The organism is Spirillospora sp. NPDC048819 (genome assembly GCF_040650055.1).
GTDB lineage: Bacteria > Actinomycetota > Actinomycetes > Streptosporangiales > Streptosporangiaceae > Spirillospora.
On the sequence record NZ_JBEZGN010000006.1, the window covers coordinates 167479 to 223821 of the forward strand.

Here is a 56343-nt window from a genome sequence, read left to right on the forward strand (position 1 = left end):
GAAGCGGAACGAAACGGCGTCGGTCAGCGGCTCGGAGCCCAGCATCACCCGGTGGAGGTCCGGGAAGCGCAGGCCGGCGGCGAAGCCGTCGAAGCCTTCGGGGTCGGTGGCCGGGCGGTCGCCGAGGACGCCGTAGAGGGTGAGCAGGAACTCGCCGCCCTCGGTGGCCAGCAGCGCGCCGCCGCGCGGATGCTCGGGTGTCGCGCCCATGATGACCGCGAGGTCGCCGTTGAGGACGCCGGAGTCGGGGCGGTAGGTGCGGCTGGTGTAGCAGACTCCGATGCGCACCTCGTCCACGGGCGGTCGCGGATGGCCGAGCGCGTCGAGCCACAGGGGCGTCCGCGAGGCCCGTCCCGTGGCGTCGACGACCAGGTCGGCGGGAATGATCTCCTCGGCGGCGCCGTCGATGCGGCGCAACACCCGGGCGCCGGTCACCGTCCCGCCGCCGGGGCTCGCGACCAGCCCGGAGACGTCGCAGCGGTCGAGGACGGTCACGCCGGGCAGCGCGCGGACACGCGTCCGGATGGACGCCTCGAGCATGGGGCGGCTCGCGCACAGCATCGGCAGCCCCGACGGCGCGGGCCGGTAACGGTGTCCGTTGAAGTACAGCCGTGTGTCGCCGAGCATGTCACCGGCCGGTGCCCCGTCCGCCGCGAGTTCGGCGGTGAGCCCCTCGAAGAGTTCCTCCAGCGCCGAGTGGCCGCGGGCGAGCAGTGCGTGGATGTGCCGCCCCTGCGGCACGCCCTGGCGGTGCGCGGGGCCGTCCGGGAGCTCGTCCCGTTCCACGACGACGACTTCGCCGTAGGCGTCGGCGAGGACCCGGGCCGCGAGCAGCCCGGCGATGCTGCCGCCGAGGACGACGGCGCGGTCTCCCAAGATCTTCATGGCAACCTCCTCGGTCTCGCCTGGAGGCTTCCATGGGCCTTTGTCCGGTCACCAGGCCGGTCATTGCTCACTTCTGCTCGGTTCGGCCCAGTTCCCGCTCCCACAGCCAGGAGACGACACGCGAAACGCCCTGGGTGAGGTGGCGGCGGTAGGTACTGAACGGAAGACCGAGGGCGGACGCCGCCGATTCCTGGGTGGCGAACGCCTGGACGTACGTCCGGTCGACGGCCCTGTGCAGCTTGTCGTCGCGTGGATGCTCCGCGAGCGCGTCCACGGCCTCGCGCAGCACCGTTTCGAGGGTGGGCGCGTCGGGCTCGCCGCCGGCGCACCTTTCGGCGACGAGCCGCGTCCGGACGAGGGGGTTCCTGGCGAGCAGGTCGGGGCGCCGGAGGTCGCGCAAGGCCTGGCGGACCGCGGCCACGAAGTCGGGGTGGCTCAGGACGAGAAGCGCGGGCGCGTTCTCGTGCCGCTGCACGGCGGCGTCGTTCGCCAGGGCCCGTTCGGCCCACAGGTCGGTGAGCGCGTCGATGGGGACGGCCCGGAAGTCGTGCGCGAACAGTCCGAAAGCCCGGCCTCCCACGGTGAAATCGGCGCCCCCTGCCCGAGGGAGGCCGGCGGCGGCGAAGTAGTCGTCCCACCGGTCGGGGTCGGCGAGCGTAACGAAGTCCCAGGCCAGGTTCGGGGTGCTCAGCTGCTGCTGCGTGGTGAGGACCGGGGTGGCGTTCAGGGTGGGCGACGGGTCCTGGTACCGCTCGCGGTCGATGATGAAGCGGCACTGGGTGATCGCCTCCCCCGGCCGGGGCGGCGCGGTCCGGTGCGCGAAGTCCCACGCGGCGCGTGCCCCCGGGTCGCCGTCGAGATCGGCGGCCGACGCCCGGGTCAGGTCCACGATGGCCAGCATCCCCCTGATCACGCGGTCGCGGCCGCGGATGACGAAGAAGGCCTCCGGCTGCCGGTCCAGCCACCGCCCGGCGATCGCCGCCGACTCCGTCCCCTCCCGGTCGCGGACCAGGCCGACGATCGCCGCCCGGTCGCCGGGGCCGGCGCGATCGGGGTAGCACTCGCCCCAGGAGTCCCATTCGACCGGCGACATGACGGTCCGCAGATGCCGGAAGAGGAACTTGAGATCGAAGATCACCCGTTGCTGGAGCCGTCCCGTCGTCGACCGCAGCCGCGCCGTGCTGTGCGAGCACACCTCGCGGAAGATCCGCTGGTAGCGCTCGAAGTCGCGCCAGCGCAGGTCGGCGTCCAGGACGTCGCGGGCGAGGTCGTGCGGGAACAGCCCGTCCGGGCCCTCCTGGACGAACGACAGTTCGCGGAGCCAGTCGAAAAGCGCGTCGTCGTCGTCCGGTCCGAGGGTGTCGCGCAGCAGGGCCGCGGTCGTCGTCCTCGCCACCGCGCACACCTGCAGCGCGCGGCGGTGCCGCTCGCTCGGGACCGCCTCGACGAACCGCCGGAGAAGGGCCTCGACCACATCCGGCGTCAGCGGACCGGAACCCACATGACCACCGCGGACGGCGATGTCGGCCGCCAGGGAGAGCGCGAGCGGATGCCCGTACGTCGCCCGCAGGATCGGCTGGTGCAGCGTCCCGTCCACGCCGCGCGCGGACAGGTACGCGCGGCTGTCGTCCGGGTCGAGGTTGCGCAGCGAGACGACCCGGAGCAGCTCGCCCCACGCCGCGTCGGCCCGCCACTCCGCGGTCGGGGGCTCACGCCCGGCCAGGACGGTGATCGCCGAGTTCGGCAGCCGGGGAATCAGGCCGGTCCTGAACCAGTCGTCGAGCGGCCCGAGCAGTTCGTAGCCGTCGACCAGGACCACCACGCGTCCGGTGCCCGCACGCACCCCGATGGGGGCGTCCCCTGCCGGGATCAGCAGCTTCTCACCCAGGGCCTCGCACACGGCGGCGGGCGACGGGTCGAGGTCGCGCCCGTCGAGCCGGACGACACACGCCCCCGCATCGGCGGCGACCCGCCCCACAGCGTCGAGCAGGCTGCTCTTGCCGATCCCGCCGGGCCCGTGGACGTGCCACACGGAGAACATCGGGGCGGTGGCTTCGAGCGCGGACCGGAACAGGTCGATCTCGGACGCCCGCCCGGTGAACGTCCGCCGGCGCCTGCCCGCCAGCACGTCGCCGAGCGTCTTCTCGTGCGGCCTTCCCGCGCCCGTCACGCAGCCAACGATAGCCACGCGCGGCGCCGGTGACTGCGTCAGCCGCCCTCCCGTTCACCGCCGGGGTCGGCCATGGTCTCGTCCAGCAAGGCCTCGCCTTCACCGGCCTGCCCCCCCGCTGTACCGGCGCGGCGCCGAGGAAGCCGGCGGCCCGGGTCAGATGCGCTCGATGACGATGTCCGCGTTGTCGAGGGTCGCGGCGTAGGCGGCCAGGTCCCCGGGGTCGCTGGTGACGATGAGGGCGGGGAGGTGCAGCGCGGCGGTCACCACGACGAGCGCGTCCACGGCGTCAGGGCGCTTCCCACCCGGGGGCACCGCCTTGGCGAGCATCGCACCGGCTCGCTTGTACGAGTCCAGAGTGGTGGCCTTCGAGCAGGCCACGCACCCCGCATTCGCAGCGTACTTCCCCTGGACAGGCGCTGCGGCACCTCGCGCCTGGGGGACGGTGCAGTCTCGAAGGAATCCACTGAACGCGTGGACGGTCTTGGGGTCGGGCCGCCATGCCTGTGCCAGGACCGGACCGATGATGACGGGCCTGTGAGGCGCGGTGCGCAGGCCATGGTGGAGTACCAGAGCTACCCTGTCGCCGCTCAGCATTGCGAGCAGCATGCCGGCGTCGTATACGACGGTACGGGCGCTCACGCGACGTCCGCGCTGCCCGAGCCGAGTGCCGAGGAGAGGATCCTGCGGACCTGCGCTTGCTCTTCGGACGTCAGTTCCTCGAACGCGGGCGGGCTGGATGGCTGGATCGCCTCATCCAGCGCCGCGGCGTTGTCGGTGTCCAATGGTCCGAACACGGCCGCCGCCGCGTCGTCCGCGGCCATCTGAGCCGTGGCGGCGGCGACCAGGTAGCCGGAGACGTCCATGTCGGCGGCTTCGGCGTGGATCTTGATCGCCGCGTGAACCTGTGGATCCGCCGAAATGCTGAACCTCATGTTCGCCATGACCCCAACGTAACATGCCGTATGACGATGGCTTGTGCGGGCTGAGCGGCATCTAGATCGGCCGGGCGGGTTCGGGGGTGGGGTCGCGGCGCCATAGGGATCGGTAGGTGCCGGGGCGGGAGAGCAGGTCGGCGTGGGTGCCGCGGTCGGCGACCCGGCCCTCGTCGAGCACGATGATCTCGTCGACGGCGTCCAGGCCGGCGAGGCGGTGGGTGACCAGCAGCGTCGTCCGGCCCTCGGTGGCGGTGAGGAGGTCGGCGGTGAGGGCGTCGGCGGTCGCGACGTCGAGGTGCTCGGCGGGTTCGTCCAGCAGCAGGATCGGGAAGTCGGCGAGGAGGGCGCGGGCCAGGGCGATGCGCTGGCGCTGGCCGCCGGAGACCTGGGCGCCGTGCTCGCCGACGTGGGTGTCGAGGCCCCGAGGCAGGGCGTCGACCCAGTCGAGGAGACGTGCGCGGCGCAGGGCGTCACGGATCTCGGCGTCGGTGGCGGAGGGACGGGCCAGGCGGACGTTCTCGCCGATCGTCGAGTCGAACAGGTGGGCGTCCTGAGCGCAGAGACCGATGACCTGGCGGACGTCGTCGCCGGTGAGGGCGCGGAGGTCCACGCCGTTGAGCGTCGCCGTGCCTCCGGCAGGTTCCAGGAAGCGCAGGAGGACGGCGGTGAGCGTCGTCTTGCCGGAACCGCTCGGCCCGACGATCGCGCAGCGGCGGCCTGGCGTCAGGTCCAGGGAGATGCCGTCGAGGGCGTACGGTCCGGTGGGCGTCCACCTGGCTCGCAGGTTCTCCACCGAGAGGGTGTAGGGGGCCGCAGGCGGTGGTGTGGGGTCGGCCGGGTCGCTGACAGGTTCGGGGCTGTCCAGGACGGCGAAGATGCGCGTGGCCGAACGGCGGACACGTTCCATGTACTGGGCGGCCAAGGGCAGCCCGGCCACGACCTCGAACGCGGCCAGCGGCAGCAGGACGACCACGGCGAGCAGCACCCCGTCGAGCGTCCCGGAGCGGACGGCCGGGACTCCCACGGCGAGGCCGCCCCACACGGCCAGGCCTCCGGCGAGGGCGGAGATGGCCGCTCCCGCGCCCGCGGTGGCGGCGGAACGCGCTGTGGCGCGGGTGAAATCGCCGTCCAGCCGGGTGGCTTCGGCGAGTTGGGCGGGGGCGGCGCCGTAGGCGATGAGTTCGGGTGCGCCCTGGAGGGTGTCGACCACGTGGGAGGTGAGTTCGCCGCGCAGGTCGGTCGTCTGCCGCTCGGCGCGCCGTGCCATGGCGGCCGACAACCAGGGTGCGACGACGCCTGCGAGCAGCAACGCGAACAGGAGGACGGCCCCGGCCGAGGGGAGCAGCGCCCAGGCGATACCGACGGAAGCGCCACCGACGACGGCGGCGACCGTGCAGGGCAGCAGGACCCGGAGGAAGAGGTCCTGGACGGCGTCGACGTCGGCGACGAGCCGGTTCAGGAGGTCGCCGCCGCGGAAGGAGGGAAGCCCGCCGGGCGTGAGCCGTTCCAGCCGTTCGTACACGCGCGCGCGCAGATCGGCGAGGATCCGGAACGTCGCGTCGTGCCCGGCGAGGCGCTCGATGTAGCGGAACACGCCGCGTCCCAGCCCGAACGCGCGGACGGCCACGATCGCGACCATGAGCGTCAGCACCGGCGGATGCTGCGCGGCGCGCGAGATGAGCCACGCCGAGGTCGCCATGAGCCCGACGCCGCTGCCCAGCGCCAGCACCCCGAACACCACGGCGATGACGAGCCGTCCGCGAGCCGGCCGGGCGAATCTGAGGAGCCGGAGAATCATGCCGCCACCGCCACGGGTCGGGCCGCCCGGTCTGCCGGGGCGTTCATGGATGGACGTTGCGTGAGCGCCCCGGTGTGAGAGTCCGCCTTGCGGCGGATGGCCGGGGCGGTCATGCCGCCACCGTCGCGGGTTCGAGGTGGACGACGCGGTCGGCCAGGGTGGTGAGGGCCGGGCGGTGGGCGACGATGATCACGGTGCGGGTGGCCGCCAGGCGGCGGACGGCGTCGATGACGGCGGCCTCGCTCTCCGCGTCGAGGTTCGAGGTCGGCTCGTCCAGCAGGAGGAGCGGCGCGTCCCGGAGGAACGCGCGGGCGAGGGCGATGCGCTGGCGCTGGCCGGCGGACAGGCCGAGTCCCCGCTCGCCGAGGGGCGCGTCGAGGCCGCGGGGCAGGGCGTCGACGAAATCCAGCGCGTTGGCGGCGTCCGCGGCGGCCCGGACGTCGGCGTCGGAGGCGTCCGGGCGGCCGAGGCGGATGTTGGCGGCGACCGTCCCGGCGAACAGGTGGGGACGCTGCGGCACCCACGCGATGCGGGCGCGCCAGGCGTCCGGGTCGAGGTCGCCGAGGTCGTCCCAGTCGGCCAGGACGCGGCCGGAGTCGGGCCGGACGAAGCCGAGGAGCACGGCGAGGACGGTGGACTTGCCGGCTCCGCTCGGCCCGGTGAGCGCGACGGTCTCCCCCGGGTGGATGGTGAGGGAGAAGCCGTCGAGGGCGGGGACGTCGCGTCCGTCGTAGGCGACGGTCACGCCGTCCAGGCGGAGCGTGGCGTGGGCCGGGTCGGGGACGTCGGTGCGCGTGCCGGAGGGTGGCGGCGGCGTCTCGATCACCTCGAAGATCCGTCCGGCGGCGGTGAGGCCCTCGACGCTCGCGTGGTACTGCGCGCCGACCTGCCGCAGCGGGAGGTACGCCTCCGGCGCGAGGATCAGGACGAGCAGGGCGGTCTCCAGCCCCATGCCGCCCTCGACGAGGCGCAGCCCGATGGAGACGGCGACGAGGGCGACGGAGATCGTCGACAGCAGTTCCAGGACGAGGGCCGACAGGAACGCGATCCGCAGCGTCGACATGGTGGCCCGCCGGTGCCGGTCGGTGACGTCGCGGATCTTCGCGGCCTGCGCCCGCGCCCGGCCGAAGATCTTCAGGGTGGGCAGCCCGGCGACGACGTCCAGGAAATGGGCGGCGAGGACGGACAGCGTCCGCCACTGCCGGTCCATCTTCCGCTGGGTGGTGAGGCCGACGAGGATCGCGAAGATCGGGATGAGCGGCAGCGTCACCGCGATCGTCACGGCCGACAGCCAGTCGCCGAACAGGATCCGCGCGCCGACGGCGGCCGGGACGATCACGGCGAGCACGAGCTGCGGGAGGTAGCGGGAGAAGTAGTCGTCCAGCGCGTCGATGCCGCGGGTGGCGAGCGTGGCCAGTTCCCCGCTGCGTTCGCCGGACAGCCAGCGCGGGCCGAGCAGCAGGGAGTGTGCGAGCAGCCGGCCGCGCAGCTGCGACTTGACCGCGGCGGACGAGCGGTGCGCCGCGACCTCCTGCAGCCACGCCACGAGGGTCCGCCCGGCGACGACGGCGAGCAGGAGCAGCATCGGGGTGCGCAGGCTCGCGAGGGACGCGCCGCCGAGGAACGCCCGCGTGAGCATGTCGGCGAGCAGCGTCGCCTGCGCGATGATCAGCCCGGCGGTGGCGGTGCCGAGCGCCACCGACGACAGGAGGAAGATCCGTGTCGTCCGGGCGTACTTCAGCAGCCGGGGGTCGAGGGGCTTCATCCGGCCGCCTCGGATTCGCGGACCGGGATGTGGGACGTGCCGATGCGCTTGCGGAACACCCAGTACGACCAGCCCTGGTAGATCAGCACGATCGGGGTGAACACCGCCGCGACCCACGTCATGATCTTCAGCGTGTACGGGGAGGAGGAGGCGTTCTCGGTGGTCAGGCTGCTCGCGGCGCCGAGGGTGGACGGCATGACGTCCGGGAACAGCGAGGTGAACAGGGTCGCGACGGCGAGCACGATGGCGGTTCCGGTGCCGATGAACGCCCAGCCTTCGCGTCCCCGCGCGTTGGCGAGGGCGGCCGCGACCAGCCCGGCGGCGGCGCCCCCGGCGGTCAGCCAGGTCACGGGCTTGCCGTGCTCGATCTGGGTGATCAGCAGGAAGCTCCCGCCGGCGGCGATCGCCGCGACGGCGGCGACGCTCGCGACGCGGCGGGCCTGGACGCGGATGTCCCCGGACGTCTTGAGCGCGAGGAACACCGCCCCGTGCAGGACGAACAAGATCATCGTGGTGAGCCCGCCGAGCAGCGCGTACGGGTTGAGCAGGCCGGCGAGCGTCCCGGTGAACTCGTGGCCGGCGTCGAGCGGCACGCCGCGCACGATGTTCGCGAACGCGACGCCCCACAGGAACGCGGGGACGAGGCTGCCCCAGAAGATCGCCTTGTCCCAGCGGGCGCGCCACCGCGCGTCGTCGCGCTTGCCGCGGTACTCGAACGCGACACCGCGGATGATCAGCGCGAGCAGGATGAGCAGCAGCGGCAGGTAGAAGCCGCTGAACAGGGTGGCGTACCACTCGGGGAACGCGGCGAACATGGCGGCGCCGGCGACGATGAACCACACCTCGTTGCCGTCCCAGACGGGCCCGATGGTGTTGATGACGACGCGGCGTTCGACGTCGTCGCGGCCTAGGACCGGCAGGAGCATGCCGACGCCGAAGTCGAATCCCTCCAGGAAGAAGTAGCTCGTCCACAGGAAGGCGATGATGATGAACCAGACGGTGGTGAGTTCCATGACCGGCCGCCCTCTCAGTAGGCGAACGCGAGCGAGCGCTCGGAGTCGGAGTCGGTGTCGTCGTCGTCGGAGGACGCGGAGGGCAGGACCTCGTCCTCCGAGGGCGGCCCGGCCTTGGCGTACTTGAGCATCAGCCCGGCTTCGATGACCATCAGGACGCCGTACAGCGCGGTCAGCGAGACCACGGAGATGAGCATCGAGCCGGCGCCGACGCCCGGGGAGACGCTCTCCGACGTCTTCATGACGCCGAAGACCGACCAGGGCTGCCGTCCCATCTCGGTGAAGATCCATCCGGCGGAGTTGGCGATGAACGGGAGCGTCAGCGACAGCATGCCGATCCGGTACGCCCAGCGGCTCCCCGGCAGGCGCCCGCGGCGCAGCAGCCACAGCCCGCCCAGCGAGATCAGCGCGGTGAGGAACCCGGCCCCGACCATGATCCGGAAGTTCCAGTAGATGACGGGGATCGCCGGCCGGTAGTCGCCGGGCCCGTAGGCGGCCTCGGCGTCGGCCTGGAGGTCGTTGATGCCCTGGACCTCGCCGTCGAAGTTTCCGGTGGCGAGGAACGACAGGACGGCCGGCACCTTGATCCCAAAGATCTCCTCGTCGCCGTCCAGCGTGCCGATGGTGAACACGGAGAGCCCGGCGGGCTGCTCGGTCTCGTAGATCGCCTCGGCGGCGGCCATCTTCATCGGCTGCTGCTCGGTCATGACCTTGCCGAGCTGGTCGCCGCTGATGACGACGCCCATCGAGGCGACCGCGGTCACGGCCAGCGCCAGCTTCAGCGACGGGCGGAACACCTCGACGTTCTTGCGGCGGGCCAGGTGCCAGGCGCTGACGCCGGCCATGAACAGGCCGCCGGTGACGAACGCGGCGGTGACCGTGTGCGGGAACGCGGCGAGGTGCGTCGGGTTCGTCAGGACGGCCCAGAAGTCGGTGAGGACGGCCCGTCCCGTCTCCTCGTCGATGCGGTAGCCGACGGGGTGCTGCATCCAGGAGTTCGCGGCGAGGATGAAGAACGCCGACAGCACGGTGCCGAGGGAGACCAGCCACATGCACATGACGTGGAGCACCTTGGGCAGCCGGTCCCAGCCGAAGATCCACAGCCCGAGGAAGGTCGACTCGACGAAGAACGCGAGCAGCCCCTCGATGGCGAGCGGCGCGCCGAAGACGTCGCCGACGAACCTGGAGTAGTCACTCCAGTTCATGCCGAACTGGAACTCCTGCACGATCCCGGTGACGATGCCCATCGCGAAGTTGATCAGGAAGAGCTTGCCCCAGAACTTGGTGGCGCGGAGGTAGGCCGTCTTGCCGGTCCGGATCCACGCCGTCTCCAGGCCCGCGACCAGCGCGGACAGCCCGATCGTCAGCGGGACGAACAGGAAGTGGTACACGGTGGTGATGCCGAACTGCCACCGTGCGATGTCGACAGGATCCATGGGCGGGGGCCTCTCCGACTATCTACTACAAGCTGTAGTACTACATCCTGTCAGACATACTACGAGCTGTAGTACTACGGAGAGTCGTTGAGTGCGTCACACACCCCCGGGACGCCGGAGCGCCCCCGGCCGGGACCCCGTCAGTAGTGGAAGGCGGAAGCGATCTTGGCGCCCTTGGTGCCCAGGTTGACGACGGGTGCGCCGCCGGACGGGACGTTCCGGCACCACGAGCCGCCGTAGCCGTCCGGGAACATGAACACCCCCCACACGGTCAGCCAGTCCTCGACCGCGCCGGTCCCCGGGTCGACCACCGGCTCCGTGACGGGGACGACGCGGCGCTGGACGATGTAGTTCTCCTTCAGGCAGTCGGAGACCGTCTCGGCCCATTCGCGATCGGTCTGGTCCCAGCCGACGCGGATGCCCTGGCCGGACAGCCCCGAGAACGGCTTGAGGATCATGTGCTCCCGTTCGGCGCGGACGCGGTCGGCCAGGTCCGGGGTGAGGGTCCGCGTCCACGGCAGGATCCGGTCGATGAGGGCGTTCTCCTCCGGCGACAGGTCCGCCCGCATGTCCGGGTCGGAGACCAGGGGCAGGCAGCTCTTGTAGGAGAACATGTTCGACGTCAGGGGCGTCCACATGGCGACCTTGCCGTCCCGGTGGGCGCGCATGACGGTCTCGGCGGGCTCCGCGTTGCGCGGGTCCCGCGCGATCTGGTTGGACGAGAAGTACCGCAGGACGAGGTCGATCGGACGGTCGCGCAGGAACAGCCGCCCGTTCTTCAGGTGCACCTGGTCGAGTTCGCCGTAGTGCAGTTCGATGCCGTGGCGTCCCATCGACTCCTGGAAGGAACGGTGGAGCGACTCGTACGCCGCGATGCCGCCGAGGCCCTCCACGGTGGCGACGACCGGCGCCTCCTTCTGGGTGGCCTCGACGAAGTGTCGGGCCAGGGCGGCGGGGGTGTCGACGGTGGAGAGGCCGTGCTCGTCGGCGAACTCCGCGAACTCCTTGTGGGCGAGCAGGCCCCGGTTGATCTCGCTGACGTCGACCCCGCCGAGCTCGCTGCCGAGGTTGAACTCCAGGAGACGGAACTGCGAGCCGTCGTCGTACAGGTCGGCTCGCCCGCACAGGACGGGGTCGCCGCCGAAGGCCGTCATCAGCTCGGTGCGCCGTTCGTCCGCGCCGATGGCGGTGCAGAACTTGCGGCGGTCGCCGTCGAAGAGCCGGTCCGGCAGCGCGGCCATCAGCGTGAACAGCGCGGTCAGGTCGCCGGCGGCGCGGCGGATCCGGGCCTCCTCGGAGAACAGCGGGCGGGGCAGCAGATGCTTCCGCCAGGCCCCGGCGAGCGAGGGCGGCAGTTCGGCGTCCGCCATGACGGTGCGCAGCCGCCGGCTCTCCGCGGCGCGCTCGACGTACTTTCCGGTGACGGTCACTTGGCCGACTCCACCGGGTCGGGGTCGACGATCAGATCGTTCTCGATCTTCCGGATGGTCTCGCGGTCGGCGTAAATCTGCTCCGCGTCCTCGTGGGCGAGGATGATGTAGCCCATCGTCATGCTGGCGAACAGGTCCGTGCTGGCGTCCACGTGGTCGCCGGTGCCGACCACGTGCACCGGGGAGTGGTAGCTCGGCAGGTCACGGGCCTGGTCGTAGATCTCCGCGTTGCGGACGATCCCGGTGGAGTGCGACATCAGGAACACCGCCATGACGTTGCGCCGCAGGGTGTAGCCGGGCGGCATCTGCGGGCCGAGACCGCGGCACACGTCCACGATCCGGGTGACCTGGCTCTCCCCCGTGGCGATCTCCGTCACCGCGGGGTTGCCCGCGCCGGCCAGCCGCGCGTTGACCTCCAGCAGCCGCGGGCCGTCGGGGGTCATCATGATCTCGGTGTGCGCCGCCCAGTTGCGCAGGCCCACCGCGTCCAGCGCGCCGAGCCCGTAGTCGATCAGCTCGCCGTAGGCGTCGGTGTCGTAGGGGAGCCACTCCACGCAGTCGTACACCGCGATGCCCTCGCCGAACGGCACCCGCTTGTACTTGATCATGTCGGTGATCGAGTGCCGGCCGTCGTGGCTGACGGTGTCGATGGCGTACTCGGTGCCGGTCATCATCTCCTGGACGAGCACCTCCTCGGCCAGCACGTCCAGCTTGTCGCGGGTGCCGAGCATCGCGCCGAACAGCTCGCGCCAGCCCTGCCCGCCGGGCGCGCGGCTCACCCCGACGGTGCCGGCGCTGGTCGGCGGCTTGACGACGAGGTCCCGGCCGGCGAGCCCCTCGCGCTCGATCCACGCGGCGACCTCCTCGGGGTCGGTCGTGGAGATCTGCCGGGGGACGGGCAGCCCGGCGTCGGTGAGCGCCTGATGCATGAGGTACTTGTGCCGCCGGGCGTCGACGAGGTCGGCGACGTTGGAGAACTCGGGCGCGAGCGCGTCCGAGCACTCCTGCGCGAGCCGCAGCGCCGCCTCGACGCCGGGGATGACCGCGATCGGCTTCAGCCCGCCGAGCCGCGCGACGGTCTCGGCCATGTCGCCGTGGTGGTTGATGACCGCGTCGTAGTTGCCGGGGTCGTGCGAGGAGTGCAGCGGCGCCAGCGAGGGCCCCGTGTAGTCCATCACGGCCACCGGGCTGAACCCCGCCTCCCGCAGCGCGGGGGCGACCATCGCCGCCGAGGTGAAGGGCCGCACGATCGCCACGACTGGTCTGTTCATGATGTTCACCCTTGTCTCCGGTGTCTCCGTGTCTCCGGTCGGTCCGTTCGGTTGCGCGGTCGGGTGGCGGGGGCCTTCAGTCACCGCCCCCGGCGGTCTTGGCGGTCGCCGGCTCGGGCTCGTCCGGTTCGTCGGGCTCGTCCGGCGGACGCCGGCGCGCGAGCCCCGCCCCGGCCGCGACGAGCACGGCGGCGAGGAGCCCGAACGTCCCGGTCAGGATCCACACCCCCGAACCCCAGGTGTGCCACGCGGCGATCCCGATCATGGGGCCGACGGCGTAGCCGACCTGCTGCGGGACGGTCGCCGCGGCGATGTAGCGGGCCCGCAGCGCCGGCGGCGCGACCAGGCCGGGGTAGGCCATCATCGACGGCGCCGCGATGACCTCGCCGAACGTCCACACGACGGTCGCGATGAGCAGCAGCGCGATCGGCGTCGGCCCGGTGTAGAGGAGGTGGCCGACGCCCAGCAGCGCCATGCCGAGGGTCATCGGGAGCCCGATCGGCAGCCGCTGGAGCCACTTGGACAGCAGCACCTCGAACGCGATGACGATGGCCCCGTTGATGGTCAGCAGGGTCGCGTACACCCGCTCGTCGTGGCCCGAGCCCGTCACGAACAGCGGCAGCGCCGCCGACGCCTGGATGTAGGCGACCGCCGTGAAGAACAGGCCGAGGACGACGAGCATGAACCGCCGGTCGGCCAGGATCTGCGCGTAGCCGGCGCGTTTGCCGCCGGCCTTGTCGCCGCCGGCGTCCGGCTCGGGGTTGGACCGCAGCGCCGCGTAGGCGACGATGCCGAAGGCCAGCGACGTCGCCGCGTCCACGTAGAACAGGGAGCCGTAGGACGCGTAGGTCAGCAGCAGCGCGGCGCCCATCGGGCCGAGCGTCGCGCCGACGTTGAACGTCAGCCGCAGCACCGAGAAGACCATGACGTGCCTGGACTTCGGCGTCAGCTCCACGACCCACGCCATCGCGGCGGGACGGTACGCCTGCGCCGTCATGCCCGCCCCCGCCGCGACGAGGGAGCCGGTCCACATGTCCGGCACGTGCACGAGGGCCGCGGTCAGGACGGCCGTGCTCACCATCGAGCCGACGATGACCGCGCGGTACCCGACCCGGTCGGCGGCGGCGCCGCCCACCGCGGAGCCGGAGATCCGCCCGATCATCAGCGCGGTCAGCACGACGCCGCTCTCCCACGCGCTGAACCCCTCGTCGGTGAGGAACAGCACGAGGAACGCGTTGAGGAACATCGCCAGGTTGCTGATCAGGTTGCCCAGGACCAGGATCCGGACGGTCGAGTTCATCTCCCGCAGCGTCGACAGGACGGTCGGGTGCTCGGCGGTGCTCATGACGCGGGCTCCAACCTGGTTCCCTCGAACGTGAAGTACCGTCCGGGATCGGCGACCGCGGCGGCGGTCTCCTCCGCCGACGCGCCGACCGCGATCACGAAGCCGGTGCGGGCGAGGCCGTGCGGCGGCCGCCGCACCCGCATGCCCGGCTGGACGCCGACCTCCACCTCCGTGACCGGCGGGCGCATCAGCTCCCGGTGCGCGGTCGCCGAGGTGACCTCCATGTCGTAGGGCGGGTAGGCGAACCTGATCGACGCGGCCCGCAGCGGCTTCGGGAACGCCACGGCCGGCGGACGTCCCGCCACGACGTGCGCCGCGGCGAGCGGGGCGTCCACACCGGAGGTCAGGAGCCCGAGGTAGGGGATCATCCCGCCGCCGAGGCGGGCGTTGATCTCGATGACGTGCCGCGCGCCGTCCGGGGTGAGCTTGAACTCGATGTGGGTGAAGCCGTCGGTGAACCCGGCGGCGGCGTGGGCGCGGGTCAGCAGGTCGAGCATGCCGGGGTCGGTCAGCAGCGGATCGTTCGCGTCCACGTCGTGGCCGATCTCCTCGAACGCCAGGTCGCCGCTGCCGCCGAGGACCTTGCGCGCGACGATCAGCGGCGTGCACTCGCCCCGGTGGACGACGCACTCGAAGGAGACCTCCGGGCCGTCGAGGAACTCCTCGACGACCACGTAGTCGTCGAACTGGCGGATGCCGTCCATCCGCGTGCCGTCGGTGAGCGCGAACGCGCGGTCCAGGTCGTCCGGCCCCTCGGCCTTGCTCAGCCCGAGGCTGCCGCCCAGGTTCCGCGGCTTGACGATCACCGGGTAGCCGACCTCGTCCGCGAACGCGCGGGCCTGCTCGAGCGACGCGACGGCGCGGGACGCGGGCTGCGGAAGCCCCGCGTCCCGCAGCGCCTCGCGGGCGGCGGACTTGTCGCGGCAGCGCGCCACCGCGTCCGGGTCCAGGACGGGGAAGCCGAGTGCCGCGCTGAGATGCGCCGACGTCTCGATGTAGACCTCGTCGTAGCAGTAGACCCCGGCGACGTCGTGGTCGCGTGCCACCTCGCGGGCCGCCGCCGTCAGCTTCTCCAGGTCGAGGCAGTCGACGACGGTGTGCCCGATGATGTAGGGGTCCTCCCAGGTGGCCGGGACGGGGTTCAGCAGCCAGAGCCGGTACCGCGCCGACACCGACTCCAGGATGTAGGCGCGGTAGACCCAGTAGCTGCTCGCGACCAGGAGAAGGAGCGGACGGTCGTCGCCCGCGGACGGGTTGTACGACATGCGGACCTCGTGGTGGAGCGTCGAGTGGTGGGGCATCGAGTGGTGTTGCGTCGGAGGGCGTCTGGAGAGCGTCAGGAGAAGTAGTCCTGGAGTCCGCCGCGCCGGCGGACGTCGAGGGTGGCGCAGTGGAAGCCGCCGCCGAACGTGTTGACCGTGCGGAACGGGACGGGGATGGGCGTGAACCCCTCCTTCTCCAGCAGCCGCAGCAGCTCGGTCTCCTGCGCCTCCACGAAGATCCGGTCCTGGTCGAGCATCAGGGTGTTCATCGCGATCCAGCGGCTGCAGAAGTACATCGTCTGGTCGGCGGGGATGGCGGGCTCGGGGCAGATCAGCACGTCCCAGTCCGCGAACATCTCCGGCAGTTCGGGCACCCGCTCCGGGTTGATCAGCACGCGACCGGGACGCAGCGGGACGAACGTGGCGTTGAGGTGCATCGGATGGTCGTCCATGAACGCCACCTCGTGCACCCGGAACTCGTCGCCGAGGAGCCGCCGCGTCCACTCGATGCCGAACCGGTTGGTGACGTGGCTGCGCTGCACGAGGATGTCGCGGCCGAACCGCATGAAGTCGCCCGCGTCCACGATCGGCTCGAACTCGGTGATGACGGACGTCGCGTCCGGGAACGGGTCGTCCGGCGACGGCGTCTCCGGCTTCGCCGCGGCGTAGCCGGGGTTGAAGGACGCGTCGGTGAGCTGCGGCTTCGGTGCGGCGACCCAGCGGGCGCCGCGCCGGAAGTAGTCCTTGAAGATCGTCCGGAACGGGTGGGTCGCGAAGTAGTACGACCGCCAGCCCATCGTCGCCTCGACGATCTGGTCGCCCGCCACGAGGGCGATGTCGCGGGGGAAGGTGTGCGACGAACCGCCGGTGGACGACCAGTCGGCGGTGCCGAACGACCGGGACTGGTCGACGGGGTCGGGCCGCCGGACCGTCACCCCCTCGCCCTCCAGGATCGACACGAACCCTTCGAGTTCCGCGCGGGCGGCGTCGACCTGCTCGGCCGGGAAGCCGCCGCCTCCGTTGCGGCGGTAGAAGTCCCACGCCTCCGGCGGCACCGTCGCCTCGATCGCCGGATGCCACGGCGGGACGGCGGCGCCGTCGATCACGCCGACGATCACCTCTTCGAGCGGATCCCACTCGTTGTACGAGCCGACCGGGGAGGGGTTCTCAGCCATCGTGGGACGTCCTTTCGACGGTTCGAACGGTCACGCGCGCCTCCGGCGAGGCCGCCTTCAGGCCGTGCAGCCGGTTCCGCGGCACCAGCAGCACGTCGCCCGCGCCGAGCCGGTGCGGGTTCTCGGTCGCCCACGCGTGCACGTCCACCTCACCGGCGGTGACCTCGACGAGCCGGTCGGTCTCGTACACGCCGGTGCAGAACGGGCTGTCGGGACGAAGAGTGCTGGTCACGGCGTCGTCCAGCCCGGAGGACGCCAGCGCGGCGCCCGCCTCGGCGTGGTCGTCGAGCGTGTCGGCCCAGGCGATCTGGGCGCGGAAGTCGGCGTCGCCGAGCCGCAGCAGGAGCTTGGTGTCCTCGATGCCGCGCACCAGTTCGGGGATGACCAGCTCACCGTGGGTGCGGGCCAGGCCGAGCAGGAGGTTCTCGTACGTCATCCGCCCGTGGTGGATGTCGATGTGGGCGTGCTCGTCGCAGTACTTGGCGTCCACCCGGTCGCCGTACACGGCGCGGAGCATCACCCCGGTGTCGGCGAACCCCTGGGCGAACAGCCACTCCAGGTACGTCACCGCGGCCATGTAGCGGAACATGCCGCGGTGGTCCTCGGTGAGCCAGTTGAAGTAGTTCACCCCGACCAGGGAGCTGGTCAGGTAGAAGTTCCAGTACGCGTGCACGTCGGTGCGCAGCCCGACGCTCGCCAGCATCTCCTTGAAGATCGTGCTGTGCTTGGCGCCGTACACGCCGTACCCGAACTCGTCGTTGAAGATCTTGAAGAGCTCGGACTGCTCGACGCCGTAGGACCCGCCCAGGTTGCGCGCCATCGCCGACGCCTCCGTCAGCGCGTCCAGCGCAAGCTGGATCAGGTGCAGCGCCGCCGCCTCCTCCGGGTGCCGGCACTCGGTGATGGCCCGCATCGTGCCGGTCACCGGCGCCGCCGCGTCCACCGCCGGGTTGTTCCCGGACGCGTCCGCCGGCGCCCCCGCCCCGCCGACCTCGGCGAGGAAGTACTCCTGCAGCTCGTCCAGGGTCCGGACCGGCGGCACCGTCACGGCGTCGTCGAGGAACGAGAACGCGTAGCGCTCCAGATCCGGCCGGACGGTGTCGCGCAGCCGCCGCACCTCGTCGCCGTAGAACAGGTCGAAGTCGTCCTTGGCCGCCGCGAGGCCCTCGGGCGGCAGCAGGATCATGTCGCTCTCGTAGGCGTTGCACAGCACGCGCCCCGCGACGAGCTGCCCGGCGCCCAGGAACTCCGCCTCGGTGGCCGGGACGGAGAAGTCCCGGTCGCCGGCGCCGGGCGGGCCGATCGGCCGCCGGAACGGGTTCCCGGTGATGTACACCTCCGGCCCCGGCTGGAAGATCCGCTGCGCGCAGTACGCCGCGAGGGCGCCGGACCGTTCCGAAGTGATGATCGTCATCGCGCCGCCTCCGGGACATCGCGTTCCTGGCCGGGGGCCGTCCCGGCGGGGACGGTGAAGCGGACGCACTCCCCGTCGTGCGCCGCGTCCAGCACGACCGGCTCGCCCGGCTGGACGTGCACCGGCACGGGCAGGCACTGGATCGCCTGCTTCCAGTGCGAGTCGTGCCCGGGTGCGTTGTCGATCGTGATCCCGGGGAGCAGCTCCATCTCGAACCAGAACGCGATCGCGTGCAGCTTCCCCGCGGCGGTGGGATGCACCAGGAGTTCGGTGCTGCGCGGCGTCGCGTCGGCGGTGTGGAAGTCGAAGTCGAACACCGGCAGCGGGTCCGACAGCGTCCGGTGCTCGTGCCGGTGGAGCCGGGAGTCGAAGTACTCCAGCGTCGACAGCCGGTTGAACGGCGCCAGGTCGAACCCGTACAGCTTGCCCACGTGGTTCTTGCGGTGCAGCGGCTCGCTCTCGATCAGCTGGGCGATGATCCGCCCCCGCGACGGCATGATCGTCGCGTCCCGGGTGAGCAGATGCTCGCGGGCGTGCGCGATCGTGCCGAGGATGCCCTCGCCGAGCAGCCCGCAGTCGACGATCTCGGTGACCAGCAGGTCGGCCCGCCTGGGCAGGTCCTCCGGCACCGTCATCCGGGTGGACAGCTTGGAGACGACGGTGACCGCGTCGTCGTACCCGGCCACCCGCACGACCCGTGAGGCCGTCTCGGCGACGGCCGGCTGCCCCTCGCACGCCACGACCTGGCGCGCCCCGGCCCGGGCCGCCATCATCGCCAGCAGCCCCGACCCGGCGCCGATGTCCAGCACCAGCGACCCCGGGTCCGACGCCACCGCCCGCCGGATCGCCCGGTCGTAGATCTCGGCGCGCTCCTCGTCGTGCAGCATCTCCCAGTGCCAGCGGGGGACGGCGCGGCGGACGGCGCGGTTCCGGCCGATCCGCGCCTCCTCGTTGTCGCGGTCCAGGCCGAGGATGAGCTCGTACGCCTTCGCGGCGTCCTCGTAGCGGCCCTGATGGTGCAGGTCGCGTCCCCAGCGCAGGAACTCCGCGAGCTCCAGGTCGGCGTGGATCTCCGGAACGGGATCCATCAGGTCGGATTCGTGCGTCGGCTCCACGACCGTGCCTCCTCGGTTCGGACCAGGTGGTGAGGTGTTGGTGGCGCTGTCCGGCGTCATCGCTGCGCGGCCCCCTCGCCGCCTGCGGCCTCGATCGCGTCGGCCGCGCAGGGCGCGTCCGGCGGGAGGTTGGCGAGGACCTCCTTGCGGATGACCGAGATCGGCGCGGCGCCGTCTCCGTCGCCGTCCGGGAGGACGACGACCGCCTCGTCGCCGCTGCGCACCATCGGCAGGCTGGTGCGCTTCACGGCCGCGACGCCGACCTTGGTGCCGTGCCAGGGGCAGCTCAGGCGCCGCCCGTCCGGGGTGAGGCGGGCCAGGCTCAGCGGCCCGCCCCGGTGCGGGCAGCGGTCGAGGACGAGCAGCGCCCGCCCTTCGGTGTGGAGGACGAAGTAGCGGTCGTGGCCGACCATCACGGTGTTGTGGCGGCTCAGATCCATGACGATGACGCGGGCCATCGGCTCCTCTTGTCGTTCGGGCGCGGCCGGGGGACGGGCGTGGGCGGCACCGGCATGGCGCGGGCGAGCGAAATCAGGGGTACGGGGTAGGGGCACATGGCGAGGCCGTACGTGCCCCGCCGGTGTTCGGGGAGGGAGTGGACGCCGCTCCGGCACGGCGCCTCGTGATGGATCAGCCGTCGGGGGCCGCGGTATGGAGCAGGTAGGCGCACTCGGGGCCCGCGGGCCGCACCCCGTAGAGCCGGCCGGCCGGGATCAGCACCACGTCACCGCGTGCCAGCCGCTCGGGCGGCCCGGTCGGGGTCGTGATGAGCTCCGCCTCGCCGCGCTCGACCTCCAGGACCATGGCGTCGTCGTGGCCGCGCGTCCCGAACGGGCTGTCCGGCGTCAGGACGACCCGCTGCGGCGGCGTGGACCCGAGCGGGACCGTTCCCGCGAGTTCCCGGTGGCGGGGAAGGTCGTCCGCCCACCGGATCTGCGCCGCGGTGTCGTCCTCGAACCATCCGCCGATGAGCCGCGCCTCCGCGACGCCGCGCATCAGCTCGGGGACGACGCGGGGGCCGTGCCTTTCGGCCAGGGCCAGCAGCACCTGCTCCCTGGTGATGCGCCCGTGGTGCTCGTCGATATGCGCGTGCTCGTCGCAGTAATGCAGATCGACTTCGTCTCCGAAAATGTCCCTGAACACCTTGACCATCTCCACGAAGGCGGGCGCGAATACCGCCTCCGCATAGGTCACGGCACCCGCGTACCGGAAGAACTTCGCATGATCGCGGGACAAGTAGTAATAGTAGTTGTTCGTGGCCAGCGGTCCGGCGAGGTAGAAGTTCCAATACGCGTGCACATGGGTCGCCATGCCGCGGCTGCGCAGCATCTTGGCGAAGATGGTGGTGTGCTTGGCGTCGTAGACCCCGTACCCGAATTCGTCAATGAAGATCTTGAACAGGGCGGATTGTTCGGGTCCGTAGGCGCCGGCGAGGTTGCGCGACATCGCGGACGCCTCGGTGAGGCCGTCGAGCGCGAGCTGGACCAGGTACAGGTCGGCGGCGCTCTCCCGGTCGCGGGCACCGGCGATGGCCGCGAGTGCGGGCGATGGACCGTTCTCGGCCTCGGCGACCACGTGCTGGAAGTAGGCGTCCAGCACTTCGGGTGTGGCGGCGCCGCTGACGTCCACGGCGTCGTCGAGGCAGGCGAAGGCGAAACGTTCCAGGGCCGAGACGGACGACTCCCGGAGTTCGCGCAGTTCGGAGCCGTAGAAGAGGTCGAAGTCCCCGTGCAGGCCGGCCAGTCCCTGCTCGGGGAGCAGGACCGTGTCGGCCTCGTAGAACGTGCCGAGCAGCCGGTGCGCTGCGAGGGAGCGGTGCGCGGCCCACTGGCTGGCATCCGGCGGCCGGTCGAAGTCGGCCGCGGAGAGCGCGTCCGGGACCAGCATCCGGCGGTAGGGGTTGGGAGCGTGCAGTACCTGGGCGTCACCTTGGAAAAGCGGGCTCCGGGCGAACGAGATGATCCGCTTTCCCAGGGTGCCGCCAACGTCTTTGTCGGCAGATTGTATTGTCATTTAATTGTACCGTTCACCTGACTACTTCATGGGTCGGGTGTAGTTGTGTGCGCCTGGCCGGTGGTACCGACAGGAACGCGAGAACGGTTTCGGGGTTCGTAGGCGGGTATGGCGGGCGTTGCACAGCGGGATTGAACTATCACTTGTGGTGAGAGTCCGGGGTCCCGCTGCGGGAGGCACGTTAACAAAGGCCGGTGGTCCGATCAATGATCAACCTTGACTTTATTGACCGGATGATCTGGCAGATCCTGTGTGCGTCGATAGCGGTCATGGCGCCGCCGAATTAGGACTCTCCCTATCCCGCGCGCCGGGTCCGGACCCGGTCCGCGATCCCGGCTGGTGCGCTGACCTTGGGGTTCCGCCTCCCGGACGACGCCGGCGTCAGGGGCGCACCCACCGCGGACCGACGGCGAACCCCTCTTGACGTGCAGTGGAGACACCTGTCAGGCGTTAACCGGGGGATATCCCCGATTCATGGACCGTATTCGGCCCACACGGCCGCCCGCCACGGCCGGACCCGGCGCGAGCCCCGTCCGGGCGGGCCCATACCCCCGGCATCGCGGCGCGCCTAGACTCCCGCCATGGACCTCACGGACGCGACGCGCATGATCCTCTCCGAGTCGGCAGAGCATCCAGAACTCCTCCGGACGCGCCAGGCTCCGGTCCGCGCGCGGTAGAGAGTCCGGTGCGCACCAGAGGCAGGGGAGCACCGGACGCCGAGCAGCCCTGGAACGAGATCGTCCCCGGGCTGTGGATGGGCGGCCACCACTATGCGGACGCGTCCGGGGAGCGGGTCCCCGCGATCGTCACCGACCAGTTCGACGTGGTCGTCAGCCTCCACCGGAGGGACGGCCACGGCCCGTCCGGCCACGTCGAGCACCACTATGCGGACCTGCCCGACGGTCCTCTGACCGCCGATCAACTGGAGGCCGTGTGCCGGCTGGCGGAGACGGCCGTGGACGCGGTGCGGCACGGACGGCGGGTGCTCGTCCGCTGCCATTCCGGCTACAACCGGTCGGGACTCGTCGTCGCGCAGGGCCTCATCGGGATGGGGTACTCGGCCGAGGACGCGGTGTTCGTCGTCCGGTACCGCAGATCGAAATGGGCGCTGAACAATCACCTGTTCGTCGACTACCTGACCACAGGACTGGAAGTGGCGCGCCTGCTGACCGGCCTCGACAGCCTCTCTCAGGACGGCGACGTCGGATAGCCCGGCTCCCGGAAAGTGCGCCGGTAGGCGGACGGCGAGGTTTTCATCGCCCGGCCGAAATGGTGCCGGAACGTCACCGGGCTCTCGAAGCCGACGGCCGCGCCGACCTCCTCGACCGGTGTGACGCCCTCCTCCAGCAGCGGCAGCGCCGCCATGACCCGCTGGGCGACGACCCAGCGGAGCGGGCTCGTCCCCGTCTGCCTGCGGAAATGCCGGATGAACGTGCGGGGTGCGAGACGCGCCTCTTCGGCCATCCGCGCGACCGTGATGGGCTCGGCGAGATGCGCGAGGGCCCACGCCATCGAGCGCGCGATGGCGTCGTCCTCCGCCGGGCGGGTCACGGCGGCCTCCACGAACTGCGCCTGCCCGCCCTCCCGGTGCGGCGGGACGACCAGCCGCCGGGCCACCGCGTTCGCGACCCGGGCGCCGTGATCCTTGCGGACGAGATGCAGGCACATGTCGAGCCCGGCGGCGCTCCCGGCCCCGGTGAGCACGTCGTCGCCGTCCACGTACAGCACGTCCGGTGTCACGCGGACCCGCGGGAAGCGGCGCCGCAGCAGGTCCGCGTACTGCCAGTGCGTGGTGGCGGCACGTCCGTCCAGGAGGCCGGCGGCGGCGAGCGCGAACGCGCCCGAGCAGATCGACACGACGCGGGCGCCGCGCGAACGCGCCTCCCGCAGGGCCGCGATGACCTCCGGCGCGGGGTCGCCGTGGACGTCGGGAACGGCGACGACCATCACCGTGTCCGCGGACGCGAACGCGTCGAGGCCGTGCTCGGCCGTCATCGTGAAGCCGCCGGCCGCGCGCATCGGGCCGCGTTCCAGCGAGCAGACCCGCAGCTCGTACCAGGGGACGTCCAGTTCCGGACGCGGCAGCCCGAACACCTCGACGACCGAGCCGAGTTCGAACGGCGCCATCCCGTCGAACGCGAGCACCGACACCGTGTGCCGGCGTGCCGGGGGAGCGACCAACATGGCGAAATCTTAACGGAGGACGGCGTTCACGCCACTGTCCGGGCGGGCCTCCCTCACCGCAGCATTGAGGCGTTCACAAGAATCCCCTGGTCAAGGAGCAACAGATGAGCGTCTCCCGCCCTGCCGCGTCCAGCGAGGAAGCCGTCCGGCACTTCGCCGCCCGCCTGTCGTTCGAGACCGACGTGTCGGACGTGGCGGCACGAATCCTTGGGCGCAGCGAACCGGAGGGCATGGTCGTCGTCGACACGCGCAGCACCGAAAGCTGGGACCAAGGCCACATTCCGGGCGCACTCCACCTCCCCACCGCGGAGATCGCCGGACGTGCCGCGACGCTGATCCCCCGGGACGCGACCGTGGTCGTCCACTGCTGGGGCCCCGGCTGCAATGGTGCGACGAAGGCCGCATTGCTGTTCGCCGAGCTCGGTTTTCCGGTGAAGGAGATGATCGGCGGATTCGAATACTGGGCCCGCGAAGGACTCCCTGTCGAGACCGCCGCGGGGACGGTCGCCCGGCGCTCCCCCGACCCGCTCACCTCCCCTGTGACCACCGTCTCCTGTGACTGTTGACACCCTGCGAAACCAATGACGCGGAATGTTCCAACCGGGACGGGGCATAAGAAGCCACCACGGCGACGTTAGACTCTAGGAATCATTCTTCGACGCCCCATGGCGTCAGGCTCGTCCTTGCAGCCCACTCACACCGTGGTGCCTCCCGAGACGTGCCCCCCTCTCGGAAGGTAATGCGTGACCTCAGCTGCCGCTGCACAGAACCCGTCCATGCCCGCCACCGCGGACGAGGAGCAGGTTCCCACCTTCACCGAGCTCGGCCTCCCGTCGTCGCTGGTGAACTCCCTGACCCGTCAGGGAATCGACTCGCCGTTCCCCATCCAGGTCGCCGCGATCCCCGACGTGATGGCGGGACGCGACGTCCTCGGCCGAGGCAAGACCGGCTCCGGCAAGACCCTGGCGTTCGGCCTGCCGCTCCTGGCCCGGCTCTCCGGCCGCAAGGCCGCCCCTAAGCGTCCCCTGGCGCTGATCCTGGTGCCGACCCGCGAGCTGGCCCAGCAGGTGCAGACCAACCTGGAGCCGCTCGGCCGCGGCCTCGGGCTGCACTTCAAGACCGTTATCGGCCAGACCTCCATGTTCAAGCAGATCGACGCGCTGCGCCGCGGCGTCGAGATCCTGGTCGCCACCCCCGGCCGCCTCAAGGACCTGATGCGGCAGGGCGCCTGCGACCTGTCCGACATCGAGATCCTGGTGCTGGACGAGGCCGACCACATGGCCGACATGGGCTTCCTGCCCGACGTCACCGACATCCTCGACGCCGCCAAGCCCGGCGGGCAGCGCCTGCTGTTCTCCGCCACCCTCGACAAGGACGTCGACGTCCTGGTCAAGCGCTACCTGAACGACCCGGTGCGGCACGCCATCGGCCCGGTCGACGAGTCCGTCAGCACGATGGAGCACCACCTCCTCCTCGTCGCGCCGAAGGAGAAGGCCGCCGTCACCGCCGAGATCGCCAACCGCGAGGGCCGGACGATCCTGTTCGCCCGCACCAAGCACGGCGTCGACCGGCTCGCCAAGCAGCTCGTCCAGGTCGGCGTCCGCGCGGCGGGCCTGCACGGCGGCAAGAGCCAGGGGCTGCGCACCCGCACGCTCGCCGAGTTCCGCGAGGGCTCGATCAGCGTGCTGGTCGCCACCGACGTCGCCGCCCGCGGCATCCACGTCGACGACGTGTCCCTCGTCATGCACGTCGACCCGCCCGCGGACAGCAAGGACTACATGCACCGCGCGGGCCGCACGGCCCGGGCCGGCGAGAGCGGCACCGTCGTCACGCTCGTCCTGCCGCACCAGGTGCGCGCCACGTCCGCGATGACGCGCCGCGCCGGCATCAACGCGCCCCGCACCCGGGTCACCACCGGCGACGCGGAGCTGGTCAAGCTGACCGGCGCCCGCCCGCCGTCCGGCATCCCGATCGAGGGCCCGATCATCCCCGAGCGCCCGCAGCGCGCGGGCGGCGGCCGGGGCCGCCAGGGCGGACGCCGCGGCGGCCGCGGCTTCGGCGGCGGCGGCCGCCCCCGCGAGGGCGGCGAGCACCGCAGCTCCTACTCCGGCGGCGAGCGGCGCGGCGGCGGCCCCCGCACCGGCGGCGGCGCGCACCCGAGCCGCCGGGGCGGCTCCTACCGCGAGGGCGGCGACCGCCGCCCCGCCCGCTACAACTGACACGTCCCTCCGAAGCCCCGCCCGAACGCCAGGGCGGGGCTTCGCCCTTTCGCGCCCCCGCGAGCCGCCGCCCCTCGGGTGATCTCCGTTCCGGTTGAACCGGGGCGGGAGGTTCGGCGTCGGAGAGGAAAGCGATCATGCGCGGACGGGGGGCGAGGGTGGCGTACGGGCAGGGCACCTGGGGAGCGGCCGGCGGAGCTCAGGCGCCGGTCGTGATCCGCGTCGAGTCGGCCTCGATGGCGGGGCGGCACGGGCCGAACTCGATGACGCTGCCCGTCGTGGCGCAGATCGGCGACTCCCGGATGCGGCTGCGGGTCGGTGACAACCCCGTGCCGCTGCCGCCGGGCGTGTGGCCGGTGACGGTCTGGTGCTCGTACTACGGAATGAAGTCCGGGCGGGCGGAACTCACCGTGGACACGCGGGCGGGACGGCCCGTGCTGCTCTACTACACGGCCCCGCGCACGATCTACAACCGCGGTGCGCTCGGCTACGCGCCCGCCGAACGGCCGGGCAGGACGACGCTGACGCTCATCTACACGCTGGTCCCCGTCGCGGTGGTGCTGACCGTGGTCGTCCTGGCGCTGCTGTCCGGCTAGCCGGCCTCTTCGCGGAGGACGTCGTCCTCGCGGGCGGCGGACTGTTCGCGCAGCCTGTCCTGGAGGATCTGGAGGCCTTCGAGGCCGTCCACGGAGAGCGCGGCCAGCTCGTCCAGGGACATGAGGGGCTCGGTGCGCAGCGGCGGCTGCCAGCCGTTCTCCTTGTCGTGGCTGCGGAGGACCTTGGCGGGGACGCCGCCGATGACGGCGTGGTCGGGGAACTCGCCGCGGACGACGGCGCCGCCAGCGACGGCGACGTTGCGGCCGAGCCGGGTGCCCGGAAGGATGATCGCGCCCGTCCCGATCCAGCAGCCGTCACCGATGACGACGGGGTTGTTCTCCGGCCACTGCCGCCCGATGGGGGTGTGCAGGTCGCCGTAGGCGTGGTTCTGGTCGGTGATGTAGACGTTGGGGCCGGTGAAGACGTCGTCGCCGATGTCGATGGACTGGTGGCCGACGATGTGGGTGCCGCGTCCGAGGGAGCAGCTCGCACCGATGCGGACGATGACGTCCGGGCCGAGGTCGAGGCCGGGGACGAAGCCCGCCGAGATCGTGACGTGCGTGCCGACGAGCGTGTGGTCGCCGATGGCGATCCACGGCTCGCCGTAGATGGAGCCGACCGGGAAGCCGATGCACGCGCCCTCGCCCAGGTAGGCGAACTTGCGGCGGCCCGGTGTCCGCGGGGTGATCTCGCCGTGCCGCTGGATCCAGTCCCAGGCGTGGTGGACGGCCGTGTGCACGCCCCGGCGCGCCCGGTCTCCGACCCGGGCCGCCAGCAGCTGCCGGATCGAGCGTTTCGGCGACATGGCGTTCACCGTACCGGGTGGTAGCAACTGCGGGGGAGAGAGAAACGCGATGAACCGAACGTGAATCGGCGCACGCCGCGCGTGACCGGGCGCACGCCGCGCATGACCGGGGGCCCGGCCGTTCCGCGGCCGGGCCCCCGTGTGCACGCTAGTGCGGAGTGTGCACCTGACCGTCGACATCGGCGCCGGTGACCGTCATGGAGTCGGCCGAAGTGGCGTCCTCCGCGTGCTCACCGGAACCCTTGGTCAGATCTCGGACGACGCCGCGCCGTGTCGCCACCACACCGGCCACGCCGACGGCGGCGACCACCCCCATCATCGTCATGAGGGCGCCACGCCCGGGCTTGGACGATTTCGGCGGTTCCACCCGGTGGGCGGCATCGCTCAGGAACGTGCTCACCCGCGGGGCGAGCCCGGTCTCCACATACCGGGCCGCACGCCGGAGCCTCGGTGCGCTCCAGCCACGGACGATCATGACGCGCTCACCCGCGGCGGGCCTGATCCGCTCCGCCGCGGAGGAGGCACTCTGGCGGCACATCTCGGCGCCCTGGCGGGCGGCCTCCTGGACGCGGCCGAACCGCGTGAGAACTTCCTCCTGCGGCTTCCGGCGGATACTGATCATTAGGGACACGCTAACCTCCCTGTTTGCGAGGTCCTGTCATGCAGCCTTCCCAGAGACAGGGGGGTAAACCCTGTATGCGCAACCGTCCGACCACACAGGGTGACGATTTTCGGGCATGGCGAGAGACCCGCTTCCAGACGTCCAGACCAACTCCACGAGGAGGAGGCCAGCGTGGCCAACGAGATCTTCGCGACGCTCAACACGTCGCTCGGCAAGATCGTGATCCAGCTGTACCCGGAGCAGGCGCCCGAGACGGTGGCGAACTTCGTCGACCTGGCGGAGGGCAACCGGACCTGGCACGACCCGCGCACCGGCCAGAAGTCCAACGAGCCGCTCTACAACGGCACCGTCTTCCACCGCGTCATCGACCAGTTCATGCTCCAGGGCGGTGACCCGCTGGGCACCGGCACCGGCGGGCCGGGCTACGAGTTCAAGGACGAGTTCCACCCGGACCTGAAGTTCAACCGGCCCTACCTGCTGGCGATGGCCAACGCCGGGCCCGGGACCAACGGCTCGCAGTTCTTCATCACGCTCAGTGTCGCCAACACCCAGCACCTGACCGGCCGGCACACCATCTTCGGCAAGGTCATCGAGGGCACCGACGTCGTCGACCGGATCGGGAAGGTCCCGACGGGCCGCAACGACCGTCCGCAGGAGGACGTCGTCATCCAGTCGGTGACGATCGAGCGCCGTTAGTCGTTCCAACGGTGAGACCTGAAACCGGGTGAGACCCGCGACGGGTGCGACCCGCACCGGCCCACGGAGCCCCAGATGAGCACAGACCACAGCCCCGCCCCCGAGACCTCGGTGCCGACCTGCTACCGGCACCCGGGCCGGGAGACGTACGTGCGCTGCACCCGGTGCGACCGCTACATCTGCCCGGAGTGCATGCGGGACGCGGCGGTGGGACACCAGTGCGTCGAGTGCGTCGCGGAGGGCAACCGGGGCGTCCGCAAGGCGGTCCACCGGACGCCCATCGGCGCGCGGGGCTCCGCGTCCGCGGTGCCGGTCGTCTCGTACACGCTCATCGGCGCGTGCGTGGCGATGTACCTCGCCGAGCTGGCGTCTTGGCGCGTCGTGTGGGAGTTCATGATGCTCGGACGCGGCGTGCTGCCCGACGGCGAGCTCGGCGGGGTTGCCGAGGGCGAGTGGTACCGGCTTTTCACCACGATGTTCCTGCACCAGCGCGGCGGGACGTTCGGCATCACCCACATCCTGTTCAACATGTGGGCGCTGTGGGCGGTCGGCCCCGCGCTGGAGCAGGTGCTCGGCCGGTGGCGGTTCCTGGCCCTGTACATGCTGTCGGGGCTCGGCGGCTCGGTGCTGCTGTACCTGGTCGGCGACCCGGCGTCCTCGGCGGTCGGCGCGTCCGGCGCGATCTTCGGCCTGTTCGGCGCGTTCTTCGTCATCGGCCGGAAGCTGGGCGGGCCGGTCGGGCCGATCGTGGTGCTGCTGGTGATCAACCTGGTGATCACGTTCTCGGTGCCGAACATCTCCTGGCAGGGGCACGTCGGCGGGCTCGTCGTGGGCGCGGCGCTGGCCGCCGCCTACGTGTACGCGCCGGCGGCGCAGCGGCGGCTGCTGCACATCGCGGCGCCGCTGGTCACGTTCGCCCTGCTCGCCGCGCTGGTGATCGTCAGGACGGCCGAGCTGACCCCGGCGGTGGGGTAGCCGTGAACACGCGGACGCCGCTCATGGCATGCGGCGTCCGCGTCACGGCGGCACCTGGGAAAACCGCCGCACCTGTGGAAAACCTGGGGATAACCGGGGCCGGCCGGCCCCGTCCTGTGGATAACGTGCGGTCAGCGCCACCGGGTGGACAGGATCACACCGAGAATGATCGCCGTGAACCCGATGCCCAGGTTCCAGTTATGCAGGTCGGACATGAACGGCACGTCGGTGCCGGTGCTGGCCGTCACGTAGAAGACGGCGATCCAGATCAGGCCGACGAGCCACAGCCCGACCATCGTCGGCACCAGCCAGCGCGGGCTGACCTCGGGAGCCTTGGACTTCTGCGGGGGCGTGTAGACGGCCTTCTTGCGGGTTTTCGACTTGGCCACGGTGAGTCGATCTCCTCGGGCGTTCCGGCGGCCGGAGCGCCGGACCGCGCATGGGTGTTTTGTCGGTTAGCGTAGTCGCTGGTGAGCAGCGTACGGCGTCCAGCGTGGGGAAGCATCATCCCAGTTCTCACGCTCCTTGCGGGAACCCTGTTCGCGGCGAGCGCGAGCACGGCCCGCGGCACGAGCCTGCGCGAGCAGGGCCGTACCGAGATCACCGAGCTCATCGCCGGGGAACAGCGCCGCAGCCGTCAGGAGCGCGCCGAGTACCGGCGGCTCCGCCACGAGATCGACCGTATCTCGCGGGAGGCCGGACGTCACGACGCCCGCGTGAAACGGGCCCGGGCGGAAGCCGACCGCCTGGCGGCCCGCGCCGGGTTCACCCCGCTCAGCGGCACCGCCGTCCGCGTCTCCCTGGACGACGCGCCGCTGCCGAAATCCGGTGAGCTGCCGCGCGGCGTCCGACCCGACGACCTCGTCGTCCACGAGAGCGACGTACAGGCCGTCGTGAACGCGCTGTGGGCCGGCGGCGCCCGCGCGATGCAGATCATGGACCAGCGGGTGATCTCGACCAGCGCCGTCCGCTGCGTGGGCAATACGCTGATCCTGCAGGGCGTCGTGTACTCCCCGCCGTTCCGGATCACCGCCGTCGGCGACCCGGAGCGGCTCCGCGCGGCGCTCGGCGCGTCCCCCGAGATCGCGCTCTACCGCAAGTACGTGCGGGCGTACGGGCTCGGCTACTCGGTGCGGACCGTTGGACGCGCCACGCTGCCACCCTTCACCGGCAACGTGACGATGAAGCACGCTACGGTGCCGGACTAGCCGGCCCGAACCCCGAGGAGGACGCATCGGTGCGGATCCTGATCCGTGGCATGGGCGAGCTGTGCATCACCGCCGGGCTGATCCTCATGCTCTTCGTCACCTACTCGCTGTGGGGCACCGGCCGCTACACCCAGGGCCAGCAGGACCGCCTCAGCGAGGAGATGACGGGCAAATGGCAGGCGCCCAAGGTCACCACGGAGAGGGTGAAGCTCGGCAAGGGCCTCGCGAGGATCCGCATCCCCGAGTTCGGCGAGGACTACGGTTTCGTCGTGATCGAGGGCGTCGACCGCGAGGACCTGCGCAAAGGCCCAGGCCACTACCCCGGCACCGCGCTGCCGGGCCAGGTCGGCAACTTCGTGATCTCCGGGCACCGGACGACCTACTCGGCCCCCTTCAACCGGCTCGGCGAACTCGAACGCGGCGACGAGATCCTCATCGACACCCGGGACCGGCAGTACGTCTACAAGGTCACCGACCGTGAGATCGTGAACCCCGCCGCGGTGGAGGTGACCGCGCCCGTCCCCGGCCACCCCAGGCGCAAGCCGACCGAGCGCCTGATCACCCTCACCACCTGCCACCCCAAGTACTCCGCCGCCAAACGAATGATCATCTTCGGCGAGCTGGCGTCGTCCGTCCCCCGGGTACGGTCGTCCGCCGCCGGAACCTAGGAGGTCCCCGTGTACGCCTGGATCTGGCGCCGACTGCCGGGCGCGTGGCCGACCAAGACCGCCGCGGCGCTCGGCCTGATCATCGCCGTGATCGCCGTCTTCTGGTACGTCGTGTTCCCGTGGGTGGAGCCCATGGTCCAGTTCGACCAGGGCGTCGTTGAGGGCCCCGCCCCGACCGGCACTTCGCTTCCCGGTTGACCGATGCGCGTCCTCGTCGTGGACAACCACGACAGCTTCGTTTACAACATCGTCCAGTACCTGCGGGAACTGGGCGCGGACTGCACGGTCAAGGACCGTCTCGACGTCACCCTCCGCGATGCCGCCGCGGCCGACGGCGTCCTGCTGAGCCCGGGCCCCGGCCACCCCGCCGACGCGGGCGTCTGCCTAGACCTCGTCCGGGACGCCGAACTCCACGCGAGGCCCCTTCTCGGGGTCTGCCTGGGCCACCAGGTGATCGCCCACGTGCACGGCGCGAAGGTCTCCCGCGCCCCGGAGATCGTCCACGGCTTCACCAGCGAGATCACCCACGATGCCGCAGGCGTCTTCCACGGCCTTCCGAACCCGTTCCCGGCAACGCGCTACCACTCGCTGGCCGTCCAGCCCGACACCGTCCGCACGCCCTTGCACGTGACCGCCCGCACCCCCGACGGCGTGATCATGGGCCTCCGGCACCGGACCCTCCCCATCGAGGGCATCCAGTTCCACCCCGAATCGATCCTCTCCACAGGCGGCCACCAACTGTTGAGAACCTGGCTGACCACCCTCACCGCCCCACGGTGACTCGGCCTCTGCACCGCGGCAGCCGCGCCACCAGAAAATTTCGGTTGAAATCCGTAACGTCCTACGGCGTCTGGACGAAGACCATGATGAGGGCTTCCGCCATTGCCCCCGAGTGGCGGAAGCCCTCTTGCATGCCCGAATGCGGCCCGCAGCGAATGCGGCCCGCAGCGGCGAAGGGCCCCGGTCCGCCTCGGGCAGAGGCGGGCCGGGGCCCTTCAACACGTCGGATCAGCCGTCACCGCCGCCGGGGAACCCCGGGATGCCGGGCGTCGGGGTGTCGGTGGGCTGCGTCGGCGTGGGGGGCGGCTCCTCCGCGATGAAGATCGTCACGGTGTCGCCGGGTGCGACCGTCGCGTCCGGGCCGGGCGTCTGGTTGAAGACCAGGCCGGGCGAGACCGGCCGGTCGGGAGGCGCGATGCCCTTCTCCACCTTGCACTTCAGCCCGAGGTCCTGCAGCTTGCCGCAGGCGGCCCGCTGGCTGTTGTTGAACAGGTCCGGCACCTTGAGGTTGCTCGGGCCGTTGGAGATGACCACGGTGACCGTCGCGTTCTTCGGCGCCTTCGACCCGCCGGGCGGGTCGGTGCTGATGACGCTGAGCCGCGGGACGCTCTCGCTGTTCTCCACGCGCTTCTCGACCTCGAACCCGCGCTGCTCCAGGATGTTCTTGGCCGTGCTGTACGGCTTACCGGTCACGTCGGGGACCTCGACCTCCGTGGGCGGCTTCTTGCCCTGGGAGACCACCAGCGACACCGTGGCGCCCTTGGCCGCGTTGGCGCCGGGCCTCGGGTCGGAGCTGATGACGAAACCCTTCCGGATCTCGTCGCTGTACTCGGTCTTCGGCTCGCCGACCTTGAAACCGAGCTTGGTGAGCTGGGCCGTCGCGTCGCTCTGGGAGACGTTGACGATGCTCTGGGGGATGGCGACCTGGTCGGTGCCGTCGTTGCCGCTCATCAGGAAGCCGATGAGGGCCGCGCCGCCGATGAACAGCACGGCGAGGCCCAGCCACAGCGCGGCCTTCTTGCCGGCGCCGCCGCGTTCGGGATAGTCGTCATCGTCGTAGCGGGCCGGCGGCAGGCCGTAGCCGTTGTCGACCGGCCGCTGCATCTGCGTGCGCGGCGGAGCGCCGCCCGGGTACCCGCCCATGACCTGGGTGCCCTGCGCCTGCGAACCCATCATCATCGTGGACGCGGCGGTCGACGCGACCGGCTGCCCCTGCAGGACGCGCTGGATCTCTTGCCGGAACTCGTTCGCGTTCTGGTACCGGTTGTCGGCCTCCTTGGCCATCGCCTTCAGCACGATCGCGTCCGCCCACTGCGGGATCTGCGGGTCCACCTGCGACGGCGGGACGGGCTCCTCCCGGACGTGCTGGTAGGCGATCGCGACCGGGGAGTCGCCGGTGAACGGCGGTTTGCCGGTGAGCAGTTCGTAGAGGACGCAACCCGTCGAGTAGATGTCGCTGCGGGCGTCGACCCGCTCGCCGCGCGCCTGCTCCGGCGACAGGTACTGCGCGGTGCCTATCACCTGCGCGGTCTGCGTCATGGTGGCGGCGGAGTCGGCCATGGCACGGGCGATGCCGAAGTCCATGACCTTGACCTCGTGCTGCCGGGTCAGCATCACGTTGGCCGGTTTGATGTCGCGGTGCACGATTCCGCCGCGGTGGCTGTAGTCCAGTGCGCGCAGGATCCCGTCCGTTATCTCTAGAGCCTTGTCGGGGAGCAGCGCGCGGTTCTCCCGCAGCAGGTCGCGCAGCGTGCTCCCGTCCACGTACTCCATGACGATGTACGGGATGGAGGTGTCACCGATCATGTCCTCGCCGGTGTCGTACACGGCGATGACCGAGGGGTGGTTCAGCGACGCGGCCGACTGCGCCTCACGCCGGAACCGGGCCTGGAACGTGGGGTCGCGGGCCAGGTCGGACCGCAGCGTCTTGACCGCGACGATGCGGTCGAGGCGCAGGTCTCGGGCACGGTAGACCTCGGCCATGCCGCCGCGCCCGATCACCGTTTCGAGCTCGTAGCGGCCGCCGAGCAGCCGAGGTTGACTCATATGTGCACTTTCCCTCGTACGTCTACACCTTGTCCTCCGAACCTAGCTCCCCGCTCTGTTCCGGCGAGGGATCCGGGCTCGGAGTTGACGGAGTCGTGGTGGGGCTCTCCGTCAGCGTGGGTGTCGGCTCTGGGGCGGTGGGAGTCGCCCGGGGCGGTTTGCTTGATGGCTTACGTGAAGGGGACGCTTTGCGGTCGTCCGGCGTTGACGGACGGATCCTATGCGTCGGGTACCGCTGAGTAACAGTCGGCCTCGGGGTGCTGCGCTTCTGGTTCCTGGTCGGGTCGGTGGGGGCGCCCGGGTGGACGACCGGTTCGTCGACGATGTCGTCCCCGACCGGCCGGGTCGCCGGGGAGCCGGGCGGGTCCCGCTCGTCGCCGGATCCCGTGAACGCGAACCCTTTCCACAGGGACCCGATCACGATGGCGCAGACCAGCAGAACGGCCGCGACCGACGTGTACGTCAGTGTCGTGCGCCGTTGCCCGCGCACTGACCCAGTGGCGAGGCTATCTGCCCCCGGGTCTGCGTCAAATCCCGACAAAGTAGTCGATTGGGTAACGATCTTCGGACGGGGCGCCCGGCCGGGCGTCGCGGCCCCGGCGTCCGTGCGCGGAAGACGCCCCGTGCTGAGGGCCGCGCGGATCCTCAGCGCACGCGCGGCGACCGCCTCCGCGTCCGCCGGACGGTCCGCCGGGTCCTTCGCCAGCATCTCCATGACCAGCGCACGGGCCGCCCTCGGGAACCGCGACGGCAGTTCGGGCGGCGCGTCCCGGACATGCTTCAGTGCCACCTCCACCGGGGTGGAACCGTCGAACGGCGGCGCCCCCGTCAGGCACTCGTACGCCACCGCGCCCAGCGAGTACAGGTCGGCGGCCGGGGACAGCTCAAGGCCCTGCGCCTGCTCCGGCGAGATGTAGTGCGCCGTCCCCATGACCATTCCGGTCTGGGTCTGCGACGCCGCCGCCAGCCGCCGCGCGATCCCGAAGTCGGTGATCTTCAGGGTGCCGTCCGGCGACACCATCAGGTTCGCCGGCTTGACGTCGCGGTGCACGATCCCGGCCCGGTGCGCGACCGTCAGCGCCCGCCCCGCCTGCACCATCAGGTCCAGGACGGCCTCCAGCGGCAGCCCGCCGTCGCGCGCGAGGATCTCGTCCAGCGGCTCGCCCGGCACCAGCTCCATCACCAGGAACGTCCGGCCGTCCTGCTCGCCGTAGTCGTAGGCCCGCGCGATGCCGGGATGCCCGAGTTCCGCCGCGAACCGCGCCTCCGACTCGAACCGGCCCCGCGCCGACATGTCCGACCCGAACTCCAGCCGCAGCAGCTTCACCGCCACCTGCCGCCCGAGGGTGTCGTCGGACGCGCGCCAGACCTCGCCCATCCCGCCGATGGCCAGCCGCTCCAGCAGCCGGTACCGGTCGTTGAGGACGAGGCCCCTGCTCACTTCTGCAAGACCTTAGCCATGATGGCCCCGGCGACGGGGCCGGCGTCGCCGCCGCCCGAGCCCGGGCCCTCGGTCATCACCGCGAACGCGTAGCGCGGGTCCTCGACCGGGCTGAACCCGACGAACCAGCGGGCGTTCGGGTTGCCGGGACCCTGCTCGGCGGTACCGGTCTTACCGGCGATCCGCAGACCCTGCAGGCTCTTCGCGGTGCCCTCGCTGATCACTGCACGCATCATCTCCGCCAGCTGCTCGGCCTGGTCTCCGGTGATGGGCTGCTTGAACTCCTCCGGCGAGGCGTTGTAGAGCTCACTCTGGTCCTTCGCCCGGACCTTCTGCACCACATACGGGCTCATGATCTTGCCATCGTTGGCGACGGCGGCCGCGACCAGCGCCATCTGCAGCGGGGTGGCCCGGACGTTCTCCTGCCCGATGCCGGACCGGGCGGTGCCGTCCTGGCCGGTCGGGATCGTCTTGCCGTCCGGACCCGTGTACGACACCGGGACGTCGCTCTCGGCCGCGTACATGTCCGGCTCCAGCTGGATGCGCTCGTTGAAGCCGAACTTCGAGGAGCCTTCGCTGAGCTGCCGGATGCCCATGTCGAGCGCCATCTTCGCGAACGAGGTGTTGCAGGACTCGGCGAACGCGCCCCGCAGCGGGGCCGTGCCCGCGCAGCTGCCGCTGTCGTGGGAGTTCGGCAGCGGCCGGCCCGACTCCGGCAGGATGAGCTGACCCGTCTGGATCGTGGTCGAGATGTCGATGCCGAGCTTCTGCATCGCGATCGCCGACGTCACCGTCTTGTACGACGAACCGGGCGGGAACGTCTGGCTCAGCGCGTTGTCGACCAGCGGCTTGACGACGCCGTTGCCCTCGTTCAGCTGCTCCAGCTTCTTCGCGCCCTTCTCACCCGTCTGCGGCGCCACCTCGTTCGGGTCGAACGACGGCCACGACGCCGCCACCTTCAGCGCGCCCGTCTTCACGTCCATCACCACCGCACCGCCGCGGCGCCCCGGCGCCGTCTTCGCCTTCAGCTGCTGGTACGCGGTGCGCTGCGCCTCCGGGTCGATCGTCAGCTCGACGTTCGCGCCGTCGGCCGGCTTGCCGATGAACGTGTCGAACCAGCGCTGCTGCGTGATGCGCTTGTCCTTGCCGCCCAGCAGCGAGTTATAGGCCCGCTCGACCTGCGTGGCGCCGCCGTTGAAGTACCCCGTGACCGGCGCGAAGACCGGGCCGTCCTTGTAGGACCGGCCGTACTTGGGGTTGTCCTTGCCGGTCGGCTCCGACGTCACCAGCACCTCGCCGCCCGCGGAGATCTGCCCCCGCGGCGAGTTGAACACGTCCGCGAACTGCCGGCTGTTGTTGGCGTCGGTGCGCAGGTCCTCCGCCTGGCTTCCCTGAACATAGTTGACCTGCGCCATCAGCCCGAAGAACAGCAGCAGCGCGAAGATCGCCACCCTGCGAATCGGCTTGTCCATGTTCATGGGGCGAAACTCACCTCGTGCTCACGATCTGGGTCATGCCCTCGTCCTGGATCGCCTGCGGGGCCGGTTTGCGCGCGTCATGGCTCATCCGCACCAGAATGGCGATCAGGATCCAGTTGGCCATCAGCGACGAGCCGCCCTGGGACAGGAACGGCGTCGTCAGGCCGGTCAGCGGGATGAGCCGGGTGACGCCTCCGACGATCACGAAGACCTGGAGGGCCAGGACGAACGAGACACCGCCCGCGAACAGCTTCAGGAACGGGTCGCGCGCCGCCACGGCGGTCTTCATCCCGCGTTGCACGATCAACGCGTAGATCAGCAGCAGCACCATCAGCCCGGTCAGCCCGAGCTCCTCGCCGAACGAGTCGAAGATGAAGTCGCTGAACGACAGGGGCGTCCGCCACGGCTCGCCCTGCCCGAGCCCGGTGCCGAGAATGCCGCCCTCGCCGAGCGCGAACAGCCCCTTCATCAGCTGCGCGCTGTCGGAGTACTCGCCGCCGAGTTCGGCGCAGGCGGTGAAGCCGGGCGAGATGGTGCCCTCGGTGTCGTACTTCTGGTAGATCTCGGTGTTGGGGTTGACGGGGATGACCTTGCCGCTCTCCATCAGGCAGCCGCCGTCGAAGTACGGCTTCGGGTTCAGCCAGATGTCGATGCGCTGGTTCACGTGACCCATGAACGGCAGCAGCGTCGCGATGAACACGCCGAACGCGAGCAGCCCGACACCGATCACGACCCAGGAGACGCGCTGGGTCGCGATGTAGAGCATCGAGATGAACAGGCCGAAGAACAGCAGCGCGGTGCCGAGGTCCTTCTGCAGGAACAGCACGCCCAGGCAGAAGAACCAGATCACCATGATCGGGCCCAGGTCGCGGCCCCGGGGCAGGCTGAACGGCCCGACCTTCTTGCCGATCAGCGACATCGCCTGCCGCTTGTTCACCAGGTAGCCGGCGAAGAACACGACCAGGAGCAGCTTGGCGAATTCGCCCGGCTGCACCGAGAACGGGCCGACGCTGATCCACACGCGCGCGCCGTTGATCTGCTGGCCGAGGCCGGGGACGATCGGGAGCAGCAGCAGGATGACCGCGGTGAGGCCGATCAGGTACGTGTAGCGCTGCGCGGTCTTCGGCGTGAACGACAGCGGGGCGTCGGTCTTGTCGGTGTCCCGCATGATCAGCACGGCGGCGACGAACAGCCCGATGCCGACGAACGTCCACATGAGCTGGCTGGGCGCGTCGGCGGCGTCCTCCAGCAGCTTCTTGCCCGCGGCCGCGGCGGCCTTGCGGTCGGCGCTGGTGTCCAGGTCCAGCCGGTAGATCATGGCCAGCCCGACGCCGTTCAGCGCCACCGCCAGCGGCAGCAGCAGCGGGTCGGCGTACGGGGTGAACTTCGCCTGGACGAAGTAGGCGATGAGCGCCAGCACGACCAGGCCACCGCCGTACACGAACAGCCCGGCGGGGATGCTCCCGTCACGGGCGAGCCCGACCTCCGCGAACGCCGACAGCGTCAGCACCATCGCGAAGACCAGCAGCGCCAGCGAGGCCGCGTTGCGACGCTGGTACGGCAGCCGTGCCCTGATCTGCTCCCCGATCGAATGCATCTACGATTTCCCCCCGTTGGAGGGACAGTCTGGAATGCCGGAGTCAGGCGTCTTGCACTGGTCCCGGCGGGCGGTCAGCTCCTGCAGCTTCTGCTCCGCGGCCGCCTGCCCGATGAACGCCATGGCGCCCTTGTCGACCGCCGTGGCGTCCGTCCCGGGAAGCTCGCCCACCGGGACGTTGCTGGTCTTCACCTTGGCCTGCTGGCAGTTGTTCTGACCCTTGCCCTTCACGATCGCGACCTTGCCGGCGTCCGCGACGAGCGAGTACTTGCAGACGGCGGTCTCCAGCCTCTTCCACGCCTCCTTCGGAGCGTCGACCGTGTAGGTGTTCAGCACCTGTCGCTGAAGGTCCTGGGGCAGGTCGGCTACCATGATCGGCGGGTTCGGCTGGTTCTCGTCCTTGCGGGACAGGCTGAGGCCCGGCACCTCCTGCGTCGTCCCCCGGAACAGGACCACCCTGCCGTTCTGCTCGCCTATGTAGTAGCCGTTGCGGACGTTCTGCACCAGCACGAACCCGCCCGCCACGACACCCACGACGACCACCCCGGCGACGACCACCAGCCACGTCCACCGGCGGGCGCCGCCGCGCCGGGGCCGCTCCATGGGCGCCGCCTGCATCGCGCCCGGCGCGGGCGGCCCGCCCATCGGCGCCGGGGCCGGAGGCGGCGGCATCTCGTCCACCGCGACAGGCGGCTGCGGCCTCGTGTCCCGCAGCTGCGCCGCGCGGCTCGCCGGCGTGTCCGTCGCCGTCGTGTTCGCGCCGGGCCCACCGCCCGGCGGCTCCGGCGGCGCCGCGTTCGCCGCCGCGCCCACCGCGTGGCCCGGGCCGCCCGTCGGCGGCTGCCGGTCCAGGTCGACCACGTCGGCCACCACGCACGTGATGTTGTCGGGGCCGCCGCCGCGGTTCGCCAGATCGATCAGCTGCCGGACGGCCTGCTCCGGGTCGTCCACGTCGGTCAGCACCTGGAAGATCGTCTCCGCCGTGACGACGCCCGACAGGCCGTCCGAGCACAGCAGGTACCGGTCGCCGGCCTGCGCCTCCCGCAGCGACAGGTCCGGATCGACCTCGCCGCGGCCGTCCAGCGCCCGCAGCAGCAGCGAACGCTGCGGATGCGACGCCGCCTCGTCCGGGCTGATCCGGCCCTCGTCGACCAGCGACTGCACCAGCGTGTGGTCGTGCGTGATCTGGAACAGGCTGCCGTCCCGCAGCAGGTACGCGCGGGAGTCCCCGATGTGCACCAGCGCGACCTGGTTGCCCGCCCACAGCATCGCCGTCAGCGTCGTCCCCATGCCCTGGAGGGCGGGGTCCGACTCCACGATGCGGTGCAGGTTGTCGTTCGCGGCCTTGACCGTGTGCTCCAGCGCGGCCAGCAGCTCCGTCGCGGGCAGGTCCTTGTCGAGCGCCCGCAGCGCCTCGATCGCCGCCGCGCTGGCGATCTCGCCGCCGACGTGGCCGCCCATCCCGTCGGCCACCGCGAGCAGGTGCGAGCCCGCGTACGCCGAGTCCTCATTGCCCTCGCGCAGCATTCCTACGTCGGAGCGCGCCGCGTAGCGGATTCCCAGAGTCATTTGCGCAGCTCGATCACGGTCTTGCCGATACGGACCGGTACGCCCGGCGGCACCGGCATCGGCCGGCTCACCTTCGTGCGTCCGAGATATGTCCCATTGGTCGAGCCGAGATCTTCCACGATCCACTGACCGTCCTGCGCATAAAGTCGGGCATGCCGGCTCGAAGCGTAGTCGTCGGTCACGATGAGCGTGGAGTCATTCGCCCGACCGATGGTGATGGGCACCCCCGTGAGGTCTATGACGGTGCCGGCCCGTTCGCCCTGGACGACCACCAGCTTCGTCGGGGCGCCATGCTGGGCGCTGCGCTGCTGGCGCGGCGGCTTGGGCGGCCTCGCCGCACGGGGCGGCCGGGGCTGGGACGCGCGCGTGGCCGCCTTCGACGCGGCCTTCGAGCCGAACAGGTCGGCCCTGATCACGCCGACGGCCGCGATGACGAACAGCCACAGCACCGCGAGGAACGCCAGCTTGATCAGCGTGAGGGTGAATGGGGACATCGGAGTCGGGGTTACTCCCTATCGCGGCGGAACACAAGGGTGGTCCGGCCCATCGTGACGCGGGAGCCGTCGACGAGCGTGACCCGCCGGATCGGCTGCCCGTTCACGAACGAGCCATTGGTCGACCCTAGATCCACGAGAGCGATTTCGGGACCTTCTACGCGTATCTCGGCATGGTGCCTGGATACGCCCGGATCGACGAGACGCAGGTCGCAGTCGGTGCCGCGACCCAGCAGAGTCACAGGTGTGTTGATCTCATAGGTGCGCTGAGTCGTGTCTGAACCCTCCACGGCCGTGGTCACCAGAAGCCTCGGATGCCCCCCGAAGACGCCCCCGCGCCCACCCTGCGGAACATCGCTCACCGGCTGGCGGATCTCCCCGCCCTCCACGGTGGAACCCCTGATCACCCCCGACCTGATGCGGAACATGCCCGTGGCGAGATCGCCCGCGTTCTCGAACCGCACACGCACCGGCCCCACGAAGGAGTACCCCTGCTCCTTCGCGTACTCCCGCGCGAGATTCGCCAGCTCCTGGCTCAGGCTGTCGGCGTACACCTGCAGCCGCTGCCCGTCCTGCTGAGAGATCTCCACGACGAAGTCGTTCGGAACCAGCGTGCGGCCCTGTGCCACGATCGCCGCCCGATCGTCCATCTCGCGCTGCACAGCACTGGCCACCTCGACCGGCTGCAGCTCAGACTTGAAGGCACGGGCGAAGGCCCCTTCGACCATGCCCTCGAGCCGTCGCTCGAAGCGCTGAATGACACCCACGGGCACCTCCCTTCCCCACTGGTAGACGATCGTATCGGTGCGAAGGTTCGCTCGAAGTATCTGGATACCTAACCACTGCTCGTACCGTGCTAGCCTTTTCAGGCACCCGGAAACGGGTGCACACCCGGGGCGGGTGGCGGAACGGCAGACGCGCACGGTTCAGGTCCGTGTGTCCGAAAGGATGTGAGGGTTCAAATCCCTCCTCGCCCACGAACGAGTGCGGAGTGGTGTGCCTGCGGAAAGCGCAGGCTGCCACTCCTTCTTCGTGTTGGCCCAGGGGGGCGACCCCCTGGAACCCCCGGGTGGGGGCTCCGCCCCCACGCCCCCTTGTGGCTGGCGTCTGTGCTTGCGTGCCGGTCGCTGCCACTTGCTGCTCGATCGCGGACTGCGCCCGCTCTTGGGGGCTGCGCCCCCTTGCCCCCCGATTGGGGCTTTGGCCCCTTGCCCCCTGCTTGGGGCTTCGGCCCCTTGTCCTCTGCGTGGGGCTTTGGCTCCTTGTCGCATTCTGGGGGCCTTGGTCCGCCGGGTCCCCTTTGCTGACGTCCGTGTGGGTGTTCGGGCGTGGGGGTGTGGCGGGGCGGCTGGATTGCCGTCCGCGGGGTGACCCGGGGGTCGGAGGCATGTTCCTACTCTCCCCGCTCGCGGGCGCCCTGACCAGTGGGTAAGGGGGCAGGACGGTGTCAGAGCGGAATTGATCAGCCTGCCGCGCCGGGTGGCGTCCTTGGCGGCCGGGGTGAACAGGTTGCTCGTGCCGGGTACCGGCTCGGTGGCGTTGCAGCAACGTTCGCGCAGCCGCGTCCGTAGCCGGTAGCGAGCCTCTCACCGTCCCGCCTCACCCAACCCAACGACGCAAGGGACATCGACTCGCGAACCGCCCCTGGCCTGCGCGGGCCCGCGTCACGGACGGTGAGGCGAGCGCCCGGTCAGAGTCCGAGTTCCTCCAGCAGCCGCAGCCACACCTCGTTCATCGAGGGGAAGACCGGTACGGCGTGCCAGAGGCGCTGCAGCGACACTTCGCCGACGATGGCGACCGTGGCGGCGTGCACCATCTCGGCGACGTCCTGGCCGACGAGCGTCGCACCGACCAGCACGTCACGTTCGCCGTCCACGACGATCCGTACCCGGCCCGTGTAGCCGTCCGCCTGCAGCGCCGAACCCGCGACGGCGAGATCGATCTCCACCTCCCGGTGCTCCGGCCGCCGTGCAGTGGTGACCCCGACGGCGGCCACTTCCGGGTCGGTGAACACCACCTGCGGTACGGCATGGTGGTCGGCGGTGGCCGCATACGCGGTCCACGGTCGTGCCGGTACATCGGCGCCTGCGGCGCGGGCGGCGATCACGTCGCCGACCACGCGGGCGGCGTACTTGCCCTGATGGGTCAGCGGCGCGCGCCCGGTGACATCGCCGGCCGCGTAGAGCCAGCCGCCGGCGACGGCGTGCACCAGCCCGGAATCGTCCACTTCGAGCGGGTCGCCGGGAACAAGGCCGAGCACCTCCATCCCGAGGTCGTCGGTGGCCGGCCTGCGTCCGGTGGCCACCAGCAGCTCGTCGGCGACCACGCGCCGCCCGTCCGCCAGGCTGATCCGCACCTCACCGTCCACGCGCGACGCTTCCGTGGCGTCCGCTCCCCGATGGACGGTCACCCCGTCGGCCCGCAGTCCATCGGCGACCGCGTCCCCGGCGAACTCGGGGAAGGCGGGCAGCGGGCGGTCGCCGCGGATGATCAGCTCGACGCGGGAGCCGAGCCGGGCCCACGCCTGGGCCATCTCCACCCCGACCACGCCGCCGCCGAGCACGGCCAGCCGGCCCGGCACCGTGCTCGCCGATGTCGCTTCCCGCGACGTCCAGGCGCGTGCGTCCGCGAGGCCCGGCAGTTCGGGCAGCCTGGCCACGCTGCCGGTGCACACCACGACGGCGTGCTCGGCCCGGAGCACCCGATCACCTACCGTGACCTCTCCTTTTCCGGTGACCCTGCCGTACCCGCGCACCGGGTGGATCCCGGTCTCCCGGACCCAGCGCTCCTGCCCGCCGTCGTCCCAGTGCGCGGCGAACGAGTCACGCCGCTGGAAAACCGGGCCGGGATCCAGGCGATCACCGACCGGCACCCCGGGAACCCTGCGGGCCGCGGCGAGCGCGTTGCCCGGTCGCAGCAGAGCCTTGCTCGGCATGCACGCCCAGTACGAGCACTCGCCGCCGTACCGCTCGTGCTCCACCAGGGCCACGCTCAGACCGCCGCGAACCGCGCGCGCGGCCGCGTTCTCCCCAACCGGGCCACCACCGATGACCACAACATCAAATGTCTCCTGAGTCACGCATTGAGCGCACACCACGGAGCCGCCGAACGCAACTTCACGTGCCCGGACGGGAACCGGCTGCCTGCGTGCCGGCACGGCGTACCGGGAGATCCAGGGACGCCGCGCCGACACCGGCTGAGGTCATGCGGCCAGTTGCCGCAGCAGGTCGGACGAGTCGTGCAGCGCCGTCATCTGTACGAAGCGACCGTTGCCGACCTTGTAGATGGCGTACTCGGTGATCTCGAAGGAAGCGCCGGAGGGAGGAACGCCGAGCCACTCCTTCATCGGGGTGCCGGTGTTGACCGCGCGCACGGCGATCCGGTCCCGGTCGAACAGAAGCTCCTTGACCTCCCAGCGGAGGTCCGGAACGGCGTCGATGTCATGCTTCTGGACCGACACCCACGGCGTCCCCGCCGAAATGCTGGATCGCGTCAGCCCGGACGCCTGGGTTCTCGACCAGGCGTACCTGGACCGCCCGGGCAACGCGGAGATCCAACTCCAGCTCTTCTGGGACTACCAGTTCAACCTGGACGACTACCCCGCCTTCCAGAAGTACTTCCGAACCCACCGGCCGCCCGTCCTGGTCGTCTGGGGCCGGAACGACGAGATCTTCGGCCCGGACGGTGCGACGGCCTTCGCCCGCGACCTGCCCGACGCCGAAATCCACCTCCTCGACGCCGGCCACTTCGCCCTCGCGACCCACGGCAACGAGATCGCCGGCCTGATCCGCGACTTCCTCGCACGCACGGTCGCCGCGGCCTGACCGCCGATCTCACGGCCTCCGGTGCGGCCCGCACCGGAGGCCGGAGCCGAACCTGACAGGAGCGTCCATGATGTCCGCCGCACGTCCGCCGCTTCCGCCGAGACCACAAGTGGGTGAGGGGCGGGGCGGCGTCAGAGCCTCACGAGCATCTTGCCGATGTTGGCCCCGCGCATCATGTCCAGGAAAGCGGTGGGCGCCTGCTCGATGCCCTCGGCCACGGTCAGTTCGGTGTGCAGCGAGCCGTCGGCCAGCGGACCGGCCGCCTTGGCGATCCATTCGGGGAAGAGGTGGAAATAGGAATTGACCAGCATGCCGCGCAGGGTGGCGTCCTTGGCGGCCAGGGTGAACAGGTTGCTCGGGCCGGGGACCGGCTCGGTGGCGTTGTAGGAGGCGATCGCGCCCACCATCGCGATCCTGCCGCCGTGCCGCAGCGCGTCGATGGCCGCGACCAGGTGGTCGCCGCCGACGTGATCGACGTAGACGTCGATGCCGTCGGGGGCGGCCTCGGCCAGTTGCGCGGCGACCGAGCCGGCGCGGTAGTCGATCGCGGTGTCGTAGCCGAAGTCCTCAACGAGTTTCCTGGTCTTCCGCGCCCCGCCCGCCGAGCCGATCACGCGGGACGCGCCGAGATCGCGGGCGAGTTGCCCGGCGATGCTGCCCACCGCACCGGCGGCGGCGGAGACGAAGACGATGTCGCCGTCCCGCACAGGGGCCACCTGGGTCAGCGCCGCGTACGCGGTCAGCCCGGTGGTGCCCAGCGCGCCGAGCCACGCCTCGGCCGGGGCAAGGGCGAGGTCGGCGACGGTCGCGGCCTCGGCGTCCACCACGGCGTACTCGCGCCAGCCCAGGAAGTGCACGACGGACGCGCCGACCGGGATGTCCGCCGAGCGCGAGTCCACGACCTCGCCGATCGCCGCGCCGTCCATGGGCGCGCCGAGCTGGAACGGCGGCAGGTAGGACTCGGTTTCGTGCATCCGCTCGCGCATGTAGGGGTCGACCGACATCCAGGTATTTCGGACCAGAACCTGGCCCTCGGCGGGCTCCGGTAGTGCGGTGGCGACCAGCTCGAAGTCCTCCGGGCGCGGCTCGCCGGCGGGACGTGCGGCCAGGTGGATCTCACGGTTCACGGTCATGGTGGTGCTCCTCATCGGTGTTGGCGTCCGGTTCGGGCTCCACACTGGGCATGGGCGCGCACGATCGGCTGACGGTCGGCTGTGGGTACCGTGATTTGATGCGATTCGGCGTGCTTGGTCCGCTTTCGGTCTGGACCGATGACGGGCGGCCGGTGCGGGTTCCCGAGGTGAAGGTCCGGGCGCTGCTCACCGATCTGCTGGCCCATGGGGGGCGCCCGGCGTCCGCGGACCGCCTGATCGAGGACCTGTGGGGGGACGACCCGCCGGGCAACCCCGCCAACACCTTGCAGACCAAGGTGTCCCAGCTGCGCCGCACCCTGGAGAAGGCGGAGCCGGGAGGTCGGGAGCTGGTGGCCTTTCAGGCGCCGGGCTACGTCCTGCACGCCGCCGACCTGGACGCCGCCCGTTTCGTCGCGCTGCTCGACCGGGCCCGCGCGGTCACCGATCTCCGGGAGCGGGCCGGGCTGCTGTCGGACGCGCTGGCGCTGTGGCGCGGTCCCGCCTACGCCGACTTCCGCGACGAGGAGTTCGTCCGAATCGCCGCCGCCCATCTGGAGGAGCGGCGCCTGACCGCGCTGGAGGAGTGGGCGGAGGTACGGCTGGAGCTGGGCGAGCACAGTCTGCTGGCCGACGAGCTGGGCGAGCCGGTGGCCGCACATCCGCTGCGCGAACGTCTGCGCGCCGTCCACCTGCGCGCTCTTTACCGGTCGGGACGGCAGGGCGAGGCGCTGGCCGGGTACGACGAGCTGCGGCGCATGCTGGCCGGCGAGCTCGGCCTCGACCCCGGCCCCGAGCTGGCCGGCCTTCACCAGGCGATGCTGCGCCAGGACCCCTCACTCGCGCCCACGCGTCCACGCACGAACCTCCCCGCCCCGCTCACCGCGCTGATCGGCCGCGAGCAGGCCGTGGCCGACGTCGGCGACCTGCTCGGCTCGGCGCGCCTGGTCACGCTGACCGGCCCGGGTGGTGTGGGCAAGACCAGACTCGCCCTGGCGGTCGCCGACCGTGCCGCCGGCGCGTTTCCCGACGGGGTGTGGCTGATCGAGCTGGCGGGGACCTCCGGCGCGACGGTGGCCGAGGTGGTGGCCGCCGGACTGGACGTCCGCGACGACGCGGGTTCGCGCCCCGGCCCGCGACCGGTCGACCTGGCGCACCGGCTCGCCGAGGCCCTGCGCGGCAGGCGCCTGCTGCTCGTGCTGGACAACTGCGAGCACCTGATCGAACCGGTCGCCGAGCTGGTGGACCTGCTGCTGCGGACCGCCCCGGAACTGCGGGTGCTGGCGACGAGCCAGGAGTCGCTGGCGATCCCCGGGGAGACGCTGTACGCGGTGCCGCCGCTCGAACTCCCGGTGCCCGGCACGGACCCGGGAGAGGCCGGCTCCGTGCGGCTGTTCGCGGCCCGCGCCGCGGCCGCCGCGCCCGGCTTCGTGCTGGACGAGGTCAGCGCGCCCTCGGTGGCGACGATCTGCAGGAGACTGGACGGCCTGCCGCTGGCGCTGGAGCTGGCCGCCGCCCGGGTGCGGACCCTGGGCGTCCGCGGCGTGGCCGACCGGCTGGACGACCGCTTCCACCTGCTCACCGTCTCGGGCCGGGGACGGCCCGCCCGCCAGCAGACCCTGCGCGCGGTGATCGACTGGAGCTGGGAGCAGCTCGGTGAGCGGCAACGGCTGATCCTGCTCCGGCTGGCCGCCCACCCGGGAGGATGCACGCTGGAGGCGGCAGACCGCCGCCGCGAGAGGCGGTGTGCGCGGAGCCCGGCCTGGACGTGGCCGACCTGCTGGACGAGCTGGTGGCCAGGTCGATGGTCGAGTCCTCCGGCGGGGCCCGCTACCGGCTGCTGGAGTCGATCGCCGCCTACTGCCTCGAACGGCTCTCCGGCGACGACGACGTTCTCCGGCGCCGCGACCTCTACTACACCGAGCTGGCCGAACAGGCGAGACCCCGCCTCCACGGTCCCGGACAGCGCCGGTGGCTGGACCGCCTGGACGCCGAGGCGGCCAATCTGCGGGCCGTCCTCGCGCACACCACCGACCGCGTACTGGCGCTGCGCCTGGCCGACGCCCTCGCGTGGTACTGGTACCTGCGCGGCAGGCATCGGGAGGGCCGCGCCTCGTTCGCCGCGGCACTGGCGCTGCCCGGCGCCGGCCACCCGAGGGCGGCGGCGTGGGAGGCCGGGTTCGCGATGCTCACCGGTGACGGCAGCGACCTGGTCGAGCGCAGCCGTGCCGCGGCGCGGGCGCTGGACGCCCGCGACGCGCGGTCACGCTGGTTCCTGGCGCTCGCGCACCTGAGCTTCGGGGACGCCGCCACCGCGGAGGGCCTGCTGACCGAGGCGCTGGCCGGGTTCCGCGCCGCCGGCGACCGCTGGGGTGAGGCGGCGGCGCAGGCGGGCCGTGCCAAGCAGGCGATGTTCCAGGGCGACCACGTCCTCGCCGAGCGGTCCGGCACCGAGAGCCTGACGATCTTCGAGGAGCTGGGCGACGGCTGGGGACGGCTGCAGGCGTCCGACATGCTCGGCTACCTCGCCGAGATCACCGGCGACTACGCGCGGGCCGCGCGCCTGCACGGCGAGGGCCTGGAAATCGCCGAGGACCTGAGGCTGTGGACCGACGCGTCCTACCGGCTTTCCAGCCTCGGCCGGCTCGCCCTCCTGACCGGCGACCTGGACCGGTCCCGTGACCTCCACCGGCGCGGGATGCGCCTGGCGGCCGAGCAGTCGAGCGGTTTCGCCGAGGAGTTCGCCCGGGTCGGCCTCGGCCTGGTGGCGCGCCGCGCAGGCGACCTCGACGCGGCCGAGCGGCTCTTCCGGCAGTCCCTGGCCTGGAATCGCCGCCTGGAAGCCGACTACGGCCTGCCCTTCTACGGGATGGCGCTGCTGCTGGCCGAGCTCGGCTTCATCGCGGAGCAGCGCGGCGCCACCGCCACGGCCAGATCACTGCACCTGGAGGGACTCGCGGCGGCTCGCGAGGCCGGTGACCCACGCGCCATCGCCCTGGCCACGGAAGGGTTGGCCGGGGTCGCGGCCGCCGAGGGCGCCATCGCGGAAGCGGCGGCCCTGCTCGATGAGGCCGAAGCGCTCAGACGGTCGGTGGGGGCGCCTCTGCCGCCCGCCGAACGCGGCGACGTCGACCGGATCGCCGCCGCCGTCCGCGCGGCACGGGCTGCGGGGACGCCCATGCGCTGACCCCCGGCCGATCGTGCGCGTGCTCCGTCAGGGTCTAGCCGTGTCCGCGAGGACCCGTGACCAACCTTGGAGGAGCAACGATGCGCGCCCTGACCTACGACACAGACCTCACTTTCGCCATCGTCCCGGATCCGGTGCCCACGCCCTCCCAGGCGCTGGTCAGGGTGGCGGCCTTCTCACTCAACTTCGGTGAGATCGCCTACCGAAGCGCGAACGTCCCGCCCCGGTACGTCCCCGGATGGGACGCCGGCCGTCGTGCCGGACGCCGTCGACCGGGGAACGGCCGGCGCACTGCCGGTCGCCGGAGTCACGGCGCTGCAGGCGGTCCGCCGGCTCGGTCCGCCGGCCGGCCGGCGCGTCCTCGTCACCGGCGCGTCCGGCGGCGTCGGCCGCTGCGCCGTACAGCTCGCCGCCCGTGCGGGAGCGCATGTCATCGCCTCCGTCGGCGGCCCCGCCCGCGCCGAGGGGCTGCGCGAGCTGGGCGCCGCGGAGATCGTGCGCGGCCCCGAGAACGTGGAAGGCCGGGTGTACGGCGTGCTGGACAACGTGGGCGGCCGACAGCTCGCCGAGGCCCTGCTCGCCCGGCGCGTCGCCGGCAAGGCGGTCCTGGAGGTGTGACGCACGTGCATCGGGTGCCGCCTTGCCTTGCGATCCTGGGACGGTCCGGCCGCGGTCCGCGCGATGTGCGGTGGCGCTCGTGAGGGGTCAGGACGGCCAGGGCCGGGATCCGCGTAGGTCGCTGGTCTGCAGTGCGCGGGCGATGTCGCTCGGGGTGATCAGGCCGATCACGTGGCCTTCGTCGTCCAGGACGACGGCGCGGCCGTCGGTGCAGCCGGCCATGCGGGGCAGCAGGTCGGGCAGCGGGTCGTCCGGGTGGGCGGTCGGGACCTCGTCGGGCGGGCAGGCGATGTCGGCCAGGCGGAGCGTCCGCCGCTGGTCGGGCGGGGTGGCGCGGACGCGGTTCAGGGTCACCAGGCCGGCGAGGCGGCCGTCCGCTCCCAGGGGGTAGGTGGAGTAGCGGTGTGTCAGGACGACGTTGTCGACGAGGTCCTGCACCGGTGTATTCGCGTCCGCCACGAAGGGGTCGGGCGTCATGACGTCGGCGACGCGGACGTCCTTCAGCGCCGCGTTGACGCGCGTCTGCTGCTCTTCGGCGCCGGCGGCGGTGACGAGGAAGAAGCCGATCAGGGCGAGCCACAGTCCGCCGAAGCCGGCTCCGACCACGAACTGGACGAAGCCGAGCGCGATCAGGGCCAGGCCGAACACACGGCCCGCGCGGGCCGCGGTGACGGCGGCGCCGGTCCGGTCGCCGCGCCGCCACCACAGGAAAGCCCGCAGCACGCGGCCGCCGTCCAGCGGCGCCGCCGGGATCATGTTGAACACCGCGAGGATCGCGTTGATGCCACCCAGGTAGGCGAGCGTCGCCACGATCAGTTCCGGTCCGTCCGCGGCCGCCGCCAGCGTGGCCGCCGCCGCGAAGACCGCGCCCACGGCCAGGCTGGTGATGGGGCCGATGACGGCGATGCGCAGGTCCGCGCCCGCCGTGCGCGGCTCGCCGCGGAGCTGGGCGACACCGCCGAGCAGCCACAGCGTGATGCCCGAGACCTCGATGCCGTTGCGGCGCGCGACCACGGCGTGCGCCAGTTCGTGGGCGAGCAGGGACGCCAGGAGCAGGACAGCGCTGATCGTCCCCGCCAGGAGATAGGCCCATACCCCGTGGCCGGGATACACCTCCGGGAATCGGCCGAATGCCAGCCCGAAGACCAGGATCGCGACGATCACCAGCACGCTGACATTGAGGCCGACCCTGATTCCGGCGATGGTGCCGAGCCGGATCGACTCACGCATCCGGTCTCCTTCGTCCGCGAACTGACGGTCTACCCGCAGGCCGGGCGGCTAACCGGTTCCGGGGTCGCGGCAGGCGGTGCTCAACCGGACATGCGGTGGCGGAGGAGGGCCTTGCCCTGCTCGGCGCCCTTGCGGCTGTCGGCCTGGGCCCGGCGGAAGAGATCGGCCAGTTCGGTGTCGCCGCCGCGCTCGGCGTCGCCGATGTAGGTCTCCAGCCGCAGCGCGTTGCTCAGGCACTGCTCGACGAACCAGACGAGGTTGTAGTCCTTGTCCTTGGTGCCGGTGATCCCACCGGTCTCCTGTGTCGTGCTCATTTCGCTTGCCTCCCTTGTCGTGCGGCCGGCCCGTCCGGCCGGCTGCGCGTCCCCTACCCGGGAGGCCATGGCCCATTCTCAGCGGGCGCGGCGCAGTCCGTAGAGGGCGGCGCCGCCGGCGAGGACGGCGGTGCCGGAGGCCACCGACGAGAACGGCAGCGCGAAGGCCAGGATCAGGCAGCCGGCCAGCCCGGCGATGGGCACGACCCTGGGCGGGCGGCCCTCGTCCGGTGCGAGGGTCCAGGCGGAGGCGTTGGCGATGGCGTAGTAGACGAGGACGCCGAAGGACGAGAACCCGATGGCGCCGCGCAGGTCCGCCGTCGCGGCCAGCACCGCCACCACGGCGCCGACGAGGAGTTCGGCGCGGTGCGGCACCTGGAAGCGGGGATGGACGGCGGCCAGGGCGTGCGGCAGGTGCCGGTCGCGGGCCATCGCCAGCGTGGTGCGGGAGACGCCGAGGATCAGGGCGAGCAGTGACCCGAGGGCGGCGACGGCGGCGCCCACGCGGACCGCGGGGGCGAGCGCGCCCACGCCGGCCTCGTCGACGGCCTGGGCCAGCGGCGCGGTCGCCGCGCCCAGACCGGCGGTGCCGAGGACGGTCAGGACCGCCACCGCGACCGCCGCGTAGACGGCCAGGACGATGCCGAGCGCGAGCGGGACGGCCCGCGGAATCGTCCGGGCCGGGTCGCGGACCTCCTCGCCGAGGGTGGCGATGCGGGCGTATCCGGCGAAGGCGAAGAAGAGCAGGCCCGCCGCCTGGAGGATCCCGCCGGGGCCCGTTCCGGCGCCGAACTCCAGCCGTCCGCCGCCGGGTGTCGCGGAGGCCAGGCAGGCGACGACCACGGCGGCGAGCACGGCCAGCACCACGGCGACGATGACGCGGGTGAGCCAGGCGGACTTCTGCACGCCGACATAGTTGACGCCGGTCAGCAGCACGACCGCGGCGACGGCCACCGCGTGCGCGTGGGCGGGCCAGACGTACGACCCGACGGTCAGCGCCATCGCCGCGCAGGAGGCCGTCTTGCCGACCACGAAGGCCCAGCCGGCGAGGTAACCCCAGAAGTCGCCCAGGCGCTCACGGCCGTAGACGTAGGTGCCGCCGGACGCGGGGTGGCGGGCGGCGAGCCGGGCCGAGGACGTCGCGTTGCAGTAGGCGACCACGGCGGCCACTGCCAGGCCGGCCAGGAGCCCGGACCCGGCCGCGCGCGCCGCGGGGGCGAGGGCGGCGAAGACGCCCGCGCCGATCATCGACCCCAGGCCGATCACCACGGCGTCGAACACGCCCAGCCGCCGCTGCAGCTCCTCGCCTGCCGGTGAGCCGCTCACGGCGTGCTCGTCCGGCTTACGCTGTCGTTCAACGGCGGGCCTTTCGCGTGTGCTGCGGCTGTTCACCGTTCGCCCGGGTCGTCAGACGAGCGGTCGGTGGACGTCCAATTCACACAACAGTACGGATCGGCCCGGCGGGTCCTGATGCCGGCCGAACAGGCTGCAACCGGCGTGGGCGGGACGGGGTTCATGGGGGCGAAGCACGTCCGCAGGGGGTGTGCTCGCCTAGGAACGGGGATTCCATGGACTTGCAACTCGCCGGCCGCGTCGCTCTGGTCACCGGCGCGTCGAAGGGGATCGGGCTGGCCGTCACGCGGACGCTGCTCGACGAGGGCGCCCGCGTCGCTGCCGTGTCCCGCAAGTCGGGCGGCGAACTGGACGCGCTCGCCGGGCCGAACCTGCTGCACGTGGCGGCGGACCTGACCGACCCGGCCGCCCCGGCGCACGCGGTGGAACGCGCGGTCGAGGCGTTCGGCGGGCTCGACGTCCTGGTCAACAACGCGGGCGGGCCGCCGCCCGGCGCGGACCTGCCGCGGTTCGGTTTCGCCACCCTGGCGGACGACGACTGGCGCGACATGTTCGAGTTCAACGTGTTCGCCGTCGTCCGGGCGGTGCGGGCGGCGATCCCGCATCTGCTGAAGAGCGACGCGGCGTCCATCGTGAACGTCTCGTCGGGGAACGCCCGCCGCCCCGGGGCGATGAACTACGACTACAACGCGGCGAAGGCGGCGGTGACGAACCTGACGAAGGGGCTGTCGGAGGAGTACGCGCCGCAAGGCGTCCGGGTCAACACGGTCTCGCCGGGCCCCGTCCGGACGGCGTGGTGGACGGACGAGGGCGGCGCGGCCGACATCATCGCCGGGGCCACCGGCTCCGACCGCGACGCGGTGCTGGAAGGCGGCGCGGCGGAGATGATGAGCCTCACGACCGGCCGTCTCGCCGACCCGCAGGAGGTCGCCGACGTGATCGCGCTGCTGGCGTCGCCGCGTTCGGCGAGCACGACGGGCGCCGACTTCGCCGTCGACTCCGGCTTCCTCAAGGAGATCTGAGCCCCGTCCATGTCCCCCGGCCTGCCGGTGTGCCGGCCGGGGGGCTCCGCTGAACCACGAACGTTCACCGGAATTGCTTGCGCGGCCGGGGTCGGGGGCTGCACCGGAAGGGAATTGACCTTCAGTCGGCTTGAGGTTTTAGCGTGAAGCGTCCGTCCCGATCGACCGAAAAGGGGATGACAATGCGCGTCAGCACGAGCCTGCCGACGAACGATTCCGGCATCCCCGACCTCGCGCAGGCCCATCACCTCGAAGCCCTCGGGTACGACGCCGTCGGCATGCCGGATCTGCTCATCGGCGACGGCACGCCGGGATTCGACCCCACCCTCGTCCTGGCGGCGGTCGCGGCCGTCACCAGCGAGATCAAGCTGGGGTTCGGCGTGCTCACCCTTCCGCTCCGTCCCGCGGTCATGGTCGCCGCGCAGATCCAGACGCTTCAGCATCTGTCCGGCGACCGCGTCGTGCTGGGGGTCGGCATCGGCGGTTTCCCCGGCTCGCCGTTCTGGCACGCGGCCGGCGGGCCACCGCGGGCGGAGCGGGGCCGCCGCGCCGACTCCTCGCTGGCGCTCCTGCCGCGCCTCATCCGGGGAGAACCGGTCGAAGTGATCCCCGGAGAGGAGGTCGTGCTGGCCCCGGCGGCTCCGGTCCCGCCCATCCTGATCGGCGGGAACTCCGAGGCCGCGATGCGCCGCGCCGTGCTGTTCGGGGACGGGTGGGCGCCCTCGCTCATCACGCCGCGGGCGCTGGCGGACAAGGCGGCGCGGTTGCGCGAGATCGCCGGCGATCTGGGGCGGCCGGTCCCGTCGATCTCCGTGGGCGGTCACGCCTTCCTCGCCGGCGACGCGGCGGCCGCTCTGCGGTCCTTCGTTCGTTCCCTGGTCGACGTGCACGGGATGCCCTCCGAAGAGGCGGAGAGCGTCGCGGTGACGGGCGGCCCAGCGCAGGTGGCGGAGCGCCTGGCTGAGTACGCCGAAGCCGGAGCGGACGCGGTCGAATTCGGCCTCGACGGCGGCGAATGGCGGCGCCAGGCCGAACTGCTGGCCGAAGCGAGAAACCACGCGGCCGGCGCATGACTCGGTGCCCTATCCGCCCATGTTCAGGTCGACCTGGTCGACGACCCAGTCGCGGTCTTCCTCTGCTACTCGGTCTTCGCGGACGCAGGAACGGGCCAGGACTCTGAGCACTTGCTCCGGGTCGCATCCGTAGAGGCCCGCACCCCATGCCGCGTTGGCTTCCACGACCGCCCAGCCACGGTCGTGGATTCGTCCCACATCGAGGACGGTCGCCGGCGGGACGGGGACTTCAGCGAGGACTTCTTCGGCGTACTGCTTTGCCTCTTGGACGTCGCCGTCTGGGGCGTCCCAGAGGCCGTCGTCCGAAAGGGCGAGTTCTCCGTCCAGCAGATAGGGCGACATGGTGACGACCGTGCCGTCGAGCACATGACAGCGGAATTCGACGTCCCATCTCACGGGCTCGCAGACGAACACCGGCGTGTCATCTGGCAGGACGTCCTGCCCGGGAAGTTCTGCGGGCGATGAGTAGACCTTCCCCTCGAATGCCTTCCGCCCGTCGGCCGGCTTCACGAACGCCGGTTCGGGGAGGCTTTCCCGGACGCCGCCCAATGTCGACTTATCGATGTGTCGCCGCCGATGCCGCTCAGGAAGTGCCGGCAGCCAGTCATGGGGCACATCGAGCAGCTTCATCCCAAGCTGCGCCGCGATGACCTCGACGAACGTCGGCTCGCCGTACAGCGCGACGTCCTGCCCGCGCAGCCGTTCGGGCGCCCGCCAGCTGCCCAGCCGCTCCGCCTTCCAACCCGCACGTCCCGTCGCGGCGCGCAACGCCTTCGAGTCGGACGTGTAGCGGGGAGATAGCACGAGGAGCGGCATCGGGCAAGACTAAACGGCGGAGAACCGGCGTTCGCGACCACGTCCGGATGTCATGAGGGCAGGTCCTTGACGTAGCGGTGGACGGGGACGGGGACCGTGCCGGTCGAGGTGGGGGCCTGATAGGTCAATGGGCCGGTGTCGCGCCAGCCGTGAAGCTCGTAGAAGCGGCGTGCCCGGGTGTTGCCGGGGACGACCGCGAGCCATGCCCGCCGGTGCCGTCCCCTGAAGCGATTCTCCGCCGCCTCCAGGAGGACGCCTCCGACCCCTTTGCCGCGGGCGCGGCGGTCGACGGCCAGTTGGACGACTTCGCCGTCGTCGTCCCCGAGAATGATCAGGCCGAGGAGGCGGCCGTCGGCGTCGGCCGCCACGAGGGTCGCGTCCGCGTACTTCTCGGCGTGGACGGCGAAGTGCTCGGGGCCGCGCTCGTCCATCAGCTCCGCGGGGACGTGCCCCTCGTGGCCGTCGAGCCAGGCTGCCCGCCACAGCAGAGCGAGGCTCGGGAGATCGTCGGAACGGGCAGGTCTCACGTTCATCGTCACCCTCCGGGCGTCAGTGCGTGTTGGTCGGCGTTGCCGCATTGCGCGGCCGGTTTCGCCTTCCGCCCCGACCCGGCGCAGGACCGCGCAGTGGCGTCAGGTCGGGGCAGAAGGCGGCTCGCACGACCGTCTCACCGTCCCCGGCCGGGGGTCAGGACGGCGGCCGCGAGCGCTCCGGCCGCCGCGGCGACCGCGGCGACGACGAAACCGTCCTTGAACCCCGAAAGGGTGTCACCGACCAGGCTGACGGCGGCGACGCTGGAGATCACGGCGGCCCCGATCGAGGCGCCGAACTCGTGGAACGTGCTGACGATGCCGGACGCGATGCCCGATTCGTGCGGGGCCACCTGGCCGAGGGCGGTCGCCGACGCGACGACGAACATCGCGCCCGTCCCGGCGCCCGCGATCGCCGTACCGGCGACAACGGTGGCGGGATGCATCGACAGGGCCGGGACGGCCATGCCGATCGCGGCGATGACGAGCCCGCCCACGGCGAGCGGGCGCGCGCCCGTCCGGGCGATGGTCCGGCCGGTGAGGTTGGCCCCGAGCATCGTCGCGACCGCGACGGGCAGGAACAGCAGACCGGTCTGCAGGGCGCCGAAGTCCTCCCCGTGCTGGAAGTAGAACGTGCCGAGGAAGAACACCGCGATCATCAGCGCGGTCGCCATCAGGATCAGGAACGTGCCGGTGGCCACCGGGCGCCGGACCAGCAGTGCGACGTCCATCATGGGTGACCTGGCGGTCTTCTGCCTGGCCACGAACGCCAGATAGCCGATCGCGGCCACCAGCACGAGCACCCCGCCGGCCAAGGTGAACCAGCCGTGGTCGCCG

Annotated in this window: 53 protein-coding genes and 1 tRNA gene (2 of these 54 cut by a window edge); 17 read left to right on the forward strand and 37 right to left on the reverse strand. The window is 71.5% G+C overall.

The features are described 5' to 3' along the window. The 17 genes from AB0C35_RS11560 to AB0C35_RS11640 all read right to left on the reverse strand — a co-directional run. Window positions 1–885, reverse strand: partial view of an FAD-binding monooxygenase gene (locus tag AB0C35_RS11560; protein ID WP_358453374.1) — the 5' portion only. Its footprint begins 495 nt before the window's first position; 885 of the gene's 1380 nt are visible here — the first part of the coding sequence; the start codon lies at window positions 883–885; the stop codon falls past the left edge of the window. A gap of 67 nt (window positions 886–952) precedes the next feature. Continuing rightward, window positions 953–3055, reverse strand: coding sequence for an ATP-binding protein (locus AB0C35_RS11565; protein ID WP_358453377.1), 2103 nt, complete (start codon window positions 3053–3055; stop codon window positions 953–955). A 156-nt stretch (window positions 3056–3211) separates the two neighbouring features. Continuing rightward, window positions 3212–3436: a hypothetical protein gene (locus tag AB0C35_RS11570; RefSeq protein ID WP_358453380.1), complete on the reverse strand. Its 225-nt coding sequence runs from the start codon at window positions 3434–3436 to the stop codon at window positions 3212–3214. 257 nt (window positions 3437–3693) lie between these two features. Next, window positions 3694–3999, reverse strand: coding sequence for a hypothetical protein (locus tag AB0C35_RS11575; RefSeq protein WP_358453382.1), 306 nt, complete (start codon window positions 3997–3999; stop codon window positions 3694–3696). 52 nt (window positions 4000–4051) lie between these two features. Continuing rightward, window positions 4052–5791 (reverse strand): thiol reductant ABC exporter subunit CydC, encoded by a 1740-nt coding sequence (gene cydC / locus AB0C35_RS11580; RefSeq protein ID WP_358453385.1) that lies wholly within the window; start codon window positions 5789–5791, stop codon window positions 4052–4054. A 109-nt stretch (window positions 5792–5900) separates the two neighbouring features. Beyond that, window positions 5901–7556 (reverse strand): thiol reductant ABC exporter subunit CydD, encoded by a 1656-nt coding sequence (gene cydD, locus AB0C35_RS11585; protein WP_358453388.1) that lies wholly within the window; start codon window positions 7554–7556, stop codon window positions 5901–5903. Further along, entirely contained in the window at window positions 7553–8569 is a 1017-nt protein-coding gene (gene cydB / locus AB0C35_RS11590) for a cytochrome d ubiquinol oxidase subunit II (protein ID WP_358453391.1), read from the reverse strand. The genes cydD and cydB overlap by 4 nt, the downstream gene beginning before the upstream one ends. Before the next feature lie 14 nt (window positions 8570–8583). Then, window positions 8584–10005 carry a cytochrome ubiquinol oxidase subunit I gene (locus AB0C35_RS11595; protein ID WP_358453393.1) on the reverse strand — a complete coding sequence of 474 codons (1422 nt, stop codon included), beginning with the start codon at window positions 10003–10005 and terminating at the stop codon, window positions 8584–8586. A 140-nt stretch (window positions 10006–10145) separates the two neighbouring features. Then, window positions 10146–11435 (reverse strand): hypothetical protein, encoded by a 1290-nt coding sequence (locus AB0C35_RS11600; protein WP_358453396.1) that lies wholly within the window; start codon window positions 11433–11435, stop codon window positions 10146–10148. Next, window positions 11432–12706: an ATP-grasp domain-containing protein gene (locus AB0C35_RS11605; RefSeq protein WP_358453399.1), complete on the reverse strand. Its 1275-nt coding sequence runs from the start codon at window positions 12704–12706 to the stop codon at window positions 11432–11434. The genes AB0C35_RS11600 and AB0C35_RS11605 overlap by 4 nt, the downstream gene beginning before the upstream one ends. A gap of 76 nt (window positions 12707–12782) precedes the next feature. After that, the gene (locus AB0C35_RS11610) at window positions 12783–14051 is read right to left on the reverse strand and encodes an MFS transporter (protein ID WP_358453401.1); all 1269 of its coding nucleotides are present in this window, start codon (window positions 14049–14051) and stop codon (window positions 12783–12785) included. Continuing rightward, complete coding sequence (locus AB0C35_RS11615; protein WP_358453404.1) at window positions 14048–15352, reverse strand: ATP-grasp domain-containing protein; 1305 nt, start codon at window positions 15350–15352, stop codon at window positions 14048–14050. Before AB0C35_RS11615 ends, AB0C35_RS11610 begins: the two co-directional genes overlap by 4 nt. Window positions 15353–15387: 35 nt before the next feature. Then, the gene (locus AB0C35_RS11620) at window positions 15388–16488 is read right to left on the reverse strand and encodes a hypothetical protein (protein ID WP_358453407.1); all 1101 of its coding nucleotides are present in this window, start codon (window positions 16486–16488) and stop codon (window positions 15388–15390) included. After that, complete coding sequence (locus AB0C35_RS11625; RefSeq protein WP_358453409.1) at window positions 16481–17902, reverse strand: iron-containing redox enzyme family protein; 1422 nt, start codon at window positions 17900–17902, stop codon at window positions 16481–16483. Before AB0C35_RS11625 ends, AB0C35_RS11620 begins: the two co-directional genes overlap by 8 nt. Then, window positions 17899–19017: a 50S ribosomal protein L11 methyltransferase gene (locus AB0C35_RS11630; RefSeq protein WP_358453411.1), complete on the reverse strand. Its 1119-nt coding sequence runs from the start codon at window positions 19015–19017 to the stop codon at window positions 17899–17901. The genes AB0C35_RS11625 and AB0C35_RS11630 overlap by 4 nt, the downstream gene beginning before the upstream one ends. A gap of 56 nt (window positions 19018–19073) precedes the next feature. Further along, complete coding sequence (locus AB0C35_RS11635) at window positions 19074–19475, reverse strand: Rieske 2Fe-2S domain-containing protein (protein WP_358453414.1); 402 nt, start codon at window positions 19473–19475, stop codon at window positions 19074–19076. A gap of 172 nt (window positions 19476–19647) precedes the next feature. After that, the gene (locus tag AB0C35_RS11640) at window positions 19648–21030 is read right to left on the reverse strand and encodes an iron-containing redox enzyme family protein (protein WP_358453417.1); all 1383 of its coding nucleotides are present in this window, start codon (window positions 21028–21030) and stop codon (window positions 19648–19650) included. 685 nt (window positions 21031–21715) lie between these two features. On the opposite strand from AB0C35_RS11640, the gene AB0C35_RS11645 reads away from it, so the two are divergent. Beyond that, window positions 21716–22240 carry a hypothetical protein gene (locus tag AB0C35_RS11645; RefSeq protein ID WP_358453420.1) on the forward strand — a complete coding sequence of 175 codons (525 nt, stop codon included), beginning with the start codon at window positions 21716–21718 and terminating at the stop codon, window positions 22238–22240. Here AB0C35_RS11645 and AB0C35_RS11650 read toward each other — a convergent pair. Beyond that, entirely contained in the window at window positions 22219–23214 is a 996-nt protein-coding gene (locus AB0C35_RS11650; RefSeq protein ID WP_358453423.1) for a helix-turn-helix domain-containing protein, read from the reverse strand. The genes AB0C35_RS11645 and AB0C35_RS11650 overlap by 22 nt on opposite strands. A gap of 104 nt (window positions 23215–23318) precedes the next feature. Between AB0C35_RS11650 and AB0C35_RS11655 the strand changes: the two genes are divergently transcribed. The 3 genes from AB0C35_RS11655 to AB0C35_RS11665 all read left to right on the forward strand — a co-directional run bounded on the left by AB0C35_RS11655 (window position 23319) and on the right by AB0C35_RS11665 (window position 26029). After that, window positions 23319–23780, forward strand: coding sequence for a rhodanese-like domain-containing protein (locus AB0C35_RS11655; protein ID WP_358453424.1), 462 nt, complete (start codon window positions 23319–23321; stop codon window positions 23778–23780). 210 nt (window positions 23781–23990) lie between these two features. Beyond that, on the forward strand, window positions 23991–25433 hold the full coding sequence (locus AB0C35_RS11660) for a DEAD/DEAH box helicase (protein WP_358453427.1): 1443 nt from the start codon (window positions 23991–23993) through the stop codon (window positions 25431–25433). 137 nt (window positions 25434–25570) lie between these two features. Then, window positions 25571–26029 (forward strand): hypothetical protein, encoded by a 459-nt coding sequence (locus AB0C35_RS11665; RefSeq protein ID WP_358453428.1) that lies wholly within the window; start codon window positions 25571–25573, stop codon window positions 26027–26029. On the opposite strand, the gene AB0C35_RS11670 is transcribed toward AB0C35_RS11665, so the two are convergent. Then, the gene (locus AB0C35_RS11670) at window positions 26026–26835 is read right to left on the reverse strand and encodes an acyltransferase (protein WP_358453431.1); all 810 of its coding nucleotides are present in this window, start codon (window positions 26833–26835) and stop codon (window positions 26026–26028) included. The two genes, AB0C35_RS11665 and AB0C35_RS11670, sit on opposite strands and share 4 nt — an antisense overlap. Before the next feature lie 148 nt (window positions 26836–26983). After that, entirely contained in the window at window positions 26984–27457 is a 474-nt protein-coding gene (locus tag AB0C35_RS11675) for a hypothetical protein (protein ID WP_358453434.1), read from the reverse strand. Window positions 27458–27628: 171 nt separating this feature from the next. On the opposite strand from AB0C35_RS11675, the gene AB0C35_RS11680 reads away from it, so the two are divergent. Beyond that, window positions 27629–28153: a peptidylprolyl isomerase gene (locus tag AB0C35_RS11680; protein WP_358453437.1), complete on the forward strand. Its 525-nt coding sequence runs from the start codon at window positions 27629–27631 to the stop codon at window positions 28151–28153. Window positions 28154–28228: 75 nt separating this feature from the next. Then, window positions 28229–29128, forward strand: a complete 900-nt coding sequence (locus AB0C35_RS11685) for a rhomboid family intramembrane serine protease (protein WP_358453439.1) — start codon at window positions 28229–28231, stop codon at window positions 29126–29128. Window positions 29129–29259: 131 nt separating this feature from the next. Here the strand turns inward: AB0C35_RS11685 and AB0C35_RS11690 are convergent, their stop codons facing one another. Then, complete coding sequence (locus AB0C35_RS11690; RefSeq protein WP_358453442.1) at window positions 29260–29517, reverse strand: cell division protein CrgA; 258 nt, start codon at window positions 29515–29517, stop codon at window positions 29260–29262. An 81-nt stretch (window positions 29518–29598) separates the two neighbouring features. Between AB0C35_RS11690 and AB0C35_RS11695 the strand changes: the two genes are divergently transcribed. The 4 genes from AB0C35_RS11695 to AB0C35_RS11710 are packed head-to-tail and all read left to right on the forward strand — an operon-like array spanning window position 29599 to window position 31784. Continuing rightward, entirely contained in the window at window positions 29599–30336 is a 738-nt protein-coding gene (locus AB0C35_RS11695) for a DUF881 domain-containing protein (protein ID WP_358453445.1), read from the forward strand. Between the two features lie 29 nt (window positions 30337–30365). After that, a complete protein-coding gene (locus AB0C35_RS11700) occupies window positions 30366–31004 on the forward strand; it encodes a class E sortase (RefSeq protein WP_358453447.1) in 639 nt (212 codons plus the stop codon). A 9-nt stretch (window positions 31005–31013) separates the two neighbouring features. Beyond that, window positions 31014–31202: a hypothetical protein gene (locus AB0C35_RS11705; protein WP_358453450.1), complete on the forward strand. Its 189-nt coding sequence runs from the start codon at window positions 31014–31016 to the stop codon at window positions 31200–31202. Between the two features lie 3 nt (window positions 31203–31205). After that, on the forward strand, window positions 31206–31784 hold the full coding sequence (locus tag AB0C35_RS11710; RefSeq protein ID WP_358453453.1) for an aminodeoxychorismate/anthranilate synthase component II: 579 nt from the start codon (window positions 31206–31208) through the stop codon (window positions 31782–31784). A gap of 228 nt (window positions 31785–32012) precedes the next feature. Here AB0C35_RS11710 and pknB read toward each other — a convergent pair whose 3' ends face one another. From pknB to AB0C35_RS11745, 7 genes are read right to left on the reverse strand one after another with little or no spacing between them, the layout of a single operon-like run. Next, entirely contained in the window at window positions 32013–33830 is a 1818-nt protein-coding gene (gene pknB / locus AB0C35_RS11715) for a Stk1 family PASTA domain-containing Ser/Thr kinase (RefSeq protein ID WP_358453456.1), read from the reverse strand. Between the two features lie 22 nt (window positions 33831–33852). After that, window positions 33853–35271 (reverse strand): protein kinase, encoded by a 1419-nt coding sequence (locus AB0C35_RS11720; RefSeq protein WP_358453458.1) that lies wholly within the window; start codon window positions 35269–35271, stop codon window positions 33853–33855. Further along, window positions 35268–36749 carry a penicillin-binding transpeptidase domain-containing protein gene (locus AB0C35_RS11725; protein ID WP_358453460.1) on the reverse strand — a complete coding sequence of 494 codons (1482 nt, stop codon included), beginning with the start codon at window positions 36747–36749 and terminating at the stop codon, window positions 35268–35270. Before AB0C35_RS11725 ends, AB0C35_RS11720 begins: the two co-directional genes overlap by 4 nt. A 10-nt stretch (window positions 36750–36759) precedes the next feature. Further along, window positions 36760–38346, reverse strand: coding sequence for an FtsW/RodA/SpoVE family cell cycle protein (locus AB0C35_RS11730; RefSeq protein WP_358453461.1), 1587 nt, complete (start codon window positions 38344–38346; stop codon window positions 36760–36762). Further along, on the reverse strand, window positions 38347–39915 hold the full coding sequence (locus AB0C35_RS11735; RefSeq protein WP_358453463.1) for a Stp1/IreP family PP2C-type Ser/Thr phosphatase: 1569 nt from the start codon (window positions 39913–39915) through the stop codon (window positions 38347–38349). Continuing rightward, window positions 39912–40409, reverse strand: coding sequence for an FHA domain-containing protein (locus tag AB0C35_RS11740; protein ID WP_358453464.1), 498 nt, complete (start codon window positions 40407–40409; stop codon window positions 39912–39914). Before AB0C35_RS11740 ends, AB0C35_RS11735 begins: the two co-directional genes overlap by 4 nt. A gap of 11 nt (window positions 40410–40420) precedes the next feature. After that, entirely contained in the window at window positions 40421–41176 is a 756-nt protein-coding gene (locus AB0C35_RS11745) for a DUF3662 and FHA domain-containing protein (RefSeq protein ID WP_021596783.1), read from the reverse strand. 127 nt (window positions 41177–41303) lie between these two features. Between AB0C35_RS11745 and AB0C35_RS11750 the strand changes: the two genes are divergently transcribed. Then, window positions 41304–41386: transfer RNA gene (locus tag AB0C35_RS11750), tRNA-Leu, on the forward strand. A 713-nt stretch (window positions 41387–42099) separates the two neighbouring features. Here the strand turns inward: AB0C35_RS11750 and AB0C35_RS11755 are convergent. Both AB0C35_RS11755 and AB0C35_RS11760 read right to left on the reverse strand, forming a co-directional pair. Next, window positions 42100–43506, reverse strand: coding sequence for an NAD(P)/FAD-dependent oxidoreductase (locus AB0C35_RS11755; RefSeq protein ID WP_358453713.1), 1407 nt, complete (start codon window positions 43504–43506; stop codon window positions 42100–42102). Between the two features lie 105 nt (window positions 43507–43611). Then, entirely contained in the window at window positions 43612–43869 is a 258-nt protein-coding gene (locus AB0C35_RS11760) for an ester cyclase (RefSeq protein ID WP_358453466.1), read from the reverse strand. Between AB0C35_RS11760 and AB0C35_RS11765 the strand changes: the two genes are divergently transcribed. Further along, a complete protein-coding gene (locus AB0C35_RS11765) occupies window positions 43847–44233 on the forward strand; it encodes an alpha/beta fold hydrolase (RefSeq protein ID WP_358453469.1) in 387 nt (128 codons plus the stop codon). The two genes, AB0C35_RS11760 and AB0C35_RS11765, sit on opposite strands and share 23 nt — an antisense overlap. A 131-nt stretch (window positions 44234–44364) precedes the next feature. On the opposite strand, the gene AB0C35_RS11770 is transcribed toward AB0C35_RS11765, so the two are convergent. Beyond that, a complete protein-coding gene (locus AB0C35_RS11770) occupies window positions 44365–45366 on the reverse strand; it encodes an NADP-dependent oxidoreductase (protein WP_358453471.1) in 1002 nt (333 codons plus the stop codon). 98 nt (window positions 45367–45464) lie between these two features. Here AB0C35_RS11770 and AB0C35_RS11775 point away from each other — a divergent pair, with 98 nt between their 5' ends. The 3 genes from AB0C35_RS11775 (at window position 45465) to AB0C35_RS11785 (ending at window position 49168) form a co-directional block, all read left to right on the forward strand. Next, entirely contained in the window at window positions 45465–47657 is a 2193-nt protein-coding gene (locus AB0C35_RS11775) for a BTAD domain-containing putative transcriptional regulator (RefSeq protein ID WP_358453473.1), read from the forward strand. Next, window positions 47549–48550, forward strand: a complete 1002-nt coding sequence (locus tag AB0C35_RS11780) for a hypothetical protein (RefSeq protein ID WP_358453476.1) — start codon at window positions 47549–47551, stop codon at window positions 48548–48550. Before AB0C35_RS11775 ends, AB0C35_RS11780 begins: the two co-directional genes overlap by 109 nt. Before the next feature lie 255 nt (window positions 48551–48805). Then, complete coding sequence (locus tag AB0C35_RS11785; protein WP_358453479.1) at window positions 48806–49168, forward strand: zinc-binding dehydrogenase; 363 nt, start codon at window positions 48806–48808, stop codon at window positions 49166–49168. A gap of 87 nt (window positions 49169–49255) precedes the next feature. On the opposite strand, the gene AB0C35_RS11790 is transcribed toward AB0C35_RS11785, so the two are convergent. The 3 genes from AB0C35_RS11790 to AB0C35_RS11800 all read right to left on the reverse strand — a co-directional run bounded on the left by AB0C35_RS11790 (window position 49256) and on the right by AB0C35_RS11800 (window position 52038). After that, the gene (locus AB0C35_RS11790; RefSeq protein ID WP_358453482.1) at window positions 49256–50398 is read right to left on the reverse strand and encodes a site-2 protease family protein; all 1143 of its coding nucleotides are present in this window, start codon (window positions 50396–50398) and stop codon (window positions 49256–49258) included. An 80-nt stretch (window positions 50399–50478) separates the two neighbouring features. Beyond that, window positions 50479–50712, reverse strand: a complete 234-nt coding sequence (locus AB0C35_RS11795) for a hypothetical protein (protein WP_358453485.1) — start codon at window positions 50710–50712, stop codon at window positions 50479–50481. Window positions 50713–50790: 78 nt separating this feature from the next. Then, complete coding sequence (locus tag AB0C35_RS11800; protein ID WP_358453488.1) at window positions 50791–52038, reverse strand: APC family permease; 1248 nt, start codon at window positions 52036–52038, stop codon at window positions 50791–50793. A 242-nt stretch (window positions 52039–52280) separates the two neighbouring features. On the opposite strand from AB0C35_RS11800, the gene AB0C35_RS11805 reads away from it, so the two are divergent. Together AB0C35_RS11805 and AB0C35_RS11810 are read left to right on the forward strand one after the other, a co-directional pair. After that, window positions 52281–53087: an SDR family NAD(P)-dependent oxidoreductase gene (locus tag AB0C35_RS11805; RefSeq protein WP_358453491.1), complete on the forward strand. Its 807-nt coding sequence runs from the start codon at window positions 52281–52283 to the stop codon at window positions 53085–53087. A 182-nt stretch (window positions 53088–53269) separates the two neighbouring features. Continuing rightward, window positions 53270–54160: an LLM class flavin-dependent oxidoreductase gene (locus AB0C35_RS11810; protein WP_358453494.1), complete on the forward strand. Its 891-nt coding sequence runs from the start codon at window positions 53270–53272 to the stop codon at window positions 54158–54160. 9 nt (window positions 54161–54169) lie between these two features. Here the strand turns inward: AB0C35_RS11810 and AB0C35_RS11815 are convergent, their stop codons facing one another. From AB0C35_RS11815 to AB0C35_RS11825, 3 genes are all read right to left on the reverse strand, one after another. Continuing rightward, window positions 54170–54976 (reverse strand): ATP-grasp domain-containing protein, encoded by an 807-nt coding sequence (locus AB0C35_RS11815; protein ID WP_358453497.1) that lies wholly within the window; start codon window positions 54974–54976, stop codon window positions 54170–54172. 50 nt (window positions 54977–55026) lie between these two features. Next, window positions 55027–55509, reverse strand: a complete 483-nt coding sequence (locus AB0C35_RS11820; protein ID WP_358453499.1) for a GNAT family N-acetyltransferase — start codon at window positions 55507–55509, stop codon at window positions 55027–55029. Window positions 55510–55643: 134 nt separating this feature from the next. Next, window positions 55644–56343: the 3' portion of an MFS transporter gene (locus tag AB0C35_RS11825; protein WP_358453502.1), read on the reverse strand. 689 nt of this gene lie beyond the right edge of the window; only the last 700 of its 1389 coding nucleotides appear in the window; its start codon lies off the right edge, out of view — the gene reads right to left on this strand; the stop codon is at window positions 55644–55646.

Coding starts and splice junctions, on each gene's coding strand:
- AB0C35_RS11635 (WP_358453414.1), bottom strand. CDS start 19,475: ATGGCCCGCGTCATCGTCATGGATCTGAGCCGCCACAACACCGTGATG.
- AB0C35_RS11610 (WP_358453401.1), bottom strand. CDS start 14,051: ATGAGCACCGCCGAGCACCCGACCGTCCTGTCGACGCTGCGGGAGATG.
- AB0C35_RS11795 (WP_358453485.1), bottom strand. CDS start 50,712: ATGAGCACGACACAGGAGACCGGTGGGATCACCGGCACCAAGGACAAG.
- AB0C35_RS11725 (WP_358453460.1), bottom strand. CDS start 36,749: ATGAACATGGACAAGCCGATTCGCAGGGTGGCGATCTTCGCGCTGCTG.
- AB0C35_RS11810 (WP_358453494.1), top strand. CDS start 53,270: ATGCGCGTCAGCACGAGCCTGCCGACGAACGATTCCGGCATCCCCGAC.
- AB0C35_RS11650 (WP_358453423.1), bottom strand. CDS start 23,214: ATGTTGGTCGCTCCCCCGGCACGCCGGCACACGGTGTCGGTGCTCGCG.
- AB0C35_RS11770 (WP_358453471.1), bottom strand. CDS start 45,366: ATGACCGTGAACCGTGAGATCCACCTGGCCGCACGTCCCGCCGGCGAG.
- AB0C35_RS11820 (WP_358453499.1), bottom strand. CDS start 55,509: ATGAACGTGAGACCTGCCCGTTCCGACGATCTCCCGAGCCTCGCTCTG.
- AB0C35_RS11660 (WP_358453427.1), top strand. CDS start 23,991: ATGCCCGCCACCGCGGACGAGGAGCAGGTTCCCACCTTCACCGAGCTC.
- AB0C35_RS11605 (WP_358453399.1), bottom strand. CDS start 12,706: ATGAACAGACCAGTCGTGGCGATCGTGCGGCCCTTCACCTCGGCGGCG.
- AB0C35_RS11710 (WP_358453453.1), top strand. CDS start 31,206: ATGCGCGTCCTCGTCGTGGACAACCACGACAGCTTCGTTTACAACATC.
- AB0C35_RS11670 (WP_358453431.1), bottom strand. CDS start 26,835: ATGTCGCCGAAACGCTCGATCCGGCAGCTGCTGGCGGCCCGGGTCGGA.
- AB0C35_RS11595 (WP_358453393.1), bottom strand. CDS start 10,005: ATGGATCCTGTCGACATCGCACGGTGGCAGTTCGGCATCACCACCGTG.
- AB0C35_RS11655 (WP_358453424.1), top strand. CDS start 23,319: ATGAGCGTCTCCCGCCCTGCCGCGTCCAGCGAGGAAGCCGTCCGGCAC.
- AB0C35_RS11740 (WP_358453464.1), bottom strand. CDS start 40,409: ATGTCCCCATTCACCCTCACGCTGATCAAGCTGGCGTTCCTCGCGGTG.
- AB0C35_RS11775 (WP_358453473.1), top strand. CDS start 45,465: ATGCGATTCGGCGTGCTTGGTCCGCTTTCGGTCTGGACCGATGACGGG.
- AB0C35_RS11780 (WP_358453476.1), top strand. CDS start 47,549: ATGCTCACCGGTGACGGCAGCGACCTGGTCGAGCGCAGCCGTGCCGCG.
- pknB (WP_358453456.1), bottom strand. CDS start 33,830: ATGAGTCAACCTCGGCTGCTCGGCGGCCGCTACGAGCTCGAAACGGTG.
- AB0C35_RS11625 (WP_358453409.1), bottom strand. CDS start 17,902: ATGACGATCATCACTTCGGAACGGTCCGGCGCCCTCGCGGCGTACTGC.
- AB0C35_RS11790 (WP_358453482.1), bottom strand. CDS start 50,398: ATGCGTGAGTCGATCCGGCTCGGCACCATCGCCGGAATCAGGGTCGGC.
- AB0C35_RS11620 (WP_358453407.1), bottom strand. CDS start 16,488: ATGGCTGAGAACCCCTCCCCGGTCGGCTCGTACAACGAGTGGGATCCG.
- AB0C35_RS11735 (WP_358453463.1), bottom strand. CDS start 39,915: ATGACTCTGGGAATCCGCTACGCGGCGCGCTCCGACGTAGGAATGCTG.
- AB0C35_RS11665 (WP_358453428.1), top strand. CDS start 25,571: ATGCGCGGACGGGGGGCGAGGGTGGCGTACGGGCAGGGCACCTGGGGA.
- AB0C35_RS11640 (WP_358453417.1), bottom strand. CDS start 21,030: ATGACAATACAATCTGCCGACAAAGACGTTGGCGGCACCCTGGGAAAG.
- cydC (WP_358453385.1), bottom strand. CDS start 5,791: ATGATTCTCCGGCTCCTCAGATTCGCCCGGCCGGCTCGCGGACGGCTC.
- AB0C35_RS11765 (WP_358453469.1), top strand. CDS start 43,847: ATGTCATGCTTCTGGACCGACACCCACGGCGTCCCCGCCGAAATGCTG.
- AB0C35_RS11615 (WP_358453404.1), bottom strand. CDS start 15,352: ATGCCCCACCACTCGACGCTCCACCACGAGGTCCGCATGTCGTACAAC.
- AB0C35_RS11675 (WP_358453434.1), bottom strand. CDS start 27,457: ATGATCAGTATCCGCCGGAAGCCGCAGGAGGAAGTTCTCACGCGGTTC.
- AB0C35_RS11575 (WP_358453382.1), bottom strand. CDS start 3,999: ATGGCGAACATGAGGTTCAGCATTTCGGCGGATCCACAGGTTCACGCG.
- cydD (WP_358453388.1), bottom strand. CDS start 7,556: ATGAAGCCCCTCGACCCCCGGCTGCTGAAGTACGCCCGGACGACACGG.
- AB0C35_RS11815 (WP_358453497.1), bottom strand. CDS start 54,976: ATGCCGCTCCTCGTGCTATCTCCCCGCTACACGTCCGACTCGAAGGCG.
- AB0C35_RS11685 (WP_358453439.1), top strand. CDS start 28,229: ATGAGCACAGACCACAGCCCCGCCCCCGAGACCTCGGTGCCGACCTGC.
- cydB (WP_358453391.1), bottom strand. CDS start 8,569: ATGGAACTCACCACCGTCTGGTTCATCATCATCGCCTTCCTGTGGACG.
- AB0C35_RS11805 (WP_358453491.1), top strand. CDS start 52,281: ATGGACTTGCAACTCGCCGGCCGCGTCGCTCTGGTCACCGGCGCGTCG.
- AB0C35_RS11730 (WP_358453461.1), bottom strand. CDS start 38,346: ATGCATTCGATCGGGGAGCAGATCAGGGCACGGCTGCCGTACCAGCGT.